The sequence below is a fragment of the Novipirellula rosea genome (assembly GCF_039541335.1).
In the GTDB taxonomy this organism is placed as follows: Bacteria; Planctomycetota; Planctomycetia; order Pirellulales; family Pirellulaceae; genus Novipirellula; species Novipirellula rosea.
Genome location: NZ_BAABGA010000076.1, coordinates 1 through 56358, shown reverse-complemented (window position 1 = coordinate 56358; position 56358 = coordinate 1). Strand labels below are relative to the sequence as shown.

Sequence of the window (56358 nt, the reverse complement as noted above, 5' to 3'; positions counted from 1 at the left end):
AAAAGGAATCCTTCCCCTCGTCCAACTCAAAGTCAACCCCCAAAATTAAGCTATGTCCCCAAGCGGATGATGTCCCCACGCGAGGACGTTTGATGCTGTGTCCCTGAGCAAAGGGGAGGACAGGTTGTGGGGGATGTTGTGATCGCTCAGTCTGACCGTGCTTGCCCAGTCCCTCTTACGATGGTTCGTCAACCTCGATCTTGTTGGCAAGGCTTTCGATCACGATCACAAGCACCGCCGCCCCAATGGCCAAGCCGATCAGTAGCGAGATGCTGCCAGGCCACTGACTCGCCGAGACAAATTCCATCTGACGAAACTTTGTTTCTAAGTTGGCTGTCTCCGGCGTCGCTTGCTGTAGCGGCCATAGCTTGCCAACGCTGCCGATCATCAATCCAATCAATCCCGCCATCGTGGTGCTGCGATGATGCTCTAACATCCATCGCAACAATCGCGAAAACGCCAACAGTCCAAATCCACAACCGCTGGCGAATACGACGATCTGAACGAGTGACTCGAGTGTCACGTTTCCTCGCACGGCGTCCTTTATCAAACCGGTCACGGGGTGATAAACCCCGAATAACAACAGTACAAATGCACCACTGATCCCGGGCAGAATCATGGCACAAATCGCTACCGATGCGCTCAAAAACAAAAAAGGCAGACTCATGTTGCCTTCGCCCATCGGCATCATCGTGATCGCGACCGCTGCTAGGATGCCCGCTCCACACGCGACCGCTTGAGGCACGCTCCATTTTTTGACGTAGCTCTTTACGATCCAAATACTGGCGACAATCAAGCCAAAGAAGACCGCAAACGTCTCGGGTTGCTTGTGGTCTAGCAACCAGTGCATCACGCCTGCTAGCGAGACGATCCCAGTGGCGATGCCAACGCCCAGTGCCGCCAAAAAGCGAATGTCCACATAGCGTCCGGCTTCGCGAAACTTCGACTGCACAAGCAGTGAAACAAAATGAGAGTCAATCCGCGAGATGCAGGTCACCAGTCGCTGGTAATGCCCCAGTATCAATGCGACTGTCCCTCCGCTGACGCCGGGCACCGTATCCGCCGCTCCCATGCAAAACCCGCGAACCACATTCACAATGTCGCCCAAAACGGTCGGACTTGGCGCGAGCTTCGTCGCTGCTTCGGCGGGACAGGACGCTGGCTCGTCCGTGGCAGCACGACTCGCAACCGAGTCTTCGGCGTGATGCTCGGCTTGATGCATCGAAACTTTCCTTTGATTTGAATTGAGTCGCGGTGGATACAGCGACAACTATAATCCGATTTTCTAACACTGGACGTTGCCCTTTCACAACTCAGGGGCGCCCTTTAAAACCCGCAGCCTCGCCCGAACTTCGCCAAGGACCAACCTAGCCGTGTTACAGATTCTTTTCCTCGCTGTCGTTCAAGGGATTGCCGAGTTTCTGCCCATTAGTTCTTCGGGGCATTTGGTGGTGCTGGGAGCATTGACGGGCAAATTGAGCGAATCGCCAACGCTGGAGATTATTCTTCACGCCGGCACACTCGGTTCCATCCTGGTGATCTATTGGCGACGCATCCTCGATCTTTTGTTCAGCGATCGCCGTGTGATCGGAATGATGGTGGTCGGCACCATCCCGGCAGTCATTGTGGGTTTGACGATCAAGAAAAACTTTGAATGGTTGATGCGTTCGCCACTTTTAGCAGGTTGCATGCTGGTCGTAACCGGCATTTTTCTGATTTTGCTCGGTCGGTTGCGGCCTCGTGACGGCGAGTACCAAAAGATGAGTCTGATCAGCGCGTTCGGCGTGGGGTGCTTCCAGGCGTTCGCGATTCTGCCAGGGATCAGTCGCAGCGGATCAACAATCCTGGGCGCGAGGTTGCTGGGGATGAAAAACGAGGATTCCGTCACATTCTCGTTTCTGTTGGCAATCCCCGCGATTTGTGGGGCAGTCGTGCTGGAACTGAAGGATTTCATCGAAGCGGGACAGCCGAATTCAGCGATGCCAATCGAACCAAATGAGCTGGTTTTCTCGCCCACCGTGCTGGCGGTCGGAGCCGTCGTTTCCTTTTTGGTCGGGATCGTGGCGCTGAAATGGCTGATTGGTTGGAGCCGTCTGGATCGACTTCATTGGTTCGCCTGGTGGTGCATCCCCGCCGGAATTGCAACAATGGCCTGCGTTCTAGGGGGTGCCGTATCCCCTTGGTGAACTTGTTGTCATCATTTTGCACACCGCACAGACGGGGGCAGGTCGCCCACGCCAGATTATTGTGGACACGCGTTTAGTGCGTGGTACAATCGATGGCATTCGCTTGTTATGCTAGCGACATCATGACCCCCAAAGCGTTAGAAAAGGCCCCCTCGATGTCGGCTCAACTCACAGACCGCCAGCAGAACGTATACAACATGATTCGCTCGCTGATCGTTAAGCGAGGCTACGGGCCTACCGTCCGGGAAATCGGTGAACATTTCGGCATCAAAAGTCCCAACGGAGTGATGTGCCATCTCCGTGCCCTTGAGCGAAAGGGCTTGATCATCCGTAGTCCGAACAAGTCGCGGGCGATCGAATTGACGCAGGCGGCCGACCGCAATCCGAACAGTTTGTCGATGGGCGGGGTTGTTGCCGGATCCCCCACTGCGTTGCCGTTTGAGCAAAACGAACGAGTCGACTTTAGTGAGATGCTATTTGGCGAAAACCGTTTTGTGCTGCAGGTCAGCGGCGACTCGATGATTGATGCCAAGATTGCCGATGGCGACTACGTGATCGTGCAGCGACAAGATCACGCCTTTCCTGGGCAAATGGTTGTCGCGCAAACCCCCGATGGTGATTCCACCTTGGCGTACTGGCATCCTGAGGCGGATCGTATTCGTTTGCAACCAGCAAACGCTGCGATTCCACCTCGGTTCGTCAAAACCGCGACCGTGGTCGGAGTTGCGGTCGGGCTCGTTCGCACAGGAATCTAATTGACCGATCTGATGCGAACCGAGATTTCAGCTTGCTGGAAATGGCAACATGACTAGCTAGCCAACTTTTTCTCTTCGGCTGAATTGATCTTGTTGTAAAGCGTTTTCAGGCTGACTCCCAGCTCTTCGGCAACTGCGGGTTTATTGCCATCGTGTCGAGCCAGCGAACGCTCGATCGCGATCATCTCCATGTCACGCAAGGTCATCGGTTCAGAGTCTCGCAGTTCTTTTCGCAATTGTCGCCGACCAAAATGACGCGGCAGGTGCTCGGTTCCGATCGGCAGTGAATCACAAAGGATCGCAGCGTGCTCGACCACATTCGCGAGTTCGCGGACGTTACCTGGCCATTGATGCGACTTAAGTTCCGCGATCGCTTCGGGAGTAAAGAGATGTTCGTTTCCGCCATCGGTACGGTGTCGACACAGCAGATGTGAAGCCAAGGGAACGATGTCTTCGGTTCGTTCTCGCAATGCGGGGACATGGATTTCGAAGGTGTTGATACGGAACATCAAATCCTCGCGGAACGTTCCCTCTTCGACCATCTTTTCCAGGTCACGGTGAGTCGCGCAGACGACTCGGACGTTGACGTTGACGGTTTGATTGTCTCCGAGTCGGCGAATGTCACCGGTTTCGAGTACTCGCAGCAGTTTGGCTTGCATCGCCAGCGGTAACTCGCCAATTTCGTCTAGGAAGATCGTGCCACCGTCGGCGACTTCGAACAATCCGGTACGTGCGGCGTCCGCCCCGGTGAACGCGCCTTTGCAATGGCCAAATAGTTCGCTTTCAATCAGGTTTTCAGGCAACGCTCCGCAGTTGATCGCCACCATCGGCTGTTCGGCACGCAAGCTCGAATCGTGGATCGCGCGAGCGACTAGTTCCTTGCCACAGCCCGTTTCGCCTCGAATTAGCACACTGCTCTCCGTCGGGGCGACCTTTGCGATCAAATTCCGCACCGCTTCCATCGCGGCACCGCTGCCGACCATTTTGCAGTCGCCTTCGGCTCGTTTTAAGCGATGTTGAAGCGCTGCGAGCTGACGTTTGGTTTGGCGACGCTCGGCGACCCGCCCTAGCAAACCGGCAATGTCGGCCAAGCGGCAAGGTTTGGTCAGATAGTCGAATGCCTGGTGACGCAGCGCCGCGATCGCGGTTTCTTGACTCGGCTTTCCGGTCATCACCACCGCTTCGATTTCAGGACGCAGTTCGCGGGCTTTGCCGATCACATCGATGCCGTTCATGCCCGGCATATCAAGATCGACAAGCAGGCAATCAAACGGTTCTTTTTCCAGTGCGGCGACCGCCGTCAAACCGTCGGGGCACACTGTCACGGTGTAGCCCATGCGTGGCAATTCGCTACGCATTAATTCCTGTAGATTTTTTTCGTCGTCGGCAAACAGGATATGCATTGCATTTCGTTTAGGCTGCTTTGACTGACTCATGATTCCATCCAATCGTATCGCGACTTTTTGTGGGATTGTCTTCGTGTTCGGCGTGGGCAGGCAAGGACACTTCCATTCGTGATCCTCGCCCCTCGCCATCGCTGTGTGCGGTCAAGGATCCGCCGTGTTGGGACACGATGCGGTAGGTGATGCTCAATCCGAGTCCCGTTCCGGTGCCATCACGTCGACGTGTGAAAAAAGGTTCAAATAAGTGCTTCAGCACATCGGGGCTCATTCCACAACCGTCGTCTTGCACTATCACGGTAGTCGTAGTGCCGTCGCTGTGGACGTGAATGTCAACCGCGCCATCGGTGTCCACGCTCTCCAGTGCATTGGTGACCAAGTTCAGCACCACTTGACGAATCTCTTGTGGATTGACATGAGCATAAGCGGACTCGGCGATATGCGTGCGCAACGTTTTGCAGCGATACTTTCCGACCTTGCTGACCATCGACACCACTTCTTCGACAAGCTCTTTTAGATTCGTGGCGGCGCGTCGTACTTCGCTTAAGCGGCTGAAATCGAGCAGTCGTTCGGTGATCCCTTTGCAGCGGAATGCTTCGTCTTCGATCCGTCGCAAATTCGTTCGCATGACGGCGATAAAGTCATCGTCAAATTTGTTTTCGGCGCCGGTCAAACAAACCGCTTCCTCGAGGCGTGATTCGAGTGATTCCGCACTCCATGCAATCGTTGCCAACGGATTGTTGATTTCGTGAGCCACGCCCGCTGCCAAAAAGCCGACACTGGCAAGTTGCTCGTTCTGGATCACTTCGCGAGTCCGTTCGCGAACCTGCCGGTCCAGGTCCGTGCAGAGCGAATTGACTTTCTTGTACGCTTTCTGAAACCGGTCTGTCATTTCGTTCATCGCCGCGGCTAACTCGCTCAGCTCGTCGCCAGTCCCCAAGTCGATGCGGTGACTCAGTTGGCCACCGGCGACCAGTCGTGATCCGACAATCAGCGTGCGAAAGGGTTTGACGACCAGCGAGTGAAAACCCCAAACTAACAATGCCACCAGGCTCATCGACACGATCGTGCACAAGCAAGCAACCGCAAACCAAGTTCGGTATTGACCGCGGACGTCGTGGCTGAATGCGGCCATACCACCATGGATTAGCGACAGGTGGTCATGAGTTTGTTCCACCAGAGAATCAAGTCGCTCGGACAATTCGCTCTTCAACGAATAATCGATCGTGACGGGGCGACGATGAAATCGATCGAGATCATCGACTGATTTTCGTATTTCCCCGAGACTCCGCCGTTGCCGCACTGCATCAATGAGCAGGTTGGATTCGGCATCAATCGAGTTCAGTACGTCCTCGTAAAGCTGAAGACGCAGATCAAGTTCCAGTAAGACTTGTTTGTAGCGAGACCGCTCAATTTCAACGAGTGGATTTTCCAGCAATGCGGCATCAATCATGCCTCCGTTGTGCTGCAAGTCCTTGACCCGGCTATTGCGATCCCGCAGCGTTTCCGCCAAACGATTGATGTCATTGGCATAAGGGATCTCCGTCGCCCGTTGGCTAATGGCATTGGCGAGTTGCTGGTAGCGATTGAGCCCCCAGAAACCGCTAAAGGCAAGGATCAACATGATCGTTGAAAGTAGCCCGAGAGCGGCAAACAGTTTTGTACGAATGGATCGTCGACGAAGCACGAAAATTCCCCTCCCTGGCCGAAAACGCGTGAAACATCCTTTTCAGCGGCGCGAAACTTCAGCCTATCGATCTGCCTCGAATCGGACAAGATGAACCCACCGAGAAACTTGCGGTACGGCAGCCCGAGTCCAAACCAACCCGAGTCCAAACCAACCCAATCCCGCGTCATGACAGCAATCCATGCCAAGATTTGCGGCAACGAAATGCAAGCATTGGTGTGCTCCCGTATGCTAGCTTCGGTATTCAGCAATGCTGCAAATTTTCAGTGTAAAAGGCAAAGGGGGTCTCTTGGAAATGTCGAAATAAGTCGAGTAGACTGTCTCGGGTGCCTGGTGATGATTGCATTACTAGTTCATGCCGCGCTGTCTTAAACGCTATCATGGTGAGGCGTTTCATCTACCTCCGAGCTGCCGGTGGCACTTGATTCGTTCTTTTAGCCTCGTCCGTTTTCAGCGTTTGCGTTCGGCAAAACGGGCGTTCGTTTTCGCGTTGCTATTGTTGGGCACGGCGACGGAATCGACGCGCGGCAGCGATCTTTCGCTGTCGCCTCTGAGTCTGGCCAGCTATGCAGAAGAGCCGTCTGCGATCGAGTTGCCTTGGAGTGAGCCGCGTGGCGATGATAGCCTTTCGCTTTCGGATCCCAGTGGATTGCTCGAGCAGGATGATTTGCCTGCGGACTTATTGCCCTCTTCGCTGGCACCATCGCAAGTTCATTCATCGCATCATCCGAGTCGATCGCAACTGAGTCGATCGCAACCGCGGCACGATTGGACTATTTTGCCTGAGGGGCTGCTCTACAAATCGTATCTCGCCGGGCCGCACGAGCCGCGGATCTCGACGGTCATCTTCAGCGATACCGAAAACGGAGTGTTGTGGGATGCAACGCTCGGAGGACGCGTCGGGCTGTTGCGCTACGGAACGCCTGGCGCTGTGGCTCCCCAAGGTTGGCAATGGGATCTCGAAGGCGCCGTGATGGTGCGACTGGATGTCAAAAATTCAGAAGACGTCGAATCGATGGACTTTCGTTTTGGAACGTTGATCACGCGTGCGGATGGGCCATGGTCGGCAAAATTCGGCTACTTCCACATCTCTTCGCATGTCGGCGACGAATACATGGAGCGTTTTCCGTTGTTCGAACGAGTCAACTATGTGACCGAATCGTTGATCATCGGCGCCAGTTACCAGGCATCGGAGCCGCTTCGTGTGTACGGCGAACTCGCTTATGCCGTAAAGACCTCCGGTGGCGCCAAGCCGATCCAGATACAAATGGGCGCCGAGCATATTCCTGTGCCACTGCAGCCCCAACGTGGTGGTCCCTTCAGCGCGATCAATCTTGATATTCGTGAAGCGGTTGACTTTTCGCCCACGATGACGCTGCAAACCGGATGGCAGTGGCAGGGGATGACGTCACAGCGTCGCATTCGTTTTGGACTGCAATACTTGAACGGCTACACCACTCAGTTCGAGTTCTTTGACAAGCGAGAAGAGCAGATCGGCATAGGCAGCTGGTTTGATTATTAAGCTATTTTGAAGCTGGCGAGCGAGCTGGCGATCGACGCAAGCGTGTTGGCAGCCAAATCGCAATGCAGCCAAATCGTTAGAGCTGCGGCAGCCGGCGATCGCTTGAATCAAAATGTCAATCGTCGTGATGAGCCGCGAGCCGTTAGGCACCGGGTGATGCGGCAGAGCCATCTGTTAACGCGCGAGGGCTTTGCGCAAAGTGCCATCTAATTTTGCACTGTACGGGTGGCGTGCGATCGCGAGACCACACGCACAGTGATGCGGCGTAATTATTTTGCACCCACATACAAAAAAAGCGGCGAACCCGTTGGGGTCGCCGCTTCCGTTATTTCGTTTCGTCGCGTGAAGCGTCACGCAAACCGATTCGCGGAAATTGAGCTATCGTTTCGCGGGGGTGGGGACGCCGCGGGCCACTTGTGGTTTCGAGCGGAAGATCTTGCGAGTCCGTTCGGGTTGGTAGGCAGGCTCTTCGGATTCAACGATGGTTTCGCCGGGGTAGTGCGATTCGCCTGAGATGTATTCGCCGCCTGAGTGGAATTCGCCCGGGTGGAATTCGCCCGGGTATGATTGCGAAGCACAGGATTCGCAGCCGCAGCCGACCTCGCAGCCTGAGTCGCAACCGCTGTCACAGCCCGCTTCGACGCCACAGCGGTAACCCCACAGGCTTTCGACGCCTGAGAAGACCGAGCGGCATTTGCCGCAGGATTGGCCGTTGTGATTGCCGCACTTGTCGCATGGATCGCATGCGTCGGCGGGATGGTTGATCCAGGGATCAACATACAACTCGCCACAGCCTTCGCATTCACCGCACCCTTGTGTGCCGCAGCCACCGCCGCCTAGCATGAAGGGGCCATTTGCCACGCCGCCACACGATGGACCGCAACATCCGGTGAACCAGAGTAGGGCGATAGAGAGAGTCAGGATTGAGAGATGCTGTGTCGGTTTCATTGGATTTAGACCTTCGTCGTCTTGCCGAGTGGATAATTGTCAAATCGGCCATCTCAATCGTTTCAATCCAATAAATCCCTACAATCGGCAAAAGTTACCAGCCGCGGTATGCTAGCGAACCAGCTGATTGGGAGCCAAATTCCCACAGCGGCGCGCGGGCGAGTTATCATTGATCGTTCGCTGGAGCAGCGTTCTGGTCGGCAGTTGGCTCAGACCAGCCGTTTTCCTTGTGGCCCGCGGCTCCGTTCGGTTTCCACACCCACACCCTCCCCTCCCCAACCCTTTGCTAATCTGCTTTGGAGACGACTTCATGAATTGGCGTTTGCTTGCTGGAACTCTTTTCGTTTGTTTTGCCTGTGCTAACGCCGGTGCTCAATCGGCTACTGAATCAACCTCCGGTGAACTGCCCGCGGTTGCCAAGATCGAAGACGCTAAACCTCGAAACGTCGTGTTCATTCTGACGGACGACCATCGCTACGACGCGATGGGGTTCATGGGGCATCCGTTTCTCGAAACGCCGCATCTCGATTCACTCGCGTCGAACGGGGTGCATCTGAAGAATGCGTTTGTTACGACGTCGCTTTGTTCGCCCAGTCGAGCTTCGATTTTGACGGGACTGTACACACACAAGCACCGCGTGATTGACAACAATCGTGCTGTGCCTGAAGGAACGATCTTTTTTCCTCAGTACCTTCAAAATGCAGGCTATCGCACCGGCTTCATTGGCAAGTGGCATATGGGCGGCGAGCACGATGACCCGCGGCCTGGATTTGACCACTGGATCAGCTTTCGTGGACAAGGCAACTACTTGCCTCCGGGGCCCAAGTACACGCTGAATGTCAACGGCAAACGGGTCAAGCAAAAAGGTTACATCACCGACGAATTGACCGATTACGCGATCGATTGGCTCGATTCGCAAAAAGACTCGGACGAGCCGTTCTGCTTGTATCTGTCACACAAAGCGGTGCATTCGAATTTCACGCCCGCCGAGCGACACGCTGACCGCTATGCCGATGCGGACCTTAGCTTTCTGCCGCGTGGCAAAGAGATCTCGGCTGAAAACAACGCACCTCGCTGGGTTCGCGATCAACGCAACAGTTGGCACGGCATCGATTTCTCGTATCACAGCAACAATGGACTCGATTACTTGTACCGCCGCTATTGCGAATCGCTATTGGCGGTAGACGACAGTGTCGGTCGGGTGCTCGATCAGCTTAAAAAGATGGGAGTCCACGATTCGACGTTGGTGATCTACATGGGTGACAACGGGTTCATGTGGGGCGAACATGGCTTGATCGACAAGCGTGTGTCCTACGAAGCGTCGATTCGAGTGCCGATGATGATGCAGTGTCCTGAGCTTTACGAGGGCGGGACGGTGGTCGAATCGGTAATCGGCAACATCGATATCGGGCCGACGATTCTGAACGCTGCCGGTTTGAAAACCCCCGATTACATGGACGGCAAGAGCTTTTTAGAGCTCCCCAATAATCCCGATCTCGATTGGCGAGATTATTTTCTTTATGTCTACTACTGGGAAAAGAACTTCCCCCAGTCACCCACCCAATTCGCTCTCCGCGGCGATCGGTTCAAGTACATCACGTATTACGGTCTGTGGGACGTCGATGAATTGTATGACTTGGCGAGCGATCCTGGTGAAACAAAGAATTTGATCGCCAACCCCGAATACAAATCGGTTGCCAAGCAGATGGAGAACCGCTTGTACGAAATGCTCGGCGACGCCGGCGGGATGGATATCCCGATGAATCAGCCACGCGGCGGTTCGCAAAACAAACGCTGGGAGAAACGCGGAGGAGACGAAGCTGCCGATTTCCCAGCCGCGATCGTCGTCGAGGAACCGCTGAACAAAGAGGCTCACTAAGCGGAAACCGGCTAAGGGGGCGTCCAAGGTTTGTCGAGCGTTCGGCGATCCTTGGATGTCGGACCAGCGGTCTATTTTACCCAGCCGGCACCAGCGGGCTGGGGGGACTTGAACTGGTTGGTGACCGCAGCGATTTTGATATCGGATTTTGAGCAATTTTCCGAACGAAACTTTTGGAGGCAGTCGGTCATCGCGATCGACAACGCGGATTGCCACTTCAAAAGTGATCCTGCGCCCACCCTTTCGTTCGATCCCCCGTCGGAGTATTCCCGTGAGCCGGTTGCCCCAAACGCCCGAAGAATTGGTGCTTCAGTTCGAGCTTGCCGAAATGCTCGAGTTGCTAGAGGATCTCGGCTTCGAGTCGACTCCTCAATCTGCAGCCCAGTTCAAACAAACGCTAAAAACGCTGGGGTGTCTCGAAACGACCCTGGCCCACTTTGCCGCGCCGACCTCATTGCGTCACGCCGCCTAGGCTCTGTGTCAAAGCCGTAGCAGAAGCCGTCAAGCCAATCGGCAGCAGGGCATAAACCCTTGGAAAACCGAAATTCTTGACGGCTTGTTGATTTAGTCCAAATGCGAATTGCAATGGTGAGCCGTGGGCCGTAAGGCACCGGGTACCGCGTGGGACCCGGCCGCTGACGCGTCACGGCTCAATAAATCAACAAGCCGTTGACGAATTCCGCTACCAAGTTTCCGCCGCTGATGCGTTCTCAGACAAAGCCTAGTGGAAACGCGTGGTTTTTATAGCCGAGCGGCACAAGTTGTCTGGTAAATTTTGAACGTTTCTTTCGATCCCACCACGCGAAAACCGGCGGGCTCGCGGCGAGCCGATAATGCATTTAAAATGCTTTGCTTCCCTAGGAATCGGAGCGTTGGACATTGGACCTCGAAAATACGAATCAGCTCGCGTTGAGTTTGCGACACCTCGACCTCGAACATGTCGACGCGCTCGCTCGGCGAATGGTCGACGCCCTCGCTCCGGGGATCGTATTTGGATTGGTCGGGACGTTGGGGGCAGGCAAGACGCGGATCGTCCAGTCGATGGCTGCGGCGACGGGCGTCGATCCTGCGGATGTGACGAGCCCCACGTTCACGCTGTTGCAAACGCATCACGACTCGATCACGCTGCATCATTTGGATGCCTACCGCGTCACCGACGACGACGAATTTTTGGAGTTGGGCGTCGAGGAACTTTTTGACGATCCCCAGGCCTGGACCCTGGTTGAGTGGGCCGATCGCGTTCGCTCGGTGATGCCACGCGAAACCGTGTGGATCAAAATTGATATCCAGCAGGATGCCAATCTCCGTCAAATCACAATGTTCACCGAGGACGACGCGCTGTATGAATCGCTGCGTATGATCCACCAACGGTGTCTCGACGATGGCTGGGACGCCGCATGATCGACGCCGCCCGTTCGGTACTCGAAAATTGGCTCCAGCGATCCGGCATCCAAGCGATCGACCCGATCGAGTCGGGATTGAGCGGCGCGGCCGTATTTCGAATTACCACCACTGACGGCGAGATGTGGGCACTGAAACGCTATCCCATCCACACCTCGCTCTCGCGTGTGGACGAGATCCATCACGTGATGGTCACGGCAAAACACAATGGCTGTGATCTTGTGCCTCAGTTGAAGCGATGTTCGTCCAACAACGCAGCGGTGGCCGATTGCAGCGGCATCGATGACGGACAACATGTTTGGGAATTGGCGCAGTGGGTTGCCGGAGAACCTTGGGCTGAGCCCATCGGGGGTGGCGATCTGTTTACGAGAGATCCATCGGCGGATGCGGAAACCGAGCGACAACGTCACGAAGTGATGTCGCGCGGTGCATCTGCGATTGCGATTTTCCACCGCTCGGTTCGCTCGCTGGGGACTCACCAGCAACCGCCACCGTGCGTCTCGGCTCGTCAAAAACGGCTAAAGGAATTGATCCCGCAGATGAATGCGATCATGGCGAGTGATCGAGCGCGGATCGAACATCCGCGTTTGCGGTTTTCGCTACAGATGGCGATCGAGCGATTTCGAGCCGACTGGAACCACGTCGCAGACTCGTTTCTTGCCACGCTCGCGGCGTTATCACGTCAGTCTGTGCAAACGCAAATCGTGTTGCGTGACGTGCACGCGGAGCACATTTTTTTTGCGGATTCGCATGGCGGGGACTCGGTGACGACTCGCGTCGTGACGGGAATGATTGACTTTGACGCGGTTCGTATCGACGCACCCGCAACCGATCTGGCTCGCTGGATTTCTAGCTTTTTGCCGATGTGTACTGATGTTCACAGTGCATGGCATTCGGTATTGGCGGGTTATCGGCTAGAATCGTCATTGAATGAACAGCAAGAAGTGCTTGCAAAACACGTAGCTCAAGTATCGGCCTGGATTAACCTCGCAAACTGGGCATCTTGGTTATTGCTTGAGAACCAGAATTTTTCCTACGATGACGAGCACATTGCCCAGCGGATTGATCATTGGATTCGTGTGATTGATAAACTCGGAAGATGATCGGTTGGCTAAGCGAATTGGATTCACGGCAGAGAGCTTATTTAAAGCGTACTGAAAATGATAAATAAAAATGGCGGCAGTCTTCTAGGACTCGGATGTTTGTTGCTGACGTTGTTAGTCGGCGTCCCGCAAACCGCAACCGCGCAGACGGGATTCGACAATGACGGCAGTGTCTTTTCCGATTTCTCGCTCGGCGGTTTTGGGCAAGATTCTGGTGATCCGGCGAAGTGGGAGGCAAAGTACTTTGTCGACGCTTCGGGAACACGCGGTCGATTGGATGTCATTGTCAACGTGGACCGGGGATGGCATATCTATTCGGTGACCCAGCCTTCGGGCGGACCGATGAAGACAAACTTGTCGATCGAGTCACCCGAGTCAGTGAAATTGGCGGGCAAGTTTGCTCCCGACGAAGCGCCGCACAAGAGTGTGTCAGAGATATTCAAGGGGATTACGATCGAAGAGCACGGTGGACGTGTGGTTTGGTCGGCACCGCTTGAGATACCCGCCGATTTTCGTGACCCTATTTCCATCGCGGTCGAGGCGCAAGTTTGTAAGCCCGACGGCGCTTGTATCCCGATCTCGGAAACTTTGACAGCCGCGTTCGCAGGCAACGTCACCGTTTCTGCCGCGATGACGCAAGCTGGGAATGCATCGGTTGAACCGGAGGAGAGTGTTGCCACAAAACCGTTTCGCGACGATGGTTACGAAGTCCAGTGGACTGCCGAGTTAACGCCCGCCACGGTGGCACCGGGCGAGCGTGCGACGTTAAAGCTGACAGCGATCCCTGATGCTGGATTCCACGTTTATCAATTGACCGTCGATGATGGTGACTTTTCGACCAACATGGTTGTGTCCGAGAAATCGGGACTTCGCGTTGGCGCACCCAAAGCGAGCAGTATCGCGGTCCCAGTGGATGCCAAATTGTTGCCAGGCGTGATGTTCCACAAAGGCACCGTCACATGGTCGGTGCCTGTTGAGGTTCCGAAAGACACTGAGCTTGGCACCCACAAAATCTCGGGCATGATCGCGTACCAAGCCTGTACCGATAAAAGTTGCCAACAACCAATGGCGCTGTCGTTTTCAACCACGCTGGAAGTGGGCAAGACAAACGCTTCTGCCACCTCGGCAGCGGTGCAGTTCACCAGCGCCAAACGCGCCGATGTCCTCGACGCGGCGGCGGAAACCGATTGGGTCGACAAACTGCAAGCCAAGCCTGCACCGGCTCCGCAAAACACGGGCAGCGATACGAACACGCTACCCACGGATGACAATGATGTGGCTGCGGCAGCGACCCAAGCCCCACGTAAAGATTCACTCGATGGCAAGGCGGCGGATTCCGCCGCTCATCCGGCAACCCCAGTTCAACCGATCGTAATCAACGATGGCGGCGACACCGAAGGACGCCCGTTTGCGGTCGTTCTGATGTTTGCGTTTTTGGGCGGGGTGATCCTGAACTTTATGCCGTGTGTGTTGCCCGTTGTGGGGCTGAAAGTGATGAGCTTTGTCCAGCAAGCGGGGGCGGATCGTAAGCGAGCGTTCCTGCTGAACTTCTTTTACGCAGCCGGTATCCTTTCGGTGTTCGCGTTGTTAACGGCGTTGGCGGTTGTCTTTTCGCTTTCCTGGGGCGAGCAGTTTACCTACTTGCCCGTGCGGCTTGGTTTGACGTTGTTGATGTTTGCGATGGCACTGAGCTACCTTGGCGTGTGGGAGATCCCGGCTCCGGGAATGGCGGGTGGCAAGGTGTCGCAAGACTTGCAAAAACGCGAAGGTTATCCCGGCGCGTTTGCCAAAGGTGCGTTTGCCACGGTGTTGTCGACGCCCTGTAGTGGCCCGTTTTTGGGAGCCATTTTTGGATTGACGATCGCCTTAACGGCCGCTGAAACGACCGCCTTGATGATGACGATCGGATTGGGAATGGCGATTCCTTATATCATGATCGGCATTTGGCCCAAGCTGGTCGCGTGGTTGCCCAAGCCAGGCAATTGGATGGAAACGCTAAAGGAATTTTTGGCGTTCCTGTTCTTGGCGACCGTGGCGTTCTTTTTCAACCAGTTCAGTGACGACCACAAAGTTCCTGTCTTTGTCACGCTGTTGGGCGTGTGGTTCGGTTGCTGGATCATCGGCAAAGTCCCGAACTGGGCCGACATCGAAAAACGGTTGGTTGCTTGGGTCAGCGGCGTGGGGATTGCCACCGCAATCGGTTTCATGGCGTTCCAGTACTTAGGTGCCGAGCCAGCGCCTCAAGATGGAGTCAAGACAATCGCTTGGGAAGAATACAGCGAAGATCGTTTGCAAGAACTGCAAGCCGAAGGACGCACGGTGATGATCGACTTTACAGCCAAGTGGTGCGTGAACTGTATCGTCAATTACAACGTGGCACTGAACACCGAGGAAACTCGCAAAGTGATCGAGGAACTCGATGCGGTGCCGATGTTAGCTGATTGGACCGATCATAACCCCGAGATCAAATCGAAGCTGGCTGAATTGCAGAGTCGTTCGATTCCCGTTCTGGCTATCTACCCCGGATCCAACCCGAACCAACCGATTGTCCTACGCGATCTCGTCAGCCAATCCGCGGTGATTGACGCGTTACGGCAAGCCGGGGCGAGCGTTGACGATCCGGCGATCGCACGATCGAAAAAGTCGCCTTCCAAGTCGACTGCGTTTGTTCATTAACATGCTCGATTCCAACGAAACCATCGTGGCGATTGCGTCACCGACAACGCCTGCGATGCGAGGCATTGTTCGCATGTCAGGGCAATCGGTCGTCTCGATCCTGGAATCGGTGGGCGTCTCGACATCACACGCGAAACGCCCCCAGATCATTGACAGCCGGATCGATCTCGGGACACCGCTCGGTCCGATGGACGTGACGGTTTCGCTGTGGCCGACATCCCAAAGTTACACCGGGCAACCGTCGGCGGAACTGCACACGATCGGCTCGGCGCCGGTGTTGCAATCGATCGTAAGTGTATTGAGCTCTGCGGGAGCTCGCGCGGCGCGGCCTGGTGAATTTACGATGCGGGCGTTTTTGGCGGGACGGTTGGATTTGCCGCAAGCCGAAGCGGTGCTGGGGGTCATCGAGGCAGAGCAACGTGGATCGCTTGAGCATGCGCTAAAACAATTGGCGGGTAATTTGTCCCGACCGCTCGAACAGATGCGTAGCGAGATGCTCGACCTGCTTGCGGATGTCGAAGCGGGGCTCGATTTTGTTGACGAAGACATTGAATTCATCAGTGACGAGTCATTGGTCGATCGGCTGAGTGTGATTCATGCGGCAGTCGAAAAGACGCGGCAATCAATGGAATCCCGTGGAGGCAACCGTTCGCGAGCGATCGTCGCGTTCCGTGGTAACCCCAACGCGGGTAAAAGCCACTTGATCAATGCATTGGTAGGGCACGAAGTGGCGATCGTTGCGGATGTCGCAGGCACCACACGCGACATCGTATCGGTGGAAACCGTTCTCGATGGGCATGCGATCCAGTGGGTTGATACCGCCGGAATCGAAAGTCGTGCTCAGGAAGATCCGCTGTTTGAAATCACGGTCGCTTCGCAGGCTCAGGCGCTTCGTGCATCACAGAATGCCGACGTGCGAATTTGGTGCGTCGATGCGTCCAAGGATGATTTGGATGCACAGCGACGCTATTTTGAAACGCATGATGGTTCGTCCAAACGGTCGTCGATTGATATTTGGGTCGCCACAAAATCTGATCTGATCGAAACGAGGGTGGCGGAATCCGATTGGATTTACACCAGCGTGATTACGGGCGATGGTGTGGACCAGTTGCGTGATCACATTTCGCAATTTGTCGCGTCGCGTGACCAGGAAGAGGTCGGTTCGATTATGGGCACCGCCGCACGCTGCTCGGGATCGCTCGCCCATGCTGCCGCCAGCATCGAAACGGCGATTCGTCTGGTGCAACATGGCGATGGTCATGAATTTGTCGCTTCGGAACTTCGCGTCGCTGTCGAGTCGCTTGGTGAGGTCACCGGGACGGTCTACACTGACGATATCCTGGATCGTGTCTTTGGTCGCTTCTGTATCGGAAAATAGACATGCAATCGCGGAATCAAAATATGGCTGCCCCGCGCCAAGATCGCTCGCGCCAAGATCGCTCGCGCCAAGATAGCTCGCGGGGGAAACCGATTCCAGCCGCAGTGCATGTGGCTCGGCATGATTCTCCGCTGGGCGTGATCTGGTCCGTATGGACAACGCGTGGGTTGTGGCGTTTGCAGTGGGGAAACGAACGTCCTGAATGTGCCGGGCAGATCGCTGCGAAAGCGGTTCGGAATTGGACGCAATCGCTCGACGAACGATTGAGTTCTTTTTTCGAGTTTGGTTGCACCACGTTTGAGACGATCCAGGTCGACGAATCGAATTGGACCCCCTTTATGAAGTCGGTCTATCGTCATTGCCGTGATATCCAACCCGGCACCACCCTCACCTACAAACAACTTGCCGAGCGAGCGGGAAGCCCGCGTGCGAGCCGGGCGGTAGGCAGCAGCATGGCTCGCAATCGGATTCCCATCGTGATCCCGTGTCACCGCGTCGTTGCATCGTCGGGGCACCTTTGCGGATTTAGTGCTCCTGGTGGTCTAGAAACCAAACAATATTTGTTGGACTTGGAAAGCGACCAAGCGGTTCAGCTCACCGCAGCATTTGCATCGTAGTTGGCTCGGCGATAAGCTTGCTCGCTTGCAATGTCCCTCCCTTGGCTGTGTTTCATTGCCAAGATGATTCACAGGAACCACCACCGAATTGCTGATTGCCAGCGTCCGCGGTGACGATGTTCACCTCAGTGGCGTGATGGAGACGCCGGTGGCTTGAATCGATTACGATTACGACAAAAGCAAACTCGACAAAAACGCATTCGCAAAAATTCGTACTCGCAAGAAAACTAAAACTCATGAGCCGCGATTTTATTTATTCCGACATTGCGAAAATGATCGATCACGCGTTGTTGGCACCTACGCTTTCGACTGCGGATCTCGATCATGGAATCAGGTTAGCCTTGGCTTATGATGTGGCAAGCGTTTGCATCATGCCGTGTGCGGTGCCGCAGTGTGCAGAATTGCTTTCTGGCAGCACGGTCAAGACATCGACGGTGATTGGATTTCCGCTTGGGGTGAATACCACTGCGGTCAAGCAAGCCGAGGCCGAGCGGGCAATCGCCGATGGCTGCCAAGAACTGGATATGGTTGTCAATATTTCCAAAGTGATCAGTGGCGATTGGACGTACGTTCGCGATGACATCGCTGCGGTAATCGATGTCGCCCATGACGCCGGACAAAAAGTAAAAGTGATCTTCGAGAATTGCTACTTGAATGACGATAATAAGATTCGCCTCTGTCAGATTTGTGGCGAATTGAATGCGGACTGGGTCAAGACATCGACCGGTTTTGGAACCAGTGGTGCAACGGTCGAAGACCTGCAGTTGATGCGATCCCAGGCTCCCGACCACGTTCAGGTCAAGGCTGCCGGAGGTATACGTGATCTTGAAACGGTGTTAAAAGTGCGGGCGATGGGCGTCACACGCGTCGGCGCCAGCCGGACAAAAGAAATGCTCGATGAGTGCCGATCCCAGCTTGGCATGCCTCCCATCGACGTAACCGCAGGCCCCACAAGCACTTACTGATTCCGGTAAAAAAAGGTGAGTACATCTTCTGGATTCCGTCGTTAGAAGTTTGCGGTTCGTTAACGTTTGGGAACTCATTAGGGGTAAAAGTACTGGGAATTTAGGGTGAAAGTGCTGAAATTTGCGCCAGATTCTTCCGATAATATGAGCCCCCCACATTGCGGAACAACGATTTTTGTAGTTTACTAGCGGTGTAGCGTAGCTTTACCCAGCGAACAGTTATCAGGCCCCTGCAATGAGGGGCCTGGATCAAGCTAGCTGGCGGGTGACCATTTCCGTCGTTTGCCCCACGACGCATTGTGTTGCCCGCCAGCTTTTTTTGTTTGTGGATTGACGGAAAACGGCAGCTTTTCCGCACCTGCTATCCCAGCGGCCTGTTTCTCTCGCCGCCCGACCGTGATCGATATTCACGCTCTTTTGTCGAAGGGCAATCGCAGTCGAATTGTTTTTTTTCGAGTAAGCGGTCAAAATAGAAGCACACGGCAGGAAAGCAGCCATTAACATCGTCCGTCAATTTATTCGACGTGTTCCCAGAGTTCCCTCATGACGACTCCTCTTCAAGCGATCCGCGATTTACTTAACGAAGACAAACGTTATCGCATCGAAGCTTATCAATTCATTCGCGAGTCGCTGCATTACGCTCACGAGAACAACGAGGCGACCAGCGCGGCGATGGCGGATGTCGATCCCTCGCCGGGAATTTCCTCCGAAAATCCGAATCACGTGACCGGGCAACAACTTTGCGAGTCGTGTCGACGTTACGCGATTGATCAATATGGCTACCTCGCCAAAATGGTTTTAGCGAATTGGGGCATCCGCTCGACAAGCGACCTCGGTGAATTGGTGTACAATCTGATTCGCATCGAACAGATGCGTAAAAGTGAAACCGATCGCCGCGAGGATTTTGATGACGTCTTTGATTTTGACGACGCGTTCGAGCCTCAGTTTGAACTTGTCGCACGCGACGAAGACTGAGTCGAAACGAACGCAGTCGATTTTTTGCGCCGGATTTCTTGTTGTCTGGCTGATTGCGATTTCGGCGATCAACGCAGCGGCTCAAGATACCGCGACTGCCGAACCCTCCACGCCAGCAGAATCCGCGGAGCAGGCGTCTTCCCCCCCCGATGAAAAGCCGCGTCGTACTTATCTGGGCCGCATTGTGGCGCAGCCGATGGGGCATCAAGGCGCACCGTGGCTGATTCGTGACAACCGCGATGACGAAGAAAACGCGTCGGAGTCGTTTGTCCAATTGCAATTGACCGAGGGCATGGTCGTTTGTGACCTGGGATGCGGCAACGGTTACTGGACGCTGCCGATGGCCAAGAAAGTGGGCGAAAGTGGTCGGGTGCTGGCAGTCGACATCCAGCGTGAAATGCTACAGAAACTTCGCGTACGTGGTGCCAAAGCCAAACTGCGAAACATCGAACCGATTCTGGGAAAAGTCGACGATCCTAATCTGCCGCTCGGCGAAGTCGATCTGATTTTGATGGTCGATGTCTACCACGAATTTTCGCATCCCGAATCGATGCTGTGGCACATGCACCGCGCATTAAAACCCAACGGCGTCATTGCGCTGTTGGAGTACCGTGAGGAGGATCCTTCGGTGCCGATTAAGCCACTGCATAAGATGTCAAAAAATCAGATCATGAAGGAGTATGAAAAGAACCACTTCAAGCTGGTGAAAGAGTATAACATGCTGCCTTGGCAACATTTAATGTTCTTCGCCCGTGACGACAGTCCGCTTGAATCGGTGGATCCCATTCCTACCGCACAAGTTCTCGAAGCACTTCCCTAGACCGACGTCGCCTACCAACCTGCCTTAATTCCTCCCACCAAACGGAAGTCCCTCGCAATGGCTCCTAGTGTTCGCATCCGTCTTTCCGTCATGATGTTCCTGCAGTTCTTTATTTGGGGATCATGGTATGTCACTGCCCCCAATTTTCTGAGCACGATCGGATTCGAGGCGGCTGATTTTGGTAATACTTACTCGGTCGGCCCGATCGCCGGATTGCTGACCCCGCTGTTGGTTGGCTTGATTGCGGACCGTTTCTTCTCGGCTCAAAAAGTGCTCGCGATCCTGCATTTGCTCGGGGGCGTGATCATGTTTGGCGCGGTTTCGTTCATGAAGGGGGAATCGCCTTCGCCGTCGGTCATCAACTGGGGATTCTTTCTCGGCTACATGCTGACCTATTATCCGACGCTGGCGTTGACCAACACGATCGCGCTGAAAAACATGTCGGATCCGGAAAAGGAGTTTCCTGGGATTCGGGTGCTTGGCACCATTGGCTGGATCGCGGCGGGTTTCGCATTGACCTTTACCGGTTACGAAACTAATTCGGGAATGTTTTACATGACCGCCGTTGCGGCGATCGCACTGGGCGTGTTTAGCTTTGCACTTCCCGATACCCCACCAGTCCGCTCGGACGAAAAGGTTTCGATCCGTCAGTTGTTCGGGCTCGATGCGTTGGCGCTATTAAAAGACCGTTCGTATTTGGTCTTTCTGGTCTCGTCGATGCTGATCTGTATTCCGCTCGCGTTCTACTACCAAATCACCAGCCGCGTGGTGGAGTTAACCGGGTTGCCGATCGGCACAACGATGTCGTATGGCCAGATCTCGGAGATCGTGTTCATGTTGGTCATGCCATTCTTCTTCAAACGTCTCGGCGTCAAATGGATGCTCGCGATTGGCATGTTGGCCTGGGTGGGACGCTACACCTTGTTTGCCTTCGGTGCGACCGATGAAATTCGTTGGATGATTATTCTGGGCATCGTACTGCACGGCATCTGTTACGACTTTTTCTTTGTCACCGGACAAATCTATACCGACAAAAAGGCTCCGGAATCGGTTCGTGCCCAAGCCCAAGGGCTGTTGGTCATGTTGACACTTGGACTGGGCATGATGATCGGGGCTCAGGTCGCCGGTAAAGTCGAAGGCCAACATACGACCCCCGAGTCCGTCCAATTTAGCGAGGTCGTGGTCGCCAAGACCAAACAAATCGACGAGGCCACAAAGGCGAACGTCAGCGAATCTGAAATTGCCATCATGCAAGAAGAAAAGACAGACGCTCGTCATTCCGAGCTCGCCGCGATCCAGTGGTATTGGTTATGGATGAAACCTGCTCTGTTTGCCTTGGCCGTGTTGGTCGGCTTCATCCTGCTGTTCCACGAGCGTGGTGTGGATATCGCCAAAGCCGACATTGAACCCATCGAGACCGCTCCCGTTGAGTGAACGCGGTGAAACAGATCCGCTCACGTCGCCCGCTGATTTTCTGGCGGCGTTTCGCGACCAAGCCTGCGAGCTTGGTTTTATCGCAGTAGGAGTCGCTCCGGCGATCGAGTCGCATGGTTTTTCGCAGTTAGCTCGCTGGATCGAAGCGGGCTACGCCGGCGAGATGGACTATATCGCAAACCGGCTAGACGCCTACCAGCATCCAAGCGGAGTGCTCGAAGGTTGCCGCAGCGTGATCGCGATGGCGTATCCCTACGACGCCGCGCCGCCTCGATCCGTTGTCTCGGGGGTGGGGCGGGTGGCACGCTATGCATGGCAAGGCGCCGATTACCACGACGTGATTCACCCCAAGCTAAAACAACTCGCAAAATCGATTCGCGAAACGTTTCCGGGGGCGACGGCACGCGGCGTCGTTGACACCGCACCGATTATGGAACGCGAGATTGCTCAACTGGCGGGGCTGGGATGGCGAGGAAAAAACACGCTGCTGCTGAACAAACGCCTGGGCAGCTATTTCTTTCTCGCCTGTGTTTTGACGGATGTCGAACTGCCCACCGACACGCCGCATGAATCGTCGCACTGTGGCACCTGCACAGCGTGTCTTGACGCCTGTCCCACCGAAGCATTTCCGCAAGCGGGGGTGCTCGATGCGACACGCTGTATCAGCTATCTGACGATCGAGAGTCGTAGCGAGATCGCAGACGACCTGCGTGAATCGATGGGGGATTGGGCATTTGGGTGCGATGTTTGCCAAGAGGTGTGCCCGTGGAATCGCAAACCGATGCGGCAGTACGAAGCTGAGGCACCGGCGCATCAACCGCTTGATGTTCTCGAGCTTCGATCTCTCTTCTCGCTCGACGAGGCGGGGTTTCGCGAGCGATATCGCAAGACGCCGCTGTGGCGGACACGTCGCCGTGGCGTGTTACGTAACGCCGCACTGGTGCTCGGCAACCAACGCGATCCCGAATCCTTGCCCGCGTTGCGAATCGGGCTCGCGGACGAAGATGCCCTGGTTCGCGAAGCGTCGCAGTGGGCCGTCGACCAGATCCAGCGTGATTCACTTGGCTGAATTGACGAACTGGGACTTGTCCCAGGCGAGGTAACTCGTGATTTGTAGTGACCTCTCCCAAAACGCAGTTTAGGGAGAGGTCGAGCAGAGCCTTCAGCGATGCTCGGGTGAGGGCCTGCCTCCGGCTGACTGGCACGTCACATCGGGTTCGACAGTGAATTGCTGCACCACTTGCTCGGACGGCCCTCACCCGGACGAGGCCTGCGGGGCCCGTCCGACCTCTCCCGTGCTTCGCTCGGGCGAGGTGACTCGTGATTTGTAGTCACCTCTCTCAAAACGCAGTTTAGGGAGAGGTCGATCAGAGCCTTCAGCGATGCTCGGGTGAGGGCCTGCCTCCGGCTGACTGGCACGTCACATCGGGTTCGACAGCGGATTGCAGCACCACTTGCTCGGACAGCCCTCACCCGGACGAGGCCTGCGGGGCCCGTCCGACCTCTCCCGTGCTTCGCTCGGGCGAGGTGACTCGTGATTTGTAGTCACCTCTCCCAAAACGCAGTTTAGGGAGAGGTCGAGCAGAGCCTTCAGCGATGCTCGGGTGAGGGCCTGCCTCCGGCTGACTGGCACGTGACATCGGGTTCGACAGTGGATTGCACCCCGACTTGCTCGGACGACCCTCACCCGGACGAGGCCTGCTGGGCCCGTCCGACATCGCCCGTGCTTCGCTCGGGCGAGGTGACTCGTGATTTGTAGTCACCTCTCCCAAAACGCAGTTTAGGGTGAGGTCGAGCAGAGCCTTTAGCGATGCTCGGGTGAGGGCCTGCCTCCGGCTGACTAGCACGTCACATCGGGTTCGACAGCGGATTGCTGCACCACTTGCTCGGACAGCCCTCACGCGGACGAGGCCTGCGGGGCCCGTCCGACCTCTCCCGTGCTTCGCTCGGGCGAGGTGACTTGTGAATTGTAGTCACCTCTCCCAAAACGCAGTTTAGGGAGAGGTCTCACAGAGCCTTCAGCGATGCTCGGGTGAGGGGCTGCCTCCGGCTGACTGGCAGGTCACATCGGGTTCGACAGCGGATTGCTGCACCACTTGCTCGGACAGCCCTCACCCGGACGCGGCCTGCGGGGCCCGTCCGACCTCGCCCGTGCTTCGCTCAGGCGAGGTGACTCGTGATTTGTAGTGACCTCTCCCAAAACGCAGTTTAGGGAGAGGTCGAGCAGAGCCTTCAGCGATGCTCGGGTGAGGGCCTGTCTCCGGCTGACTGGCACGTGACATCGGGTTCGACAGTGAATTGCACCCCGACTTGCTCGGACGACCCTCACGCGGACGATGTACCACGATTAAGCGGGCCAGACTTATCCTGAAACGGGTTTCGCGTCCTCACGCGTGGGAGTGACGTTGGCCAAAGCTGCTTCGAGTTGTTCGATCAACACCAACGCGGCATCGGCAATCTTGGTGCCGGGGCCAAAGATCGCCGTGGCCCCCGCTTCGTACAACACCTCGTGATCTTGAGGCGGGACAACACCTCCGACCACGATCATGATGCTTTCGTGACCGCGTCGGACGAGTTCCTGGTGCAGTTTTGGAACGAGCGTCAAATGGTTCGCAGTCAACGAACTGACACCGATCATTTGCACGTGTTGTTGGATCGCTGCATCGGCCGTTTCTTCGGCCGTTTGAAACAGCGGTCCAATTTCAACGTCAAAACCGACATCGGCCAGCGCCGATGCAATGACTTTCTGTCCACGATCGTGACCGTCCTGGCCCATTTTCGCAACCAGGATTCGCGGAGGCTGTCCCGCCGCGTTGGTATACTCTGCCACTTGCTGTTGTATTGCTGAAAACGCATCGCCCTGTTTCATGCCCGACGAATAGACGCCGCGTACGACTCGCGCCGGAGCCGAGTAGCGACCGTATACCGATGCGAGTGCATCGCTGATTTCCCCCACCGTCGCTCTTGCTCGGGCTGCATCCACGGCACACGCTAACAGATTGGTGTGGGGATCCGATGCGGCATTACGGAGAACGTTCAAGCTTTGCCGCAACTCGACCGGATCACGCTCGGCACGCAATCGCTGTAGCCGATCGAGTTGATTCTGCAGCACCGCTGCGTTGTCGATCTTGCGAACTCGAAATTCATCTTGATACCGCAAACAATGTCGATTCAAACCAATCACGGTCTTCGCCCCCGACTCGACATTCATCTGGGCCCGCGTCGCCGCCTCTTCGATCCGCTGTCTTGGTATGCCTAACTGGATGGCCTGCGTCATCCCGCCCACCGCTTCGATCTCGTCGATATGCTGCTGGGCTCGGTCAACCAGATCACGAGTCAAACGTTCGACGAAGTAGCTGCCGCCCCACGCATCGACGACTTTGCAGGTATCCGTTTCGTGTTGCAGAAACAATTGTGTATTACGGGCAATCCGAGCTGAAAAATCGGTGGGAAGTGCAAATGCTTCGTCGATCGCGTTGGTGTGCAGCGATTGGGTATGCCCATGGGTTGCCGCCATCGCCTCGATGCACGTTCGCGTGGCGTTGTTGTACACGTCTTGCGCGACCAAGCTGTAACCACTTGTTTGGCAATGTGCCCTCAGACACATGCTCTTGGGATCGTTGGGGCCGAACGCTTTGACGATATTTGCCCACATCAAACGGGCCGCACGCAGCTTGGCTACTTCCATAAAGTAGTCCATGCCGACGCCCCAGAAAAATGAAAAGCGGGGACAGAATTGGTCAATATTCAAACCCGCATTGACTCCCGCTCGGATGTATTCGAGTCCATCGGCTAGTGTGTAAGCCAATTCGAGATCCGCAGTAGCGCCGGCTTCTTGCATGTGATAACCGCTGATGCTGATGCTGTTGAATCGCGGCATCTGCGCGGTTGTGTAGTACAAAATGTCGGCCACGATCCGCATGCTTGGCTGCGGCGGGTAGATGTAAGTGTTTCGTACCAGGAATTCCTTCAAAATGTCATTTTGAATCGTCCCCATCAATTCGCTGGCGGGGACTCCTTGTTCTTCTGCGGCCACCAGATACATCGCCATGATCGGCAGCACGGCGCCGTTCATGGTCATCGAGACACTCATTTTGTCCAGCGGGATGTCTTGGAACAAAATCCGCATGTCTTCGACGCTGTCGATCGCCACGCCGGCCATACCGACATCCCCGGCAACACGGGGATGGTCCGAGTCGTAGCCGCGGTGGGTTGCCAAGTCAAACGCAACGCTTAGCCCGCGTTGCCCGGCGGCCACGTTACGACGAAAAAATGCGTTCGAGTCCTCTGCCGTCGAAAATCCCGCGTATTGCCGAATCGTCCATGGCCGCTGGCAATACATCGTTGCATAGGGGCCTCGCAAAAACGGAGCGTTCCCTGGCAGCGAATCCAAATCGTCCAAGCCCTCCAAATCAGCGGCGGTATAGATCGGCCGGATCGGAATCGATTCGTCTGTTTGCGTCTGAAAAACGCTGCACGGTGAACATTCGGTTTGGGGATCAACCGCACTCTTGTTGGTGTCGCCACCGCGAAGCGGCACGTCGGCAAAATTGGGAATGGGACTCACTGTGACACCTCTCTGGATGCTTGATCCCCTAGCATACGATTCATTTGCGGAATCGAGGCGCCGCTTTGTGCTGCAACGAACATCGCCTCGGCTAAGTTAGGGCCGTGTTCAAACAGCGGAATGGCAACCTGGGCATCGCCATGTTCCGCACACCGCTGCATCGCAATTTCCCGCAGCCGATCTAAATCTGGCGGTGCACGCCGAACGACGCGATCGCGTGAGTTAACGAATTTGGTCACTCCGACAATGGTCTTCTCGCCATATGCAAACTGGCTTGCCCACTTCTGCGCCGATTGTGCGACCTGCTTCGCGACCCAGCCGTTTCGCACACAGGCGAGCATGCCACCACGACGCTCGACTTCCTGAAACAGCGACCACGCCTGCTCGCACAATTGATTCGTGATCGTTTCAAAAAAGTAACTTCCCCCACTTGGATCGACGACGCGGCGGAGTTGAGCTTCTTCGCTGAGGATCAACACCGTGTTGCGTGCCATCCGTCGCCCGAATGTGTCGGGCAACTGGATCGCGTGATCCAGTGGAAGTGAGGTGATCGTGTCGGCGCCTCCGAGTAGCCCCGAAAACACGACGACGCAATTGCGAAGCAAGTTGAGGTTCAGATCGCGATCCGTCATCACACGCGAACTGGTGCAAGTTTGTATCTTCATTGACGACGGCGATCCGCCACATGCGTTCAACACCCGGGCCCACAACGCACGTGCGGCGCGCAGCTTGGCAATCGATAGAAAATGGTCCGTTCCGAGACTATAGCGAAACAAAATTTGTGCGGCCGCATGATCGATCGATAATGACTCGGTTCGCGAATCACGCGTGGTGGTCATGGCACGTAAATACTGCACCGCCGTGGCGATCGAAAACGCGAGTTCTTGTGTGTCGGTTCCGCCACCGTCGTAATAAGTGGTAGTGTCAACGGCGACGGAGCTGACATGAGGGAACGTTCGCGACGTCCAAGTGGCAAGGTCCGACAAGCCGAGCATCGGTTTGCCGCGGAGCCGGGACAGTGATGGATCTCGCGAGAGCGACCCGATCGGGTCGGCAGCAAACGCGCCTCGTGCTTCAGTAGGATCGACGCCACGTCGTTCCCACAATGCCGCGATCGAAGCTGCGGCGGCTAGAAAACTGTTTCCTGCGTCCAGTGCAATGGCAGTTTGGTCCAGCGGTACCGCCGCAAACGCGGTGTCGAAGTCGCTCGCTTCGTAAAGCATCACGCCATCTTCACCGAGTAGCTCGTTACTAAGCAACTCGTCGCCTCGTATCCCATCGCAAGGCATTTCGTTAGCCGTGGTTCGGTTCACGCTGAAGACTTGCCATGATCCCGAGCGGACCGCACGGTCCAGCCGCAATTCCAACGAAGTCACCCCACCCTGCAAATCGTCCAACGCAGCACGATTGGTTTGTTCAGGATCGGGGTGGGAGTGCCGCTGGCGAAGGTCGACTGACAACGATTGGCCACGTTCGGTGGTCATGCCGCGAAGCAAGTAATCGCGATCCCGAATCATCGGCGACGAAGTGCCAGATCCATTGCGAGTGTAAAGCGGTTGCAACACGACTGCGTCGTTGGATCGCCAATCTACTGTTTGTTGACTGGTTGGCTGCTTGATGTCGGCCGAGTCCACCGATCGAGGATCTTCGGGCTGGGAACACGCGACCTTGGACGCGGTTGAAGCTTGCGCGGAAAAGCATTTAGGATCGAGCATGTTGGAGACCATCGACGCAGAGTCTAACTTCGGAACCAACCGCCCTCATTGTAATCGATGGCAATCACCGCGTGCGAGTTTGACACAATTCTGTCAAAACACCGCCACAACTGTTCGGATGTATAAATGCGACATCCATTTGATCGGCGCCGGGACGTGGAACCGTGTCGATCATGTTCAGCCCGAATTGCGTCAACTGATCGATTCGCGTGGGAAGATCGTCGACCAAGAAGGCAAGGTGATGAAGCCCTTCACCACGTTTGTCGATAAAACGCGCGATCGGGCTTTGCGGATCGGTCGATTCAATCAGTTCAATGCGAACGTCGCCAATCCGGTAAAACGCAACCCGCACATGCTGGTTGGGGACCTCTTCGATCCCTTCAAAGATCGCTCCTAATACGTCTTCGTAGTAAGCCTGTTGCGGCTCGATCGCTCGGACGGCAATGCCAATATGATTCAGAGATTTCACCGGCTTCATTGAGGTTTCCAATTACAAAGCGTCGACGATGGCAGAGGCAGCGGTGAACGAGGTTCAAGGATAAACAAACTCGTCTTCCGAGAGCTTTTGGTCATTGTTCTTGTCAAACTTGGGGAAGCGTTTCGGAGCTTCGTCGGGATCGGGCTGATGCAACAGGAATTCTTCGAGTGTTAAGAACCCATCTTGGTCGCGATCGCGTTTGGCGAACATTGCCGTACGCGACTTGGCATTCTGAGCCCGCTTTTGCTGATCCTGTTTCAATTTTTCGGCTGCAGCTGCTCGCTGTTTCGCGCTTTTCCATTGCGGTTTGGGTTCGGGTTGCTTCTCTAGTTCCGCGTTCATGGTTGCGACGATTTCGGGATATTTGCTGGCAATATTTTGAGTCTCCAGCGGATCCGTCTCATAGTCGTAAAGTTCCATCTCGGCAGAATCCGGTTTCGCGCCGATCACTTTCCATTGGACCATGCGGTACCGCGAGTTGCGGATCGCACGCCCGAGCCGTGAAGATCGCGGGTAAACGTGAGTCACATAGTCGCGGACGTGTTGGGCCGGGTCTCGAACGACTGCCGCTTGGCTGACGCCATCGAGATTGGGTGCCGGTTCGATGCCAGCCAATTCAACCAGCGTTGGATAAATGTCGACGGTTTCCATCATCGCGCTGGTGGACGCGTCACGCGCAGCACCGGGGGCGGCAATGATTACCGGGATCCGTGCGGCTTGCTCGTAATTGGTGTGCTTGCACCACATCCCGTGGTCACCCAGATGCCAGCCATGGTCGCCCCACAAAACGATGATCGTGTTGTCGGCGAAACCGTGCTCGTCGATCGCTGCGATGACCTTTCCAATCTGGGCGTCCGCATAACTTGTTGCGGCATAGTATCCGTGAATCAGGTGACGCGTGGTGGACGAATCAATCGGGCCTTTGATTCGCATGTCGCTGTAATTGCGAAGCTCACCCCCGCTGGTTCCAGCGTACGTGGGAGCATCGGTTGGCGGCGATGTCACCTTCGGCATCGGCAGCTCACTGGGGTGATACAGGTCCCAATATTTTTTCGGTGCGACGAACGGCAGGTGCGGCTTCAAAAATCCAGCGGCAATGAAGAAAGGTTGTTCGAGATTCTTTTTCGCCTCCGCAATACGCTCGATCGTTTCCAACGCGATCTTGCCATCGCCGTACGTCTCGTCGGATACGTCAGCCGATTCGGTTGCCGGACCTCGCTTTTTGCCTTTGGCATCCGGGACAATGTTTTTTACGTTGGCGTCTAGCACATAGCTCGGACCTTTGGGCCGCCATGACGGCACGCTCCACGACGCTTTGTCGTCGATATTGCCATGTCCGATATGATAGATCTTGCCAAGCCCCTGGGCGAGATAACCGTTGTTTTTAAAGTGCTGGCTCAGCGTCACCACTTCGCCCCGCTGGGGATCATTCGCGGTCAATTCGGATGTGGCCAACCGAAAATGGGTGGGCAAGTCATAGACGCCGATGGTTTGCGGACGCAGACCGGTCATCAAAGAATTGCGACTCGGTGAACAAACGGCTTGGTTACAGTACGCGTAATCAAAGCGGACGCCACGCTTTGCCAATGCATCGATATGGGGCGTGACAGCAACGGGATCTCCAAAGCAACCGATCGTCGGCTTCAGATCGTCGACGCAGATCAACAGGACGTTAGGTCGCTCGGCCGCCAATCCGACCGCCGGGCATGCAATAAAAAGAGTTAGGCCAAATAACAATGCGATGCGGGGCATTGATGAACTCCGAAGGGTAGGATCGAGGGTAGGTGGTCGAGACGAGAACCCTTAATATAGTCGCTGCAAGATGTCGCGGAATCCAGCCGCGCGATCGCGCATTGTCGATTTGGATCGTTTTCGTCTTAAACGAGCCTGTGGCCAGCGCCGTCCGCTCGGGGCGTTATCGCAAATCACTTACTCTCACCTGCTAACACCATTACAAATATGAATTTACCCACTCGAAAACTTGGACGCACCGGCATCGAGGTCACCCAGCTTGGTTATGGCAGCATGGGACTTCGGGGGCCAAAGACATGGGGTGTGCGTGATGTCAGCGACCAGGACGCCGAATCGTTCTTGAATCTTGTGCTCGATTCCGGGATCAACTTTATTGACACCGCACCCGATTATGGCGCTAGCGAAGAGCGGATCGGCCGTTTTATTGGTTCGCGACGATCCGAGTACTTTTTGGCCAGCAAGTGTGGCTGCGTCTACACGCAGCACGAAGACCACTTGGAAATCAACCATCACTGGAAAAAGGATGTTATCCAGCGCAATTTAGAATTGAGTCTGGCGCGAATGCAGACTGGGCATCTCGATTTGCTTCAGTTCCACGGCGGAGACGCCGAAACGTTGGAGCGTGAAGGATTGATTCGCCAGTTGGTCGATTTTCGTGCTCAAGGCCTCGTCCGGTTCATCGGCATTTCCACCAAGCTGCCCGAAATCACGAATTTGATGAAGCTGGGCGTTTTTGACACCTTTCAAGTTCCCTACTCCGCGCTCGCGCCCGAGCATCACGAAGCGATTACCCAGGCGGCCAACAATGGGGCGGGAATCATCTTGCGAGGCGGGATCGCCCACGGTGGGCCTGACGCGGAAATCAAGCGGCCGGCGCTGGACGACGTTTGGAACCGGGCAAACCTGGACGAACTGCTGCCCCAGGGGATGTCACGCGCCGAGTTGATTCTGCGTTACACGCTGTCGCATCCCCATTGCCACACTACGATTGTAGGAACGTGCAATCCAATGCATCTGGCCGAGAATATTGCCGCGGCCAAGAAAGGGGCACTCCCGGAGGAACTGTATCAAGCGGTCACCCAGCGCGTTGCCAATGCCGCATCGCCGTGACGCGGCATCGACAACGCGGTTGAAGTTGGATGCTTCGTTTTTTGAACGCTATTCGACCAACGTTGCTCCGCCGTCGAACTGTTGCATCAAGCTGTAGTCAGGAGCACGCGGCTGAGGACGCGATGGCAGACAACAATCGTTGCAGCCACCGATCATGCCCGATTCTCGTGTGCCGGACAGCGTCAGCAAATATTCCGGATCCAATTTGCCTGGATCAATCCACAATCCTTCGGCGGTCAATTCCATCGTGCCAAGATCAAAGTCCAAGCTGCGACGGACCACTTCATAGTTAACAAAAATGTTCAGTAGCGCGTTCTGTGCGTCCAACAAGTCGTTCAACGCACTGATCGCATCGCGGGCCGCGGTCGGACCACTGCTGCGACCCCGAGCATCGTTGAGCGAGCGAATGTCGGCATTCAATTCAATCTGCGATGCTGCGATGCTGACCGCTTGTCGTCCAAGTTCGAAGGTCAAACGGTTGGCCTGCAGTTGCCGAATCTCAGCACGCACTTGCTGCCACACATCGTCCTCGAATCCGTAATAAGCCCGTTTGGCTTGTTCGTAGGCAATCAACGTCGCACGATAATTGTTCCGCTCGATCAAACGAGTGATCGGTGCATCCCATTGCAGTCCGACTCGCAATCGTCCCGTCGATGAACGCAGGTCCAGTGGATTGTTGCCGACATTTTGCACGTCGCCATTGAAGACCACGTCAAGCGAACTTTCCAAATCGTTGGCCACGACTTCGATCAGTCGCCATTGGTCCACCAGATCGGCACGAGCATTGGCCCAATCGCGGCGGTTCGCACGAGCAATCTGCAGCGCCGTCGCTGGTTCAATATCCACCTCAGGAAGCAACACGCTTTCGGTCCTCGCACGGGCTTGGATCAGTTGCAACGTCAGCACGTCGTCGGCAAGTTCGGCCAACAGGTCTTGGGATGCGAGAATAATGGTATCCCGTAACGTCTGAGCCACTTTTCGCGGATCGGTGTCCTCAGGACCTTTGTTCACAATGTTTTCAATCGATTGGTCGAGCTGCTCGATTCGTTGCTGATACGTATTCAAACGCTCGCCAAGTCGATCGTACTGATCTTTCAATAACTCGCTCAGTGAAGCCAAACCTTCGATGTCAAACAGCGATTCGTCAATATCCGATGTGTTCAGTAGCGAACAGATTTGGGTCTTCTGCTCTTGGTACATCTTGCTCAATTGACGGTTCTGATTTTGCCGTTCGTCTAACGATTCGGTAAATCGCTGGATGTCTTCGGTGATTCGCGGCAAGTCTTCCTCGATCAGCGTTCGATTAAATTCTGCAAGTGGTTGAATTTCGCCTCGCAATGTCAGCAGCGTTTTCGCGAGTTCATCGGTCCATTCGATCTGAGATTCGGGCAAACCGGTGGCTTCATCCACTTGAAAGGTTCCGCGTTCGAGGATCGAAACATTCAATCGTCCAACGCTGGTTCGGACCAACGCAAGTTGTTCGCGGCGACCAAGCAGATCACGATCGATCAACTCAAATCGTTGCAGGATCGGATCTTCCAGTCGTGCACAGATGTAGGGCGGCAAACCAAGGTTGCGGAGAAACGCGTCGACGGATCGCTCGTAGCCGGCTTGTTGTGCCACCAATTGACTCTGCGATCGCAGCAAACTCGATCGTGCCTGAGCCACCTGCAATCGTTGACGAATGATGGTCTCGGCGTCATCCGGAATGGTGGTCAATTGTTCGATCAGCGTGTCTTCGAGAATCAACAAGTTTTCCGCTTGGCGGGCAATGTTCTCTTCGAGGTTGCGGATCTGCAATTGAGTTTGCAGCAAGCCGAGATAGCCGCTCGCACTGCCACCGCCGGTTCCGAAGCCCTGTCCATTGATCGCAAGGTTGGGGCCGCCCGTACTGACTTGGCTCTCCAGCCCGCGTCCGATCGTAATGTTCAAAAAGAAGCTGCGGCGGTAGCGTTCAAAGGCGCGAACGTTGGCAAGCAGGTTTCGCTCGGCAAACGTCAAACCCTCCAGCACCTGGTCGCGACCGGCACCACGTAGCAGCGGTTGCAGCAACGTGAAATCGAAGATGGTCGATGCACTTTGCGAATTCGGGCCGCTTAGTTCCCAGACGATATTGTTCGCGACTCCTGCGATTAATTCACCGCCGGTGGCAAAGCGACGTTCCAGCGAAAGCGGGCGACTGCCGTTGCTATACGTGCCGACTTCGAACCGAGTGCTGCTGTTGCCGCCCCCGCCGCTGCGACGGCGACCATCGGCTGTCAAAAACGTCTGGGCACCCCCAAAAAACTGCGTGTCAAATTGGAAACGCTGGTTGCTGACATCCAGCGCCGCCAAATACAGTTCCTCGAGTTGGGCTTGGTATTCGGGCGAGTGCAGCAGCGCGATCCGAACCGCATTTTCAGCATTCAGCACCAACACGCCGTCCTCGTCCAGCGGCAGAAATTGCCACCAATCGGGACTTTCGGCCGTATTGGTAACCCCGGATGCTTCCCACAATGGGTAGCCGCGTCGATCATCAACACATTGCATGTACTCGTACGACGAAGGATCGTCGGTGGGGATCGGTTGAAAATCCAAGTCAAATGGATTGAACATCCGGCTGCGGCGATCGACGTCGATCCGCAGTGCCATGTTAGGGGGGCGAGATATGTGTTGCGATTTCTCGTCCAACAACATATTGGCTTCGCAATCGGCTTGCTTGCGATAGTACTGACGATGGCAGCCCACGCTGCTGAGTATGATGTTGCTCAAAAGCAGCGCACAGCAAAGTGGTTTCATTCTCTTGCGGACTAGGGACCAGAGGGCCGCAAACCGTTCTGCGGCGATCGACGAGCCGACCGCCAATCGGGGGTGGGATTTACTCACGTGGGCATTCGGGTGTGAGAGAATTGATTTATTGGGGACAATGCCTACAAAACGCACATCCGTCAGTACAGTTAACGAATTCGGCCTGCCAACGTGCGGTCTTCACCGGATCGCTTGGTTATGCCGGTGGGGAGGGGCGATGCGATGACGGCGGTACGGGTTGCAGCGACTTTGACGGCGGTCGCAGCGGGGGGAGAGCTCGCGAATCGAATCCGCAAAATGGACCAGATGCCTCAAATTTGCTCACACGTTCACGCGAATCTCCCGCAGATTACGAGAAAAGCTTGACGGCGCATCTTGCCCAACTTATTATCCAACGGAGGCATTTTTGTTTGTGACTCTCAACCACAAACCGCCTCCGAACCCTCGCGGTCGTCTTCTTCGTCTCTTAATGCCTGTTCAACCTCTCGCTTAAACGATCATGCAATACGCTATTCTAGGCTTACTGATCGTTGTCGTGATCGGCTTCTTCGTCCTTGTTTGGAAGGCTGCACCGACTTGGCGGTGGTATCACCTCGTCACCGTCAGCATCACCATGCTGTTGGCCGTGCTGTTTATCTTTCCTACCGCCGGGGCCCTGAAGAGCCGTGCGGCATGGCACCAGATCAAAGAAAAACTCGAAGTTCGAGCAGAAAAGGCAAAACAAGAGTATCAAACGCTTAAATTTGGCAGTTTGACCGGCCCCGAAGCCGGCAAAGGCGTCGTCGCGTTGAACCACGAATTGTCCGTGATTTCGGTCGAAGCAGGTCGAGTTTGGCGGTCCTTGGAACTGAAAAACGGTGACCTCAAAGGGATCGTCCTCGCCAACACACAACCCGCTCCGATCATTCCCGATGACGCTGGCGGAGCCCCTCCGGCGGCCGCAGATGATGCCGCAGCGGCACCAGCTGCCCCAGAAGCTTTGGTCCCCGAAGGCTTGATCGTTTATGGCTTTGCCGAACGACCAATGCCAAACATGAACTTGCAATTGCCTCGGTTTTATCTGGGCGAATTTCGAGTGATCTCGAGCACTCCAGACCAAGTCACGCTGCAACCGACCGGTAAGCTCGAAAAAAATCAACAAGATGCGATCACCAGCATGCAGGCCGGAAGATGGTCGATCTATGAAATGCTGCCGCTCGATGGACACGAGATCTTCATCGCCGAAGGCAGTACACCTGATGAAAACCATCTGTTCGGACGCGTCGACGACAAACTGCTCGCCGATCTGTTTGAATCCGGGGTAAGCCAAAAAACGTTGGACTCGTACCTGCGTGATGGCAGCCAAGCGACGCCCGACGATCCACCGCTGAGCCGATGGACTCGAGTGGAATTCATCAAAAAACACAAAATCCAAGTCGATGGCCAACGTACGACTGCGGCTACCGATGGCGACTTCTTTGACGGTACCGGACGTGCCTTGGACAGTCGTTTGCAACGCAGCGAAGAAGACGACGTGTCGTTCAACGTGGGCGATCAACTTGTCCTCAAGGAAGAAGCGGCCAACGAATTGATCGATCTCGGCGTGGTAAAGCTGATCAATCAATATTACATCCGACCGTTAAACGATTATCGATTTGTGCTGCGTCGCATCCGCCTTCGTTTGACCGCGTTGGAATCTCAGGTCCAAGAAGCGGATTACCAAAAGACGGTCCTGCAAGAAGCAATCCGAGCGACCGAGGCCATGTTGACGTCCACGCAAGCAGACAAGCTGAAGCTTGAGCAGGATTTCGATCAAACCGAAAAAGAAAAGCTCGCAATTAAGGCGTACCACGACGAGATCGCCACGCGAGTCGAGCAAACACGCCAAGAATTGGTGCGGCTGTACAACCAAAACCAACAGCTTGAACAGCAACTCGAAACGATCCACAAGACGATCAAAAGTCGCATGGACGCGCTCACGCTGGCGCCCTAATCGATCTTCTCGATCGCTCCTGCACCGCCAAACCTACGCCCACCCCACGCCCAATCCGTAGTGGACGAGGCAACGAGTCCTTCCGCGCACCGTCCCTTCCTCTACGCGCTCCGTCCCTCCTCTACGCAAACAGGTTCACCGCAACCAAGCTTCCAAGCCTCTTCCACCAACCCACGCAAGCCTGCTCAATTCACGCTAGTTTTGCGAAAGAAGCTTCCTTCACGTCTTCATGGTTCGACGTTCTGATAGCAGGTCCTGTGGGTGAGTTTGCGAAAACCGCAACGAAACGCGACGTTTCTGGTCATGGTGTGGGTGACTGCTGGGTCGGCAATATATCTCAATTGCGATGCGTGATTCCTACTTGGCGTCAGCCTGGTTTCCTGTCACAATAGCGGGGTGCCATCACGGTTGCTGTCCCACCTCGCTTCCATCAGTGCACCGGCATCACATCCCACCTTCGACGGCAAGAAATCAAAGTTATGATTCGACTCAATGCTCTGTCCTCCGTCCGTCCGCTTGGCCGTTACGCGATCCTGATGCTAGCTGCCTGCGGGGTGATCGGTGGGCTGAGTGGGCAATCCGGTGCAGCCGAGGGCAGTGCATCCTCGGAAACTCCAGCACCGGCGTCGGTCGATTTTATCAAGCAGGTGCAACCGATCTTGGCCAAGCGGTGCTTCGCTTGTCATGGCCCCGATAAAGCCGAAGGCGGGATTTCGTTTGCTGAACAGGAATCGGCGTTCGCCGAAGCCGAGTCTGGCGAGTTCGCCATCGTCGCAGGCGATGTGGACGCCAGTATGTTAGTCGCACGGATCACCACCGACGACGAATTTGAACGCATGCCGCCCGAAGGCGATCCCGTAACCCCGGCCGAAGCCGAATTGCTAACGCAGTGGATCGCCGAAGGGGCCGCTTGGGGGAAACATTTCGCGTTCGAGCCGATGGGCAACCCGGATCCGCCGCGAGTTGCGGATCCTGTATGGAACGAAAACCCGATCGACGCATTCCTTTTCAAGTCGCTCGGCGAAGCCGGTTTGAAACCGAACGCTTCGGCGGACCGCCGAACGTTGGTGCGCCGCGCCTACTACGATCTGACGGGGCTGCCGCCATCGCCCGCGGCGGTGGAAGCGTTTGTCAACAATGATTCTCCCGATGCGTTCTCTAGCCTTGTTGACGAATTACTTCAATCGCCTCACTACGGTGAACGCTGGGGACGCCATTGGTTGGACCTCGTTCGCTACGCCGAGTCTAACTCCTTCGAACGCGATAACCCCAAAGAAAACGCGTGGAAGTATCGTGACTACGTCATCAAGTCTTTTAACGATGACAAACCGTACGACCAATTCGTCCGCGAGCAACTCGCTGGCGACGAACTCGATTCCGTGACCACCGAAACACTGACCGCGACGGGCTTCTACCGCCTGGGGATCTGGGATGACGAACCTGCGGATCCTGTTCAAGCTCGATTCGACGAGATGGACGACTTGATCACCACGACGGGGCAAGCGTTCTTGGGGCTGACGATCAACTGTGCTCGTTGCCATGACCACAAGATCGATCCCATCCCGCAAACCGATTACTACAGCATGTTGTCGTTTTTCGAGGATGTGACTCGCTATGCATCGGGCGGCACCGATCCAGCGAACAATCAAATTGACATCACGTCCGCAGAGCTAAAGGCTCGTTATCACGATAACGATGTCGCCCGCAAAAAGATCGAAGCGGCGATGCACGAGATCGAGCAAGCGGGGATCGTCAAGATGTCCGCTCCGGATCAACGAGCGACCGAAGGCCCTCGTCGTGAACGAGAAAAAGTACTGAAGGAAAAACTCAAGGAAAACCTCAGCTCCGATCAATGGCGCAAGTACGAATCACTTCGCAAGCGACTGCGTGAGAACCAGCGAGAACTGAAACAATTGCCACCGCGAAACTCGGTCATGGGATTGGCCAAATACCCGCCGAAACCGGGCAAGACGTTTGTGATGTTCCGAGGCAACCCGCACTCGCCTGGCGACGAGGTTCAGCCGTCGTTCCCCGAGATTTTTGAAACCGCCATTCCCGAAGTCCAATCCAATAACGATGTGACGCGAGTCGACGCGTTCAATAACCGATCGCTCGGACGACGTCGCGTGCTCGCGGATTGGATCGTCAGCGATGACAACCGCCTGACCGCTCGCGTGATGGTGAACCGAATTTGGCAATTCCATTTCGGACGGGGCATTGTTCGCAGCAGCAATAACTTTGGCCAACTTGGTACTCCACCGACTCATCCGGAACTACTCGATTGGCTGGCCCAGACGTTTATTCAAAGTGGCTGGAAAATCAAAGACATGCACCGGCTGATCATGAATAGTCGAGCCTACCAGATGTCGTCGGCAAGTCGCGACGACGGGTTGGCGATCGATCCGGCAAACGATTTATTTTGGCGGTTTGATCCTCGTCGCCTGAGTGCAGAAGAGGTTCGCGATTCGATTCTGGCGGTCAACGGATCGCTGAACCCGAGTGTTTATGGCCCAAGTTTCTATGAGAAATTGTCCGCCGAAGTGTTGGCGGGGCAATCACGGCCGGGCCAAGGCTGGGGCGATTCGCCCGAAGAACAACGTAATCGACGCAGCGTTTATATCCATGTGAAACGCTCGCTGTTGACGCCGCTGTTGACCGCCTTCGATTTCCCTGATCCCGATCTGACGTGTGAAGCTCGCTTTGCCACGCTGCAGCCGGGGCAAGCGTTATCACTGTTGAATAGTGACTTTATTCACGATCAAGCGACGAAGTTTGCCAAGTCGATTGACGCGGCGAGTGTCGGAAATGACGAGGTCGTTCGCCGAGCCATCATGGCCGCGTTCGCTCGACCAGCTACCGATGCCGAGATTGCCGACGGCGATGCGTTGATCGAAAAACTAGTGTCGCACGACGGTATCACACGCACTCGAGCGGTCAGTCTGTATTGCTTGACTGTGATGAATTGGAACGAGTTTCTGTTTGTCGATTAAACGTGGATCGATGCGGCATCAAACCCATCACGCGGCTTGACTTTCTTCCCCCCAAAAAACAATCACTGAGAGTCCGATCATGACCAAGCGAGACAACTTCTGCGGCCGTACTCGCCGAGAATTCTTGTGGCAAACCGGCGGCGGTTTCGGTGCTGCCGCGATCGCTTCGATGCTCGGATCGGATGGTTTTTTCGATCGCGCGACGGCGTCGGAATCCGATTCACCGTTTGTGAATCCTTTGGCGGCTAAGCCACCGCACTTCGCTCCCAAAGCAAAGTCGGTGATCTTTCTGTTCATGTATGGCGGACCAAGCCATATCGATACGTTCGATTACAAACCGAACATGATCGGCATGGACGGCAAGACGGTCGACGTCAAAACGTTTGGCCGCGGCGGGCACAAAAGTGGCGGCCGCATTGTCGAGCCTCGTTGGAAGTTCAAACAGCACGGCGAATGCGGGAAATGGGTCAGTTCACTGTTTCCTAACGTCGCAAACCATGTCGACGATATCGCGTTTCTGCACTCGATGACGGCCGATTCGCCGATCCATGGGTCCGCGATGTTGATGATGAACAGTGGCCGGATTCTGTCGGGGAACCCCGCGATGGGATCTTGGTTGACCTATGGACTCGGCAGCGTCAATGAGAACCTGCCCGGTTTCGTCGTCATGCTCGACCCCAGTGGCGGGCCGATCAGCGGCGCCAAGAACTGGAGCAGCGGTTATATGCCGGCGACGTATCAAGGCAACGTGTTTCGCGCCGAAGGAGCTCCGATCTTGGATCTGGCACCGCCAAGCGATTTGCCCGAAGGTGTGCAGCGACAATTGATTGATTCGATTCAAAAAGCGAATAATCGCCATCTGATCTCACGCGAAAGCAATAGCGACTTGTCGTCTCGGATCGCCAGCTACGAACTGGCTTACAAGATGCAAGCCGCTGCGCCCGAGGCTGTGGATCTGAGTAGCGAGGATGCCAAAACGATTGCGATGTACGGCGCCGATCAAGAGCAGACACGTGACTTTGGCAAACGTTGTATCATCGCACGACGATTGGTCGAACGCGGGGTGCGGTTCATTCAGCTGTACAGTGGCGGTGCCCACAACGATCACAACTGGGACGCCCACGGCAACCTCGAGGACAACCACAATAAACACGCCGGCGCGACCGACAAGCCGGTCGCGGCTCTGTTGGCCGATTTGAAACAACGTGGCATGCTCGATGAAACGCTCGTCGTGTGGGGCGGCGAGTTTGGCCGACAACCTACCGCTGAATATGCCGAAGGATCAGGCCGCGATCACAACGCGTACGGCTTTACGATGTTCATGGCAGGCGGCGGGATCAAAGGCGGGATCAGCCATGGAACAACCGACGAACTGGGCTCGCAAGCCGCTGAAAACCCACTGCACGTCAAAAACTTGCACGCCACGATCCTGCATCAAATGGGGCTCGACCCCAATCACTTGTCGTACTTCTATGGCGGCTTAGAACAAAAGTTAGTCGGCGTCGAGCACGTCGAGCCGATCCACGAGATCATCGCCTAGCACCACGTGTGTTCCACTGAGCCAGTCTCAACGCGACGGCATGCATGTAGACCTTGCCCGCGCAAGTGGGGATTGCCTGCAAGTCGCAACGCGACGGCAGGAGAGCCCGCGGCGGTTTGATTCACCCTGGAGACGCCATTGCACGTTGTTTCGGCGGGGCGACGCTATTTTGGGTTTCCAAACTTGTAAGGCAGTCGGCCCGCGGATCACGCACATCAATGCGAATGGGCAGGGCACGAAAGCCGCGATGGCGGCGAAAGCAGTTAGCCCCATGCGTAAGTTTTGAAGTTGCGCTTTTGTATTTAGGGGCAAAGCCCCAGACGTTTACCTGGCCCAGCCCAACGGGCTGGGACCTAGAAAACCAATGAATGGAAGGGCCAACGGTCCGGCCGTTTGCTGGGACTTAATGAGGCCGGCTAGGCAAATTGCTGGGCCTTTGGCCAGAAGAATGTCTAAACGCTCAACTTCAAGATGCGTAGGCATGGGGTTCCGAACACAACACACGACAATAGCCGCGGTAGCGGCGACAGCGATCGTGATCCCTGGTTTACCCCTCGCGTCGCAAACGACCTGCATCGGAAAGGTGTCGAAAGGTTAAAAAAATGGAGACGACTCCGGCGATTGAGTTCTGTCAAGAATCGCCGTGGCAGTCACATTTTCCTGTCGCACCAATTTTCCTGTCGACTTTTCGTCCGCGCACACTACATCGTTCCATCGATTCTGAGTCTGCCCTGCTCCATCGTGCAAGCTCGCTCACACCGCAAGTAAAGACAGAAAGATTGGTGCGACAGAAAGATTTCAAAGCCTTTTGAACTGGACTATCTATCTTTGTGCCAACCGATCCAGCCAGTGTTACCAGTCGCAACGCGACGATATGCAGTAGCCACGGACGTCAGTCCGTGGAAAGATGCACCCCCCACCGTACAGAGTCGCGAAGCGACGGCAGGCATTGCGGCACAGTGCAACGCACCCGAGCTGCAGCGAAAGGTTAAAAGATGTGAGATTAAAACATGGGGACGACGCAGGCGATTGCATCGTGTCACGAATCCCGATGGCCGTCTCGTGTTTCGGTCGCACGAACTTTTTTCTCGACCTTGCGTCAGTGAAATCAACGAGCGAAAATCCCGGGTCAATCTCACGAACCATAACGATCTTTGGACTCTGACGTTGGTTCGTCCCAACTCGACAAATTTCTTGCTCCGCAGCTCACGACACAATAATTGGTGCGATAGAACGATTCAAAAGTCGTCACCCTCGCGACTGAGTCTGTGGCGGTTTCTGTACGAACCACGACAGTACGAAAGCGGTGTCTCGCAGTTGATCCAAGTTAGTTTGGACTGGAGAAGCATGTTCATGGGGAACCAGCACTACACGTCAACTCGATCGTGAGCACCGACTTGGTCGGCCGAAGGCATCGCCGCGAATTGCACGCTTGGTACGATACCGAGCAAATCAGCTGATGGTCGCCCGGTTCGATCTCGTTCGAAACTTGGATCGTTTGCACGAACTCGACGTCGCCGGTGAAAACCGATTGGCCGCCAGGGTTTAGCGAACGGACCGGCGCGGGAGCATCCCAATCTTCGATCGCGGTGAACCCCACAGGCAACTCAAGTTCGATTTGAGTCGGGATCTGCGGTGCAGACGCATCCATGCTGTGGATCTCGTACGCAGGGTCGATGCTAAAGACCACCGACACTTCAAAGGACTCACCGACGCGAACGTCTCGCTTTGATGCAGCGAACCGCACCTCGACGGGATCATTTTCACTCGATGGCTTGATGAACTCGGGTGCAGCAGGGGGCGGTTCGAGTTGGTTGTCGTTTGTGGAGTCGGAGCGTGAAACCGCCGGTTCGGGTACTTTCGACAGATTGGTTGCGGTTTCCGGTCGGTGGCCGCATCCAACAAGCAAGAAGAAAACGATGAGAAACAGCCACGGCGGTTTACATCGATGGGACGCTTCGAACCCGCAGGTCCTGTGAGTGGTATTGATCATTTGCGCAAGTATAACCAGACGTGTCCATGAGCCAGCGCAAGATCGAAACTTCGATCCCCAGACCCCTTGGTGGTTGCGAGGTAGGGGCGAAGCGACTTGGCGAATTGCTCTTCGTTCTCCTCCATTTCTTTTGCTTCGAGGGTCTCACGTAGAGCCTTATACTCGGTCGACCATGCTTTGTCTGCTTCGTCACTGAAGACCTCGTCACCTGGATAACGTTCCGCAAAGTCTTTGCGTAGAGCTTTTAATTTCTCAGCAAACGCCTTGCCCAGTTTCTCACTTGCGGCGATGAGCTCTTCGGCTTCCTGCTTCTGTTGCGGTGACAAATCAGATTTAAAATCATATGCGGTGTAAAAGTCACCCACGACAAGATCGAGTTTGCCGTCGCCATTGACGTCGGCGACATCGACTTGAGATCGTATTCCGGGAATGATCGCAGACTCATCCCACATGACTCGGTTGTATCCATTGCCCTCATGTGCATCGACAAGAATCACGCCTTTTGCGAACGTCGGCGAAGTCTTGGTTCCGGCGTTACGAAAGAATGTCACACTACCGTCGTCACTACCCGCGATAACGTCCCATAATCCGTCGCCATCCCAATCTGCAACCACGGGACAGAAGTGAGCGTTGACTTTAAGCGGCTCGCCGGCGGCGTCAATATCGACGTTTTCTGCGGCAAACTCTGGAGTCTTCGCATTGCCTTCGTTGAGCCGCAGTTTGACGGTGCCGTCAAAACAACCAATCAGTAGATCAAGGTCACCGTCGTCGTCCCAGTCGACCGCTTCAAAAAAACTGCCGAACGATTGATAGTGCTGTTTCTGGATCGGAGCGGAACGAATCGGAACCCCCGTCTTGTCAAGAAGTTCCTCGCGGGCTGCAAAGCGGTTGTTGGGCAGGCCGCGAAAGAGGTAGCAATGTCCTGGGTCATATGAATTGGCGATCATGTCGCGAATTCCATCACCGTCAAGATCGCAAAAACGAGCTTGGCTGCCGATGCAGCAGTAGATGTTTACTTCCGCGTCCACGTCACCCGCTTGAATGAAGCCTTTGCTCTCATAAGCAGGTTCACTGGCGGTACCCGTATTGTGGTACCAGCGAAACTTGCCACCAAAGTCACCGACAATCAAATCGTCCAATCCGTCGCCGTCAAGATCCTCGATGCACGGAGCGCTGTGTCCCCATGCGGGGCCCGTGTCAATGAACTGGCCATCAGCGCGCAGCCGGATCGGCGGCTCGAACAAAGTGTTCGTCGTGCCGTCTGCGCCTTGGGCCACGGTCATCGTGGTTGTCCAAACGATCGTCACAATTACGGTCAGCCTCTGCAACGCTTTGACACCCATGCGGTTCTCCAATTTTTGGTGCAATTGAACAGTCAAGGTAACCGAGTGGTAACGAACGATTGTCCTTTGTCTGCTAAGCCCAGTTGGCTCCAGCACTCCGGGGCATTGACTGGCTGTTCGTTCTTGTTTCGGTATTGCAAGCGCCTGCATCGTACTGCGCGTGTTACCCGGTTGCAAGCAATTTTTGCTACCGCGACTCAGGGCAGACCATTCCAAATGCAAGCGTTGGCCGATCGCCGATAGTGCCATGGAATGCGTTATTTGTTCCAGGGGGCTTCGCATCAACTTGCTTACGCCCGGATGATTTGCATTAGGCCATGACCGGTGGACGACGTCATTGCCTGGAGTTTGTTGCGAACTAGCGACGGAGAATCAAATCTCGTACTTCGGTACACGCCTCACTCGACTTCGCGTTTGTCGAAACCACCACGACCATGTTGCGTGCCGGGACGACGTAGAGTCCGGAATAGTTCATGCCATTGGTCCCTGTGTGCCAATGAAGCTCGCCAGGAACCCAGTCGGGATCACTGACCGTCCACCCAAGTCCGTAGTTTTGCTTTAGTGGGTCCGTATGCAGCCGGACGAAGGTTGGGCGTGACACAAACTTTGCGGTGGTTGGACCATATTGCAGATGCAAATGCCCGAATAACGCCAAGTCGATCACACTGCAATGCACTCGGCTTGACGGTCCCATGCAGGGTGCGTTGTCGGCTGTTGGTCGGGCCGGTTTCATCTCCACGCCCACGCCAATGTGCCCGCGTGGCTGATCGATCTTGTCCGGGTCCGAGGGCGGGCCAAACCCCGCCGTTTCCATATTCAGCGGTGCGAACACCATTTCGCTCATCATGTCTTCCCACGATTCGCCGGTCGCTGCCTCTGCCATCGCAGCGGCGACGCAATATCCAAAATTGGCGTAAACATGCTTCTCACCAATCGACCCGACCGGAGGTTGTTGAAGTACGATTTCTACCATCTTCTTCCGCTGGTCCAGGATGTCTCCTCTTAGCCCACTGATCGCCGCATTCAGTTCGGGTGATTGTCGCCGATCGCTCGGCAGCCCGGATCGATGCAGCAAGAAATGTTCCAACGTCACGTTGGCATATTCGGGTCGGATACGATCGATTAGGTCGGGAAACGCCTGAGCCACAGTCGTGTTCCAACGGAGTTTTCCTCGGTCCACCAGCATGCCGAGGAGCATCGAGGTCATCGGCTTTGATATTGATCCGTGGTGAAACTTGTCTTCGATGGTGACCGGCTCGTCGGAATCCATCTGTCGTAGACCAACAGCACCGACTGCGATCAACTGGTTGCCCTGGACAACGGCCGCCGCCAGGGCGGGGACTCCATATTTTTGTCGTACCGGTTCGAGCAATGCGTTGAGTGAAGCAACGTTGCGTCGGACAAGAGGAGAAGCGTTCTGTGCGGGCTGACGGCGATCACGGTTTTGGACGCGGTCCTTCTGCATTTCGCTTTGTCGTTCACGCACGAACTGACGGTCAGTTTCACTGAGTTTCGCTAACGGTACGGTGATCGTATTGCCGTCCGCTTTACGGAGACGGATCGTGCTTCGACGCAAATCGATGAATTCCGCCTCAACCGTAAATGCCCCATCGTCACTCGTCCACGTCCGAAGTGGCTCAGAGGGCGTTTGCGCATCGACCGCACTGGCAAATACAATGGCCGTCAGAGCTAATAAGAGAAGGACTCGGGTTTTCATCAACAGGATTGCTCCTTACATCGGTTTGCTAATGGTGCTGCAGGCAATGTGGGTGGTCGCGCGGCAGCGATTCGTGATGTTGTGTTTACAAAGACGTGTAGATGGAAGACGTTGCCGCGGCACGTACGCGCCCCATGGTTCTTGCGTTTCGCTGAATCGGCGAGTATTTCGTTCATCCAATCGCTCTTGCGCAACGACAAGATACCGGAGATGATGAGACCGAGCAACGATCCTGCGCGTGCTCCGCAACGCGGTACGCGATCTCGATTTGCACGACCAACGCAGATGCGTACGACGATTAGACCGCCAGTAGTTCCCAAAATGTTGCCCTCGGCTTGTCCCCGCCGGCCGAGACGATTCACACCGAAAGCGAGGGCAGAAAGATTGGTGCGACAAAAAGATTCAAAGGCAAGCAAACGAAGAAACGAATATCTCTGTGATTGAGATCATCCATACGGACCGTTTGCCGACTACGTGTTTTTGATTACTGCATCGAGCAATCGTGGTGACGTAGCCATCGGTTATTGCAGCGCGTTCCCGGTCGCAAGGCGACCAAAGACGACAGGACCTGGACGTGAATCTTAGCATCACTTTTTAGGCTGGTCCCCGATGGGCGGCTGGTTTACGTTCGAGTGATCATCGTGAATGCATGAGCGAGCATTGCTGCGACGACCCCAAGTGCAGCGGCGTATTTCGCAAATTCGTGAAACGGGAACAAGCGTTTATGGTTGCCCCAGAACCATTGAAAGTGAATGAACAGCCCAACGCAAACGACGACCATGCCAAACGTGACAGCATGAACACCGGTGATGTTCAACCAGAATCCTCGGCCGAGTGGTTGAAATCCTCTCGTCGTGATGTTTAGGGTCGTTGCGTGTTGCGTCAAACAGCAGGAGATCCCGTAAAACGTCACGATCGACGACAGGCCAGCACCGACGATCCACATCTGAATCGGGCCTCCGGTAGGAGGATCCGTAAGCCAGTCGGCAAGGTCAAACAGGGTTTGATTGTGTCGCATGTCAAAACGCCAGAGAACGCAAGGTGGAGTGTTGCGTAAGCGGCACCATCGCGGAAACGGCAGGGCGCGTAATACGGCCAAAACTCGGTAAAGTTTTTATGGCCACCATCCGTCATTCGCAAAGCCCACGCCCTTCGTTCTCATCAGCGTGCCCACAGTCGCAACGCGACAATTTGTAGTAGCCACGGACGTGAGTCCGTGGAAAGGTACACACCTCACCGCACAGAGTCGCGAAGCGACGGCAGGTATTACGGTCACAGTGCAACGCATGAGCAATGAAGTGAAAGGTTAAAAGATGAGAGATTAAAAAATGGAGACGACGCCGGACATCGTGTTCCGTCAAGAATCGCCGTGCCCGTCACATTTTTCTGTCGCACCAATCTTTCTGTCGGCCTATCGTCCGAGCAATGAATCCGGGCGACATTGGGATCGCGTCAGTAGCAATGTTGCAAAGTCATGGCTGGCTTCAATACGGTCAATCCAAGGTTGGGCAGGAAGATGGAGTGGGCAGAAAAATGGTAAAGCCAGGTGATCGACATGTGATGACAACGCGAGCGTTTCAAGTCCAATCACGAATCGCCATCGCAGCCTCATTTTCTGTCGCACCCATTTTTCTGTCTGCTCTTCCTCGCGGCGATCACCGAACGAAAATTTCGGTGAGTCCCGTACGCGGCGTCGATCCGTTTTTTCTAGGGCCCGTTTGTTCCAGCGAGACGAAATCGTTCATGACGCAAATGACGACAGAAAAATTGGTGCGACAGAAAGATTAGAACGCAGAATAACGGGACCGTCGCTATTTTGGTCATCGTAAGCTAACCTTTCCCCAAGTCGCAACGCGACGAAATGTTGTAGCCACGGACGTGAGTCCGTGGAACGCGATAACAGATGAACCATAGTCGCGAAGCGACGACATGGATTGCGGTTGACAGTACATCAAATCGCACTGTCGCGCCAGCAAGAGGTTAAAAGATGAAGGGATAAAACATGAAGAAAACGCGAGCGTTCTGGTCCAACCACGAACCGCCATTGCAGCCTCATTTGTCTGTCGCACCAATCTTTCTGTCTGCTTAATACCACGACGGTCGCGGAATGAGATTCGTAGAGCGTCCTGTCGCACCGCGTCTATTCACAAAGGTTCGGGACCGTTCGGTCTCAGCATGCAAAATCGTTCACGCCGCATGTGACAACAGAAACATTGATGCGACAGAAAGATTAAAACGCAGAATAACGGGACCGTCGCTATTTTGGTCATCGTAAGCTAACCTTTCCCCAAGTCGCAACGCGACGAAATGTTGTAGCCACGGACGTGAGTCCGTGGAACGCGATAACAGATGAACCATAGTCGCGAAGCGACGACATGGGTTGCGGTTGACAGTACATCAAATCGCACTGTCGCGCCAGCAAGAGGTTAAAAGATGAAGGGATAAAACATGAGGAAAACGTGAGCGTTCTGGTCCAACCACGAACCGCATCGCAGTCTCATCTTTCTATCGCACCAATCTTTCTGCCTGCCACTTACGTCGCTCCGCGAAAGCATGGTTTTGTGTCGAACCGCGTCGCACCGTCGACTTTCTCCAGCAAGAATCAATCTCAGGCGGCCTCCCCTCATGACACGGTCGGGCGCCGCGGAGCAACGGTTAAAAAATCGCTGGTTAGAAGATAAGAAGAGATTGCTATCGCAAATGAGGGCCGAGCAACAATTGGTGTTGGCTGAGTGGCAAGAAGTGTTCCAGCATGACTCGACCCCTGATCGACGCTACCCCGGCACGAATGACGCTGTGTGATCAGGCTTAAAAAAGTCAGGAGGACAGACGAATGGGGGACAGCCGAATGAAGCTGGGTAGAGGCCAAGCGTATCATTCAGCGAGCCGCGGCGAGCAGCGACGCCAACGAGCCGAGACAGCGATCGACGCACTGTTCAACAGAAGGGGCAAATTGGCGACCAGTTACAGGCAAAAGCATGGTTGACACAAAGATGAAGGCAGAAGAATAGGAGGACTCACTTCTTCGCCGTTCCAATTTTCTTGACGCAACAATCTTTCTGTTCTACATCCGATATTGCTTGGCAGGTGCGAACACACCGGCGCAGCTCGCACCAAGGCCCCCGCCGAGCTCTCCTCACTCCTCACTTCTCACTCTGTGTCTTCCTCTCGCCCGTTCACCGCTTCGTGCTGCCGTCGTCGCCTTGGTGTTCAGCCTGTTCGACAAGCAGCAATCGTAATGCGTGAACTGTACGTTCCGCACCGCCAATGGAGGAGTGTAGTCGATGCAGCGGTAGGGTTCCCGTCGGGTTCCTCAAGAGTCGGAGCACGTCAGCGTTTGCAGCGGGAGTGATTCGATACCGCCGACCGTATGCAATCATTTCCGTTTTGTTGTCCGCGGCAAACTTGCCGACAAAAGGCTTGATCGGCCTTCCGTCCGCATTCCAAATTGAGTCTCGTTTGTGTGTTTCAAGAAACATCGCAGGCAGATCAAGGACGTAAGGTCGTTTCTTCTGCACGTCAGGTAGCCCTTCAAACTCGTCTTGCAGGGCCGCAACGGTCGAAAGCTTCTCCAAAGGAACAGCGGTGATCAACAGCAGTGGATCGTACATGTCCGCGGTCGCGGGATCCGCGTCGCTCAACCAAAAGGTCGACAGTCCATTGGGGGGCGTTTGTCCGTATGCAAACCCTACGAACATCAGTGTGATGAGGATGGATGCGAATCTGGTCATGATATCTGGCCAAGCAGAGGGGCAGCGACGATGAATGTTCAATGGTCGAGAAACGAAACTTCGCCGCTCACATCGATCGGAAGGGTTATCCGTCGCCGTGTCGCGGTTTGGTACCGTCCGCATCCAGGGAATTACCGCACGAGGGGCAAGTCACTGTCATTGATCCTAGCGTCTCGCCACAGAAGTAGCAAAATGGCAGTTCGTGTTTACGTGTGTCCTCAATTCTCCCACGCCACTGTTCGATCAGGTGTAGCACATCGTCCTGTTTGCAGTCAGCGGCTAGGACATCGTGTAGTACATCAAAGACTGGCCCCTCGCCCATGTGACCAACTTCCTGGGGTGAAACGAGCCGAGCATTGATTCCCGATTGTCGAAGAGACGCCGTGACCGATTCTGCGTCCTGATAGACCCTGGTGCGGTACACTACAGTCGGTGCTGGGAGCGTCATCAATCAGTTCCTTCGCTTGGGAAATGGCTGCATCCGAATTCGCTTCACTAACAAAACGCGGCGACACGGTACCACGGGCACGGTTCAAAACCTATTGGGACACGCAGTTCTCGGCCGGATAACGGATTGCCATCACCTGGAACGGAGGGATGATGTATCGATTCGGAAAACCTCGCCAGCCAGGCTCGATGTTCGGAATGACGCCTCGCTTCATTGTGTTAGCCGGCTACGAACGATGCAAGAACCATGCCGATAAGGCGAGTGGTAGCAAGCAATGAGACGGCATCAAACCAAAAATTTTCGAGTGTCGTTATCGATTGACGAGCGTGGCGACAAGCAACCGCCGATTTGACTATTGCAAGAATCGAAAAGCTCGACATGAACATGGAAGTAATCAAAAATTGATGCCGCGACGAATTGGCGTCCGTATGAGCGATGTGGGATGCGATCGCAGCTAACGAAAGGGAATCGATTTTGAACTGGATCAGCCCAGAAGCCGGTACTCCCATTTGATTGGCAAAGGGCATCGCAGGCGTATGCTGCTCGCGTCCGACATCTCTCGCTTGACATCACTTCCCACGCTATGCCGCGATCACGTTCGCGGCATAAGCATTGAGATCTTTGGGAATTCGCCTGACTGGAGGCGAATACATTTTTAAACTTTGCCCGCCAGTCGCACCAACCATCGCAAATGAACATCACACAGACCAATTGACGACGTGGCTCGACGACCACGAGTGCAGTTGGACGCTAGCTTCGCAAATGGACAAAGACAGGCAAAAACATGGTGGGCAAAAAGATGAAGACAGAAGAATAATGGCACTCAACACTCCGACGTTTCATTCTTTCCGTCGCACCAATCTTTCTGTCTATCACTTACCTCGATCCTCGAAAGCATCACTCTGTAATCGACAGCGTCGCATCGTACTGCTATCACACAGCGGGACGCTGACTAGGAAAGGTTAAAAAAACACTGGTTAAAAAATAAGAAGCAATTGATTAAGCAAATCAGGAGCGTGCAAGGATCCGCGATTGCTGGGTCGCATGAAGGTATCCGGCATGACGAGAACACTGATCATCGCTAACCCGGGACGAATGACGCTACGTCAACTAATTGTGAAAAACAGAAGGACAGGCGAATGGGGGACAGCCGAACAAAGCTGGGCGGAATATTCAGCGAGCGGCGGCAAACAGCGACGTCAATGGGCCGAAGCAGCGATCGAAGCGTTGCTCAATGGACGGTGCGAATAGCGTCCAGTCACAGGCAAAAACATCGGTGACAAAAAGATGAAGGCACTCAACACGCGGTCTTAAAAAATTTCTGTCGCACCAATCTTTCTGCCCTACATCCGCGATCACCTGAAGCGCACTCCTCACTCCATGTCTCCATGTCTCGCTCCCACCCGCTCGTTAATCATTTTGCCAATTAATCATTCTGCCAATCGATCGACCGCGGAAGCATTTGCGACAGCGATTTGACGGTTGCCATTAAGTCAACGTCGTCAGTTGGAGAACGGTAGCGTTGACCGGGAACGCGCGGGACAGTATCAACCGGCCAAGTCAATGAGCTCACGTTCTCCGGTTCACGCGATGGTTCAAGTAAGCCGCTATCGCGGCGGGTGTGGCTGTTTTTTTTCGATCGTTAGTTTAGCCGATTCTCACGGCGCTGGCATGTTTTCTTGTTGTTTATTTTTCTCTCTCAACAAGGATCTACCATGGTCAACTACGATCGCCTCCCTGCCGCCTCTCGCTATTTCGACGGCAAGCTCTACCAGGACATGAACGACGACCTGCAACTAGCAGGCATGAGCAAACGCACTGTGCACGGCTATCTCCGAGCCGTCCGGCAACTCGCCGACTACTGTGAAAAACGTCCCGACCGAATCAGCGAAGCTGAACTCCGGCGATACTTCCTCTACCTCAAAAACGAAAAGCAATTCGCTTACGGATCGATCCGTGTTGCATTCTCTGGCATCAAGTTCTTCTACTCGCGAACGTGCAAGCGGAATTGGCAGACGCTCGCCACGATGAAGCTGCAGCGGGCAAAAACGATGCCTCAAGTACTCACCATCGAGCAGGTGCACCGCATCGTCAACGCTTGCCGAGTCGAGCGGATCGCTCTGTTTTTTTGGACCACCTACTCGATGGGGTTACGGCTAGAGGAAGTTCGAAACTTGCAAGTCGGTGACATTGATTCTCAGCGGATGATGGTCCATATCCATCGTGGCAAGGGGGCCAAAGATCGCTACGTGCCCCTGCCAACTTCGACTCTCCATTGGCTCCGGCAACACTGGGTGACGCATCGACATCCCCGGTTCCTGTTTCCCGCGGAAGGTCGAAATCACCAACAATCCTCCACGTCCGACACGCCCATCCAAACATCAACCGTCCAAAAAGCGATGTCCAAAATCGCCGTCGACTTGAAGTTCGCCAAACGTGTCAGTATCCACACTCTCCGACATTCTTATGCCACGCATCTACTCGAAGCGGGCGTGTCATTGAAGGTCATTCAGCAGTACCTCGGCCATAGCAGCCTGCAGACCACGTTGATCTACCTGCACCTGACCGACACTGCAGAGGCCAACGCCAGAGAAATGATCGAACAGATCTTCCGTCGCTCCTAACGCTTCATCCTAGGCTGCGATGCCCTCGGTTGCCGATGCACTGCGCAAGCACGCCCCGGCGATTTGGCAGACCCTTTCGATCGTTCAGCAAAAAATTCTCTCGTCCATCATCCGCTGTCGTACGGGTGCACTCGGCGGAGTCCATTACCAGTGCAGCGGTTGTCGCCGCGAGCACTGGGTGGGACGCTCCTGCGGCAATCGGCATTGCCCCAACTGTGGTCACGAGAAAACTCAAGCCTGGATCGAAAAACAGTCCGCTAAATTGATGCCGGTCCATCACTTCCTGGTCACCTTCACGGTGCCTCGGGAGATCGGTTTGGTGCTGCGCGAGTGCCAACGCGAAGGCTATCGCTGTTTGTTTGACGCCAGCAGCCAGAGCATCCGCGATGTGGCTGCCGCGACCAAGAGCCTCAAAGGTTGTCAACTCGGGTTCTTCGGGGTGCTGCACACTTGGGGACGAGATCCAGCGGTTTATCATCCTTACATTCACTACGTTGTTCCCGGCGGCGGAGTGAAGTTGGATGATCATGGCCAGGCCGAGTCATGGCAGAGCACGCCGAAGAACTTTCTGTTTCATCACGACACACTGGTGCGAATCTACAAGGCGAAGCTGGCCGATGAGCTTCGAGCGTGTGGGCTATACGACACCGTTTCAATGTCAGCTTGGAATAAGAAATTCGTCGTCGATATCCAAGCGGTCGGTCACGCGATCCCCACACTCAAGTACCTGGCTCCTTACGTGCACCGGGTCGCCTTGAGCGACAAGCGAATCGTGGCGGTGGATGAGTCGTCGGTGACCTACACGGTGCGTCCATCGAAATCCGTTCGAACCATGACACAAAAAGTCGAAGGGGAATCGTTTGTGCGAGGCTTCGCCCAGCACGTTCTGCCATCGGGTTTTCAAAAGATCCGGCACTATGGCTGGATGAGTCCGAACTCGAAGATCAAACTCGATCAGGTGCGTTGGTTGGTGTGGCTGTTTTTAGGTTGGACGTTCTGGCTGGCCAGCGGACATGCGCCGCAGGAGAAGCCGCTGACACAACCGCTGCGCTGCTCGGACTGCGGTGGCCAGTTGCGAGTGGTCGAGGTGACATACGATCCGATCGAGTGCTCTGATACCCGATCACTTGCCTACTTCGACAGCGGATAATGAAACCGACGAACCCACACCAAAGACATCATTCGCAAACGTTTCCGGGGTGGCGTAGGCTCGAGGTGCGCGCCGATCCGATCGAGGTCGCATTAAAAGTCATTAATAGTTCATTCTCAGCCATGCCAGATCCCACCGAAATGGTCCCAACGTACCTGCGCCGAACCGTTCCGCTTGATCGAACCGAACAACTGGGTGAACAACTGGGTAGCGATGACGATCGAGTGGTCGAAGCAAAACCCAAGTAGTCGATCGAGACACCGCCCTCGCTTCCACGAGCTTCTTGAACAAAGCCCTTGAACATCGGCTCGTACCTCGCGATGTCAAAGGCTTACTGGTTATCCGCCGTAACCCCTATTTTGTTGGCGTTTTAATGGAACGCGTGCCGTAGTAAAAGAACGGGCGTTCCCCATCAAAATCAATGGATTGAAGGTTAGGTTTGCACGCGTTCATCTCAGGCTTGCGGAAGCCGAGCTTCCGAGTCCCGTAGTACACAATCGGATTGAGCTTCGAAAAAGCAGCTTCATTCTGTTCGTTGCTGGCATCAGGAAGGGCATGCTTCTCGATTTGAATTTCGCGGGTTCCAAAGTAGACGAATGATGGCTGGCGAGTAATAGACGTTTTTTGAGATGATTCATGGACGTGATCATCGGCGGCAGCTCGGAGATGCCAAACAGGCGTCAAGGAAAGTGACTGTAACAGCGTCAACGTAGCGATGAATCGGATGCGAAATTGCATTTGTTGCCTCGGTTTTGGTGTTTCCAGACCACGTTAAAACATATGTTAGATAGCGTCTGACGATTTGAAGGGACCAGTCAAGGTAAATCGCACGCTCGGAAAGTGAACGTAGCACCGTTGTCGAAGTCGGATAACGGGAGCGATGTGCGGGCGGCGAACGGTGACTGACCACTTTGGAAAAACAATGCCGCCGCTCCGTCACCATCGCATGGTTCCCCGGTTTGCTGTAGTGGGATGTCGCTAACCACGACGGTTGACGTTGATCCAATCATAGCGAGCGCAACGACCGCCGGCAAATCAGTTGATTGCCGCAAAAACAAAGAAGAAATTTGTTGGCAAAATGATGTGAGGCAAAATGATAAATCAGCTCGCGTCAATCATTTTGCAACTAATCATTCTGCCAATCGATCGACCGGGGGGCATTTGCGACAGTGAGTTGACGCTTGCCTCAACAAGAAACGCTGGAAAACTAGCGGCGGTTCCATCACGCATGCAGGCCGTTTGAATCGCCGGCACGGTTGCCATCAAGTCATCATCGCCAGTCGGGGAACGAAGTAATTATCGCTGGTTGTGGTGGCGACAAGCGGATTCTGGGGGTGTTATCGCCGTTTGGACCTTCGGCTCCCTCGGTGACACGTGGAGTGTTATCGCCGGTGCGAGGGAGTGTTATTGCCGGTTGGCGACCGCTGAGTATGAGGGGACTCGATTCTTGGGTCAAGCAAAATTTTAAACTAATTTCCCATCCGAGGCATTGATCTGTAAGGCAGTCATGCAAAGAGTCAGCAAAGATAGTGCTGCGGCGATACAGGGCGGCGGTAAAATCGATTCAGTACTCCGAAATGCCACCCTGCTTTTAGTGGCCGTGGGAGTGGGCGATGACCTTTGCTGTGGGGCCACCGCAACCGGAACGGAATCTGCTCCACAGGACCGATTTGGCCAGCTTCTCTTTGCCGAATCGGGTGTGTTTGCTGAAAGCACTGGAGCGGAAGCGTCCCGGAGCCGCACGCGAGTTGAAGTGGCTGTCCTCCAGGCGGAAATTCACAAGCATGTCAGTTCGCATGTTTTTCGCCATCGTTTTGCTACGCATTTACTGCGTGCGGGAACCGACATTTACACAGTCCAATAGTTGCTTGGTTACGCGGAGTGAAAGCTGGGAGAATTGAAAAAGTTAAATTGAAAATTGTAAATTTTAAAATGGATGAAGGTGACGGCTGGACCCGAGTGGGAAAGAATTCATTGAACAGGAGGAAAGGGAGGTAACAGAGAGAGAGGTGAATATGTGGCTCTGTTGCCTCTGTTTGCTCCTGTTCAAATAAGACCGAGCGTTTGTTGCTTGCGTTTGCGGCGGGGGCATCTGGTCTGATTGAATGGGGTCGGCTGAGTGGGGTTGACGGTTGTCTTGGAGCGGGATCTTTAGCAAGATCCACTACGGGAGGGTGGGGCCAGACGGATCGGACGCGGAGTTGATGGGCGGTGCGAGTGAGCTGGAGACAGACCCTCACCCGGACGAGGCCTTGAGGGCCCGTCCGACCTCTCCCGTGCTGCGCTCGGGAGAGGTGGCTGGAACAGGCGAGGCCCGCAGTCCAATATCGCCCATCACCAGGTAACCTTCGCCACGATCTCCGGTCATCGGTGAGCCGTCCTATCTTCCTACCTCCATCTTCCTACCAAATTTCCTCGCTTGCGAATTCGGGGTCACAGGGCACGCGGCTAACGCCGTCGGATTGCGGGTTACATGTGATGTGATGCGAGGTGGTGGAGATTGAAAAGGCGTCTTGGGGCGGGATCTTTAGCAAGATCCACTACGGGGAATTGGGGCTAGACGAACCGGACGCGGCATTGATGGGCGGTGCGAGTGAGCTGGAGACAGGCCCTCACCCGGACGAGGCCTTGAGGGCCCAGGGCTGTAAGGGTATGTTGCTAGGTTAATCCTAGCAGCTTCGCCGTCGAAACGTGA

General features: G+C 55.0%; 41 protein-coding genes. 25 read left to right on the top strand and 16 right to left on the bottom strand.

Annotation, left to right across the window (positions count from 1 at the left end; all coding sequences use genetic code 11):
* Window positions 1-175: 175 nt before the first annotated feature.
* Entirely contained in the window at window positions 176-1222 is a 1047-nt protein-coding gene (locus tag ABD971_RS26705; protein WP_345326899.1) for a DUF368 domain-containing protein, read from the bottom strand.
* Between the two features lie 151 nt (window positions 1223-1373).
* Here ABD971_RS26705 and ABD971_RS26700 point away from each other — a divergent pair, with 151 nt between their 5' ends.
* Together ABD971_RS26700 and lexA are read left to right on the top strand one after the other, a co-directional pair.
* The gene (locus tag ABD971_RS26700; RefSeq protein ID WP_345326898.1) at window positions 1374-2186 is read left to right on the top strand and encodes an undecaprenyl-diphosphate phosphatase; all 813 of its coding nucleotides are present in this window, start codon (window positions 1374-1376) and stop codon (window positions 2184-2186) included.
* A gap of 92 nt (window positions 2187-2278) precedes the next feature.
* Window positions 2279-2941 (top strand): transcriptional repressor LexA, encoded by a 663-nt coding sequence (lexA, locus tag ABD971_RS26695; RefSeq protein WP_339946671.1) that lies wholly within the window; start codon window positions 2279-2281, stop codon window positions 2939-2941.
* Window positions 2942-2994: 53 nt separating this feature from the next.
* Here the strand turns inward: lexA and ABD971_RS26690 are convergent, their stop codons facing one another.
* Complete coding sequence (locus ABD971_RS26690) at window positions 2995-4344, bottom strand: sigma-54-dependent transcriptional regulator (protein WP_339946670.1); 1350 nt, start codon at window positions 4342-4344, stop codon at window positions 2995-2997.
* 10 nt (window positions 4345-4354) lie between these two features.
* Complete coding sequence (locus ABD971_RS26685) at window positions 4355-6028, bottom strand: sensor histidine kinase (RefSeq protein WP_339946669.1); 1674 nt, start codon at window positions 6026-6028, stop codon at window positions 4355-4357.
* Between the two features lie 421 nt (window positions 6029-6449).
* Here ABD971_RS26685 and ABD971_RS26680 point away from each other — a divergent pair, with 421 nt between their 5' ends.
* On the top strand, window positions 6450-7550 hold the full coding sequence (locus tag ABD971_RS26680) for a DUF1207 domain-containing protein (RefSeq protein ID WP_345326897.1): 1101 nt from the start codon (window positions 6450-6452) through the stop codon (window positions 7548-7550).
* 378 nt (window positions 7551-7928) lie between these two features.
* On the opposite strand, the gene ABD971_RS26675 is transcribed toward ABD971_RS26680, so the two are convergent.
* Window positions 7929-8498, bottom strand: a complete 570-nt coding sequence (locus ABD971_RS26675) for a hypothetical protein (RefSeq protein ID WP_345326896.1) — start codon at window positions 8496-8498, stop codon at window positions 7929-7931.
* Window positions 8499-8808: 310 nt separating this feature from the next.
* On the opposite strand from ABD971_RS26675, the gene ABD971_RS26670 reads away from it, so the two are divergent.
* From ABD971_RS26670 to queG, 12 genes are all read left to right on the top strand, one after another.
* Entirely contained in the window at window positions 8809-10377 is a 1569-nt protein-coding gene (locus ABD971_RS26670) for a sulfatase family protein (protein WP_345326895.1), read from the top strand.
* A gap of 271 nt (window positions 10378-10648) precedes the next feature.
* Window positions 10649-10849, top strand: a complete 201-nt coding sequence (locus ABD971_RS26665) for a hypothetical protein (RefSeq protein WP_339946665.1) — start codon at window positions 10649-10651, stop codon at window positions 10847-10849.
* Window positions 10850-11286: 437 nt separating this feature from the next.
* Window positions 11287-11778 (top strand): tRNA (adenosine(37)-N6)-threonylcarbamoyltransferase complex ATPase subunit type 1 TsaE, encoded by a 492-nt coding sequence (gene tsaE / locus ABD971_RS26660; protein ID WP_345326894.1) that lies wholly within the window; start codon window positions 11287-11289, stop codon window positions 11776-11778.
* Window positions 11748-12881 carry a phosphotransferase gene (locus ABD971_RS26655; protein WP_345326893.1) on the top strand — a complete coding sequence of 378 codons (1134 nt, stop codon included), beginning with the start codon at window positions 11748-11750 and terminating at the stop codon, window positions 12879-12881. Before tsaE ends, ABD971_RS26655 begins: the two co-directional genes overlap by 31 nt.
* 57 nt (window positions 12882-12938) lie before the next feature.
* Entirely contained in the window at window positions 12939-15557 is a 2619-nt protein-coding gene (locus ABD971_RS26650; RefSeq protein WP_345326892.1) for a protein-disulfide reductase DsbD family protein, read from the top strand.
* Between the two features lies 1 nt (window position 15558).
* A complete protein-coding gene (locus tag ABD971_RS26645; protein ID WP_345326891.1) occupies window positions 15559-16935 on the top strand; it encodes a tRNA modification GTPase in 1377 nt (458 codons plus the stop codon).
* Between the two features lie 23 nt (window positions 16936-16958).
* A complete protein-coding gene (locus tag ABD971_RS26640) occupies window positions 16959-17552 on the top strand; it encodes a methylated-DNA--[protein]-cysteine S-methyltransferase (RefSeq protein WP_345326890.1) in 594 nt (197 codons plus the stop codon).
* 236 nt (window positions 17553-17788) lie between these two features.
* Window positions 17789-18517, top strand: coding sequence for a deoxyribose-phosphate aldolase (gene deoC / locus ABD971_RS26635; RefSeq protein ID WP_345326889.1), 729 nt, complete (start codon window positions 17789-17791; stop codon window positions 18515-18517).
* Window positions 18518-19060: 543 nt separating this feature from the next.
* The gene (locus ABD971_RS26630; RefSeq protein WP_339946658.1) at window positions 19061-19492 is read left to right on the top strand and encodes a Minf_1886 family protein; all 432 of its coding nucleotides are present in this window, start codon (window positions 19061-19063) and stop codon (window positions 19490-19492) included.
* Window positions 19425-20312 carry a class I SAM-dependent methyltransferase gene (locus ABD971_RS26625; protein WP_339946657.1) on the top strand — a complete coding sequence of 296 codons (888 nt, stop codon included), beginning with the start codon at window positions 19425-19427 and terminating at the stop codon, window positions 20310-20312. The genes ABD971_RS26630 and ABD971_RS26625 overlap by 68 nt, the downstream gene beginning before the upstream one ends.
* Window positions 20313-20369: 57 nt before the next feature.
* Window positions 20370-21746 carry an MFS transporter gene (locus tag ABD971_RS26620; RefSeq protein ID WP_339946656.1) on the top strand — a complete coding sequence of 459 codons (1377 nt, stop codon included), beginning with the start codon at window positions 20370-20372 and terminating at the stop codon, window positions 21744-21746.
* Window positions 21739-22815, top strand: coding sequence for a tRNA epoxyqueuosine(34) reductase QueG (gene queG, locus ABD971_RS26615; RefSeq protein WP_345326888.1), 1077 nt, complete (start codon window positions 21739-21741; stop codon window positions 22813-22815). Before ABD971_RS26620 ends, queG begins: the two co-directional genes overlap by 8 nt.
* Before the next feature lie 1293 nt (window positions 22816-24108).
* Here the strand turns inward: queG and scpA are convergent.
* The 4 genes from scpA to ABD971_RS26595 form a co-directional block, all read right to left on the bottom strand.
* Entirely contained in the window at window positions 24109-26313 is a 2205-nt protein-coding gene (scpA, locus tag ABD971_RS26610; RefSeq protein ID WP_345326887.1) for a methylmalonyl-CoA mutase, read from the bottom strand.
* On the bottom strand, window positions 26310-28028 hold the full coding sequence (locus ABD971_RS26605; RefSeq protein ID WP_345326886.1) for a methylmalonyl-CoA mutase family protein: 1719 nt from the start codon (window positions 28026-28028) through the stop codon (window positions 26310-26312). Before ABD971_RS26605 ends, scpA begins: the two co-directional genes overlap by 4 nt.
* A 64-nt stretch (window positions 28029-28092) precedes the next feature.
* A complete protein-coding gene (gene mce, locus ABD971_RS26600; RefSeq protein ID WP_339946364.1) occupies window positions 28093-28506 on the bottom strand; it encodes a methylmalonyl-CoA epimerase in 414 nt (137 codons plus the stop codon).
* A 54-nt stretch (window positions 28507-28560) separates the two neighbouring features.
* Window positions 28561-30258 carry a sulfatase-like hydrolase/transferase gene (locus tag ABD971_RS26595; protein WP_345326885.1) on the bottom strand — a complete coding sequence of 566 codons (1698 nt, stop codon included), beginning with the start codon at window positions 30256-30258 and terminating at the stop codon, window positions 28561-28563.
* 207 nt (window positions 30259-30465) lie between these two features.
* Between ABD971_RS26595 and ABD971_RS26590 the strand changes: the two genes are divergently transcribed.
* Window positions 30466-31368 (top strand): aldo/keto reductase, encoded by a 903-nt coding sequence (locus ABD971_RS26590; RefSeq protein WP_345326884.1) that lies wholly within the window; start codon window positions 30466-30468, stop codon window positions 31366-31368.
* A gap of 48 nt (window positions 31369-31416) precedes the next feature.
* On the opposite strand, the gene ABD971_RS26585 is transcribed toward ABD971_RS26590, so the two are convergent.
* Window positions 31417-34233: a hypothetical protein gene (locus ABD971_RS26585; protein WP_345326883.1), complete on the bottom strand. Its 2817-nt coding sequence runs from the start codon at window positions 34231-34233 to the stop codon at window positions 31417-31419.
* Window positions 34234-34654: 421 nt separating this feature from the next.
* Here ABD971_RS26585 and ABD971_RS26580 point away from each other — a divergent pair, with 421 nt between their 5' ends.
* From ABD971_RS26580 to ABD971_RS26570, 3 genes are all read left to right on the top strand, one after another.
* Entirely contained in the window at window positions 34655-36127 is a 1473-nt protein-coding gene (locus tag ABD971_RS26580) for a hypothetical protein (protein WP_345326882.1), read from the top strand.
* 479 nt (window positions 36128-36606) lie between these two features.
* Window positions 36607-39117: a DUF1553 domain-containing protein gene (locus tag ABD971_RS26575; protein ID WP_345326881.1), complete on the top strand. Its 2511-nt coding sequence runs from the start codon at window positions 36607-36609 to the stop codon at window positions 39115-39117.
* 79 nt (window positions 39118-39196) lie between these two features.
* Entirely contained in the window at window positions 39197-40657 is a 1461-nt protein-coding gene (locus tag ABD971_RS26570; protein WP_345326880.1) for a DUF1501 domain-containing protein, read from the top strand.
* 1351 nt (window positions 40658-42008) lie between these two features.
* Here ABD971_RS26570 and ABD971_RS26565 read toward each other — a convergent pair.
* The 6 genes from ABD971_RS26565 to ABD971_RS26540 form a co-directional block, all read right to left on the bottom strand.
* Window positions 42009-42650: a hypothetical protein gene (locus ABD971_RS26565; RefSeq protein ID WP_345326879.1), complete on the bottom strand. Its 642-nt coding sequence runs from the start codon at window positions 42648-42650 to the stop codon at window positions 42009-42011.
* Window positions 42647-43993 carry an FG-GAP repeat domain-containing protein gene (locus ABD971_RS26560; protein ID WP_345326878.1) on the bottom strand — a complete coding sequence of 449 codons (1347 nt, stop codon included), beginning with the start codon at window positions 43991-43993 and terminating at the stop codon, window positions 42647-42649. The genes ABD971_RS26565 and ABD971_RS26560 overlap by 4 nt, the downstream gene beginning before the upstream one ends.
* Before the next feature lie 358 nt (window positions 43994-44351).
* On the bottom strand, window positions 44352-45710 hold the full coding sequence (locus ABD971_RS26555; protein ID WP_345326877.1) for a serine hydrolase: 1359 nt from the start codon (window positions 45708-45710) through the stop codon (window positions 44352-44354).
* 622 nt (window positions 45711-46332) lie between these two features.
* Window positions 46333-46728: a hypothetical protein gene (locus ABD971_RS26550; protein ID WP_345326876.1), complete on the bottom strand. Its 396-nt coding sequence runs from the start codon at window positions 46726-46728 to the stop codon at window positions 46333-46335.
* Window positions 46729-48886: 2158 nt separating this feature from the next.
* Complete coding sequence (locus ABD971_RS26545; protein ID WP_345326875.1) at window positions 48887-49441, bottom strand: hypothetical protein; 555 nt, start codon at window positions 49439-49441, stop codon at window positions 48887-48889.
* Between the two features lie 85 nt (window positions 49442-49526).
* On the bottom strand, window positions 49527-49889 hold the full coding sequence (locus ABD971_RS26540) for a hypothetical protein (protein WP_345326874.1): 363 nt from the start codon (window positions 49887-49889) through the stop codon (window positions 49527-49529).
* 149 nt (window positions 49890-50038) lie between these two features.
* On the opposite strand from ABD971_RS26540, the gene ABD971_RS26535 reads away from it, so the two are divergent.
* The 5 genes from ABD971_RS26535 to ABD971_RS26515 all read left to right on the top strand — a co-directional run bounded on the left by ABD971_RS26535 (window position 50039) and on the right by ABD971_RS26515 (window position 53911).
* Window positions 50039-50167: a hypothetical protein gene (locus ABD971_RS26535; protein ID WP_345326873.1), complete on the top strand. Its 129-nt coding sequence runs from the start codon at window positions 50039-50041 to the stop codon at window positions 50165-50167.
* Window positions 50168-50948: 781 nt separating this feature from the next.
* Window positions 50949-51140: a hypothetical protein gene (locus ABD971_RS26530; RefSeq protein ID WP_345326872.1), complete on the top strand. Its 192-nt coding sequence runs from the start codon at window positions 50949-50951 to the stop codon at window positions 51138-51140.
* Window positions 51141-51604: 464 nt separating this feature from the next.
* Complete coding sequence (locus tag ABD971_RS26525; RefSeq protein WP_345326871.1) at window positions 51605-52513, top strand: site-specific integrase; 909 nt, start codon at window positions 51605-51607, stop codon at window positions 52511-52513.
* A 19-nt stretch (window positions 52514-52532) separates the two neighbouring features.
* Window positions 52533-53663 carry an IS91 family transposase gene (locus ABD971_RS26520; RefSeq protein ID WP_345326870.1) on the top strand — a complete coding sequence of 377 codons (1131 nt, stop codon included), beginning with the start codon at window positions 52533-52535 and terminating at the stop codon, window positions 53661-53663.
* Between the two features lie 122 nt (window positions 53664-53785).
* Complete coding sequence (locus ABD971_RS26515) at window positions 53786-53911, top strand: hypothetical protein (protein WP_345326869.1); 126 nt, start codon at window positions 53786-53788, stop codon at window positions 53909-53911.
* A gap of 106 nt (window positions 53912-54017) precedes the next feature.
* On the opposite strand, the gene ABD971_RS26510 is transcribed toward ABD971_RS26515, so the two are convergent.
* The gene (locus ABD971_RS26510; protein ID WP_345326868.1) at window positions 54018-54347 is read right to left on the bottom strand and encodes a hypothetical protein; all 330 of its coding nucleotides are present in this window, start codon (window positions 54345-54347) and stop codon (window positions 54018-54020) included.
* A gap of 823 nt (window positions 54348-55170) precedes the next feature.
* Here ABD971_RS26510 and ABD971_RS26505 point away from each other — a divergent pair.
* A complete protein-coding gene (locus tag ABD971_RS26505; protein WP_345326867.1) occupies window positions 55171-55527 on the top strand; it encodes a tyrosine-type recombinase/integrase in 357 nt (118 codons plus the stop codon).
* The last annotated feature ends 831 nt before the right edge of the window (window positions 55528-56358 follow it).

Coding starts and splice junctions, on each gene's coding strand:
- ABD971_RS26625 (WP_339946657.1), top strand. CDS start 19,425: ATGACGTCTTTGATTTTGACGACGCGTTCGAGCCTCAGTTTGAACTTG.
- ABD971_RS26675 (WP_345326896.1), bottom strand. CDS start 8,498: ATGAAACCGACACAGCATCTCTCAATCCTGACTCTCTCTATCGCCCTA.
- ABD971_RS26545 (WP_345326875.1), bottom strand. CDS start 49,441: ATGACCAGATTCGCATCCATCCTCATCACACTGATGTTCGTAGGGTTT.
- ABD971_RS26535 (WP_345326873.1), top strand. CDS start 50,039: ATGATGTATCGATTCGGAAAACCTCGCCAGCCAGGCTCGATGTTCGGA.
- ABD971_RS26630 (WP_339946658.1), top strand. CDS start 19,061: ATGACGACTCCTCTTCAAGCGATCCGCGATTTACTTAACGAAGACAAA.
- ABD971_RS26705 (WP_345326899.1), bottom strand. CDS start 1,222: ATGCATCAAGCCGAGCATCACGCCGAAGACTCGGTTGCGAGTCGTGCT.
- ABD971_RS26605 (WP_345326886.1), bottom strand. CDS start 28,028: ATGCTCGATCCTAAATGCTTTTCCGCGCAAGCTTCAACCGCGTCCAAG.
- ABD971_RS26645 (WP_345326891.1), top strand. CDS start 15,559: ATGCTCGATTCCAACGAAACCATCGTGGCGATTGCGTCACCGACAACG.
- ABD971_RS26555 (WP_345326877.1), bottom strand. CDS start 45,710: ATGAAAACCCGAGTCCTTCTCTTATTAGCTCTGACGGCCATTGTATTT.
- ABD971_RS26530 (WP_345326872.1), top strand. CDS start 50,949: ATGACGAGAACACTGATCATCGCTAACCCGGGACGAATGACGCTACGT.
- lexA (WP_339946671.1), top strand. CDS start 2,279: ATGGCATTCGCTTGTTATGCTAGCGACATCATGACCCCCAAAGCGTTA.
- ABD971_RS26690 (WP_339946670.1), bottom strand. CDS start 4,344: ATGCATATCCTGTTTGCCGACGACGAAAAAAATCTACAGGAATTAATG.
- ABD971_RS26670 (WP_345326895.1), top strand. CDS start 8,809: ATGAATTGGCGTTTGCTTGCTGGAACTCTTTTCGTTTGTTTTGCCTGT.
- deoC (WP_345326889.1), top strand. CDS start 17,789: ATGAGCCGCGATTTTATTTATTCCGACATTGCGAAAATGATCGATCAC.
- ABD971_RS26595 (WP_345326885.1), bottom strand. CDS start 30,258: ATGCCCCGCATCGCATTGTTATTTGGCCTAACTCTTTTTATTGCATGC.
- ABD971_RS26650 (WP_345326892.1), top strand. CDS start 12,939: ATGATAAATAAAAATGGCGGCAGTCTTCTAGGACTCGGATGTTTGTTG.
- ABD971_RS26640 (WP_345326890.1), top strand. CDS start 16,959: ATGGCTGCCCCGCGCCAAGATCGCTCGCGCCAAGATCGCTCGCGCCAA.
- ABD971_RS26570 (WP_345326880.1), top strand. CDS start 39,197: ATGACCAAGCGAGACAACTTCTGCGGCCGTACTCGCCGAGAATTCTTG.
- ABD971_RS26575 (WP_345326881.1), top strand. CDS start 36,607: ATGATTCGACTCAATGCTCTGTCCTCCGTCCGTCCGCTTGGCCGTTAC.
- ABD971_RS26520 (WP_345326870.1), top strand. CDS start 52,533: ATGCCCTCGGTTGCCGATGCACTGCGCAAGCACGCCCCGGCGATTTGG.
- ABD971_RS26550 (WP_345326876.1), bottom strand. CDS start 46,728: ATGCGACACAATCAAACCCTGTTTGACCTTGCCGACTGGCTTACGGAT.
- ABD971_RS26565 (WP_345326879.1), bottom strand. CDS start 42,650: ATGATCAATACCACTCACAGGACCTGCGGGTTCGAAGCGTCCCATCGA.
- ABD971_RS26505 (WP_345326867.1), top strand. CDS start 55,171: ATGCAAAGAGTCAGCAAAGATAGTGCTGCGGCGATACAGGGCGGCGGT.
- ABD971_RS26580 (WP_345326882.1), top strand. CDS start 34,655: ATGCAATACGCTATTCTAGGCTTACTGATCGTTGTCGTGATCGGCTTC.
- ABD971_RS26560 (WP_345326878.1), bottom strand. CDS start 43,993: ATGGGTGTCAAAGCGTTGCAGAGGCTGACCGTAATTGTGACGATCGTT.
- ABD971_RS26620 (WP_339946656.1), top strand. CDS start 20,370: ATGGCTCCTAGTGTTCGCATCCGTCTTTCCGTCATGATGTTCCTGCAG.
- ABD971_RS26515 (WP_345326869.1), top strand. CDS start 53,786: ATGCCAGATCCCACCGAAATGGTCCCAACGTACCTGCGCCGAACCGTT.
- ABD971_RS26590 (WP_345326884.1), top strand. CDS start 30,466: ATGAATTTACCCACTCGAAAACTTGGACGCACCGGCATCGAGGTCACC.
- mce (WP_339946364.1), bottom strand. CDS start 28,506: ATGAAGCCGGTGAAATCTCTGAATCATATTGGCATTGCCGTCCGAGCG.
- ABD971_RS26540 (WP_345326874.1), bottom strand. CDS start 49,889: ATGACGCTCCCAGCACCGACTGTAGTGTACCGCACCAGGGTCTATCAG.
- ABD971_RS26525 (WP_345326871.1), top strand. CDS start 51,605: ATGGTCAACTACGATCGCCTCCCTGCCGCCTCTCGCTATTTCGACGGC.